43 protein-coding genes and 2 tRNA genes (2 of these 45 cut by a window edge) are annotated in these 57671 nt (G+C 45.4%); 27 read left to right on the forward strand and 18 right to left on the reverse strand.

What is annotated here, in order from left to right; all coding sequences use genetic code 11:
- The 8 genes from AK965_RS12080 to AK965_RS12115 form a co-directional block, all read left to right on the forward strand.
- Nucleotides 1-335: the final stretch of a patatin-like phospholipase family protein gene (locus tag AK965_RS12080; protein WP_099079857.1), read on the forward strand. It extends 1978 nt beyond the left edge of the window; the window shows 335 of its 2313 coding nt (coding positions 1979-2313); the start codon falls outside the window, past its left edge; the stop codon is at nt 333-335.
- Between the two features lie 270 nt (nt 336-605).
- Nucleotides 606-3194, forward strand: a complete 2589-nt coding sequence (acnB, locus tag AK965_RS12085) for a bifunctional aconitate hydratase 2/2-methylisocitrate dehydratase (RefSeq protein ID WP_099079858.1) — start codon at nt 606-608, stop codon at nt 3192-3194.
- A 97-nt stretch (nt 3195-3291) separates the two neighbouring features.
- Entirely contained in the window at nt 3292-3660 is a 369-nt protein-coding gene (locus AK965_RS12090; RefSeq protein WP_099079859.1) for a YacL family protein, read from the forward strand.
- A gap of 188 nt (nt 3661-3848) precedes the next feature.
- On the forward strand, nt 3849-4187 hold the full coding sequence (locus AK965_RS12095) for a P-II family nitrogen regulator (RefSeq protein WP_099079904.1): 339 nt from the start codon (nt 3849-3851) through the stop codon (nt 4185-4187).
- A gap of 25 nt (nt 4188-4212) precedes the next feature.
- Nucleotides 4213-5442, forward strand: coding sequence for an ammonium transporter (locus tag AK965_RS12100; protein WP_099079860.1), 1230 nt, complete (start codon nt 4213-4215; stop codon nt 5440-5442).
- A gap of 150 nt (nt 5443-5592) precedes the next feature.
- Complete coding sequence (locus tag AK965_RS12105) at nt 5593-6606, forward strand: Fe(3+) ABC transporter substrate-binding protein (RefSeq protein ID WP_099079861.1); 1014 nt, start codon at nt 5593-5595, stop codon at nt 6604-6606.
- 99 nt (nt 6607-6705) lie between these two features.
- Nucleotides 6706-8331: an iron ABC transporter permease gene (locus AK965_RS12110; protein WP_099079862.1), complete on the forward strand. Its 1626-nt coding sequence runs from the start codon at nt 6706-6708 to the stop codon at nt 8329-8331.
- Nucleotides 8331-9362 carry an ABC transporter ATP-binding protein gene (locus tag AK965_RS12115; protein WP_099079863.1) on the forward strand — a complete coding sequence of 344 codons (1032 nt, stop codon included), beginning with the start codon at nt 8331-8333 and terminating at the stop codon, nt 9360-9362. The genes AK965_RS12110 and AK965_RS12115 overlap by 1 nt, the downstream gene beginning before the upstream one ends.
- Nucleotides 9363-9464: 102 nt before the next feature.
- Here AK965_RS12115 and AK965_RS12120 read toward each other — a convergent pair whose 3' ends face one another.
- The 14 genes from AK965_RS12120 to hemL all read right to left on the reverse strand — a co-directional run bounded on the left by AK965_RS12120 (nt 9465) and on the right by hemL (nt 32275).
- Nucleotides 9465-10877 carry a phosphoglucomutase/phosphomannomutase family protein gene (locus AK965_RS12120; protein ID WP_099079864.1) on the reverse strand — a complete coding sequence of 471 codons (1413 nt, stop codon included), beginning with the start codon at nt 10875-10877 and terminating at the stop codon, nt 9465-9467.
- 125 nt (nt 10878-11002) lie between these two features.
- Nucleotides 11003-13411 (reverse strand): N,N'-diacetylchitobiose phosphorylase, encoded by a 2409-nt coding sequence (locus AK965_RS12125; protein ID WP_099079865.1) that lies wholly within the window; start codon nt 13409-13411, stop codon nt 11003-11005.
- A gap of 86 nt (nt 13412-13497) precedes the next feature.
- On the reverse strand, nt 13498-15417 hold the full coding sequence (locus AK965_RS12130) for a beta-N-acetylhexosaminidase (RefSeq protein WP_099079866.1): 1920 nt from the start codon (nt 15415-15417) through the stop codon (nt 13498-13500).
- An 8-nt stretch (nt 15418-15425) separates the two neighbouring features.
- The gene (locus AK965_RS12135) at nt 15426-16316 is read right to left on the reverse strand and encodes an N-acetylglucosamine kinase (protein WP_099079867.1); all 891 of its coding nucleotides are present in this window, start codon (nt 16314-16316) and stop codon (nt 15426-15428) included.
- A gap of 2 nt (nt 16317-16318) precedes the next feature.
- On the reverse strand, nt 16319-18058 hold the full coding sequence (locus AK965_RS12140; protein WP_099079868.1) for a glycoside hydrolase family 9 protein: 1740 nt from the start codon (nt 18056-18058) through the stop codon (nt 16319-16321).
- A 69-nt stretch (nt 18059-18127) separates the two neighbouring features.
- Nucleotides 18128-19123, reverse strand: coding sequence for an ABC transporter ATP-binding protein (locus AK965_RS12145; protein ID WP_099079869.1), 996 nt, complete (start codon nt 19121-19123; stop codon nt 18128-18130).
- Nucleotides 19124-19170: 47 nt separating this feature from the next.
- Nucleotides 19171-20154, reverse strand: coding sequence for an ABC transporter ATP-binding protein (locus tag AK965_RS12150; protein WP_099079870.1), 984 nt, complete (start codon nt 20152-20154; stop codon nt 19171-19173).
- A 2-nt stretch (nt 20155-20156) separates the two neighbouring features.
- On the reverse strand, nt 20157-21182 hold the full coding sequence (locus AK965_RS12155) for an ABC transporter permease (RefSeq protein ID WP_099079871.1): 1026 nt from the start codon (nt 21180-21182) through the stop codon (nt 20157-20159).
- A 2-nt stretch (nt 21183-21184) separates the two neighbouring features.
- Complete coding sequence (locus AK965_RS12160; protein WP_099079872.1) at nt 21185-22171, reverse strand: ABC transporter permease; 987 nt, start codon at nt 22169-22171, stop codon at nt 21185-21187.
- 167 nt (nt 22172-22338) lie between these two features.
- Nucleotides 22339-24021 (reverse strand): ABC transporter substrate-binding protein, encoded by a 1683-nt coding sequence (locus AK965_RS12165; RefSeq protein WP_099079873.1) that lies wholly within the window; start codon nt 24019-24021, stop codon nt 22339-22341.
- An 810-nt stretch (nt 24022-24831) separates the two neighbouring features.
- Nucleotides 24832-28218 (reverse strand): ATP-binding protein, encoded by a 3387-nt coding sequence (locus AK965_RS12170; RefSeq protein ID WP_099079874.1) that lies wholly within the window; start codon nt 28216-28218, stop codon nt 24832-24834.
- A 227-nt stretch (nt 28219-28445) separates the two neighbouring features.
- The gene (gene rsmC / locus AK965_RS12180; RefSeq protein WP_099079875.1) at nt 28446-29471 is read right to left on the reverse strand and encodes a 16S rRNA (guanine(1207)-N(2))-methyltransferase RsmC; all 1026 of its coding nucleotides are present in this window, start codon (nt 29469-29471) and stop codon (nt 28446-28448) included.
- Nucleotides 29472-29542: 71 nt separating this feature from the next.
- Nucleotides 29543-30628, reverse strand: a complete 1086-nt coding sequence (locus AK965_RS12185) for an AI-2E family transporter (RefSeq protein WP_099079876.1) — start codon at nt 30626-30628, stop codon at nt 29543-29545.
- 351 nt (nt 30629-30979) lie between these two features.
- Nucleotides 30980-32275, reverse strand: coding sequence for a glutamate-1-semialdehyde 2,1-aminomutase (gene hemL, locus AK965_RS12190; RefSeq protein WP_099079877.1), 1296 nt, complete (start codon nt 32273-32275; stop codon nt 30980-30982).
- Nucleotides 32276-32512: 237 nt separating this feature from the next.
- Between hemL and erpA the strand changes: the two genes are divergently transcribed.
- The 3 genes from erpA to AK965_RS12205 all read left to right on the forward strand — a co-directional run bounded on the left by erpA (nt 32513) and on the right by AK965_RS12205 (nt 37217).
- Nucleotides 32513-32854: an iron-sulfur cluster insertion protein ErpA gene (gene erpA / locus AK965_RS12195; protein WP_099079905.1), complete on the forward strand. Its 342-nt coding sequence runs from the start codon at nt 32513-32515 to the stop codon at nt 32852-32854.
- 101 nt (nt 32855-32955) lie between these two features.
- Nucleotides 32956-34074, forward strand: a complete 1119-nt coding sequence (locus AK965_RS12200; RefSeq protein WP_099079878.1) for an efflux RND transporter periplasmic adaptor subunit — start codon at nt 32956-32958, stop codon at nt 34072-34074.
- An 8-nt stretch (nt 34075-34082) separates the two neighbouring features.
- Nucleotides 34083-37217 (forward strand): efflux RND transporter permease subunit, encoded by a 3135-nt coding sequence (locus AK965_RS12205; RefSeq protein ID WP_099079879.1) that lies wholly within the window; start codon nt 34083-34085, stop codon nt 37215-37217.
- Nucleotides 37218-37247: 30 nt separating this feature from the next.
- On the opposite strand, the gene AK965_RS12210 is transcribed toward AK965_RS12205, so the two are convergent.
- Nucleotides 37248-38534 carry a peptidoglycan DD-metalloendopeptidase family protein gene (locus tag AK965_RS12210; RefSeq protein ID WP_099079880.1) on the reverse strand — a complete coding sequence of 429 codons (1287 nt, stop codon included), beginning with the start codon at nt 38532-38534 and terminating at the stop codon, nt 37248-37250.
- A gap of 129 nt (nt 38535-38663) precedes the next feature.
- On the opposite strand from AK965_RS12210, the gene tyrS reads away from it, so the two are divergent.
- Together tyrS and AK965_RS12220 are read left to right on the forward strand one after the other, a co-directional pair.
- Nucleotides 38664-39851, forward strand: a complete 1188-nt coding sequence (gene tyrS, locus AK965_RS12215; RefSeq protein ID WP_099079881.1) for a tyrosine--tRNA ligase — start codon at nt 38664-38666, stop codon at nt 39849-39851.
- 419 nt (nt 39852-40270) lie between these two features.
- Entirely contained in the window at nt 40271-41116 is an 846-nt protein-coding gene (locus AK965_RS12220) for a magnesium transporter (RefSeq protein WP_172438138.1), read from the forward strand.
- Here AK965_RS12220 and dacB read toward each other — a convergent pair.
- Both dacB and AK965_RS12230 read right to left on the reverse strand, forming a co-directional pair.
- Entirely contained in the window at nt 41095-42519 is a 1425-nt protein-coding gene (gene dacB, locus AK965_RS12225; RefSeq protein ID WP_099079883.1) for a serine-type D-Ala-D-Ala carboxypeptidase, read from the reverse strand. The two genes, AK965_RS12220 and dacB, sit on opposite strands and share 22 nt — an antisense overlap.
- A 122-nt stretch (nt 42520-42641) precedes the next feature.
- Nucleotides 42642-43622 (reverse strand): porin, encoded by a 981-nt coding sequence (locus tag AK965_RS12230; protein ID WP_099079884.1) that lies wholly within the window; start codon nt 43620-43622, stop codon nt 42642-42644.
- Nucleotides 43623-44156: 534 nt separating this feature from the next.
- Between AK965_RS12230 and greA the strand changes: the two genes are divergently transcribed.
- Entirely contained in the window at nt 44157-44630 is a 474-nt protein-coding gene (gene greA, locus AK965_RS12235; RefSeq protein ID WP_099079885.1) for a transcription elongation factor GreA, read from the forward strand.
- Between the two features lie 80 nt (nt 44631-44710).
- Here the strand turns inward: greA and yhbY are convergent, their stop codons facing one another.
- The gene (gene yhbY, locus AK965_RS12240) at nt 44711-45007 is read right to left on the reverse strand and encodes a ribosome assembly RNA-binding protein YhbY (RefSeq protein ID WP_099079886.1); all 297 of its coding nucleotides are present in this window, start codon (nt 45005-45007) and stop codon (nt 44711-44713) included.
- A 138-nt stretch (nt 45008-45145) separates the two neighbouring features.
- Here yhbY and rlmE point away from each other — a divergent pair, with 138 nt between their 5' ends.
- The 13 genes from rlmE to rpsO all read left to right on the forward strand — a co-directional run.
- Nucleotides 45146-45775 carry a 23S rRNA (uridine(2552)-2'-O)-methyltransferase RlmE gene (gene rlmE / locus AK965_RS12245; protein ID WP_099079887.1) on the forward strand — a complete coding sequence of 210 codons (630 nt, stop codon included), beginning with the start codon at nt 45146-45148 and terminating at the stop codon, nt 45773-45775.
- Between the two features lie 108 nt (nt 45776-45883).
- Nucleotides 45884-47863: an ATP-dependent zinc metalloprotease FtsH gene (ftsH, locus tag AK965_RS12250; protein WP_172438139.1), complete on the forward strand. Its 1980-nt coding sequence runs from the start codon at nt 45884-45886 to the stop codon at nt 47861-47863.
- Nucleotides 47864-47915: 52 nt separating this feature from the next.
- Nucleotides 47916-48746, forward strand: coding sequence for a dihydropteroate synthase (gene folP / locus AK965_RS12255; protein ID WP_099079889.1), 831 nt, complete (start codon nt 47916-47918; stop codon nt 48744-48746).
- Between the two features lie 19 nt (nt 48747-48765).
- Nucleotides 48766-50106, forward strand: coding sequence for a phosphoglucosamine mutase (gene glmM, locus AK965_RS12260; protein ID WP_099079890.1), 1341 nt, complete (start codon nt 48766-48768; stop codon nt 50104-50106).
- Between the two features lie 224 nt (nt 50107-50330).
- Nucleotides 50331-50669: a preprotein translocase subunit SecG gene (gene secG, locus AK965_RS12265; RefSeq protein ID WP_099079891.1), complete on the forward strand. Its 339-nt coding sequence runs from the start codon at nt 50331-50333 to the stop codon at nt 50667-50669.
- An 18-nt stretch (nt 50670-50687) separates the two neighbouring features.
- A tRNA-Leu gene (locus tag AK965_RS12270) sits at nt 50688-50771 on the forward strand.
- Between the two features lie 56 nt (nt 50772-50827).
- A tRNA-Met gene (locus tag AK965_RS12275) sits at nt 50828-50904 on the forward strand.
- Nucleotides 50905-51134: 230 nt separating this feature from the next.
- Entirely contained in the window at nt 51135-51590 is a 456-nt protein-coding gene (rimP, locus tag AK965_RS12280; protein ID WP_099079892.1) for a ribosome maturation factor RimP, read from the forward strand.
- A 36-nt stretch (nt 51591-51626) separates the two neighbouring features.
- The gene (gene nusA, locus AK965_RS12285; protein WP_099079893.1) at nt 51627-53111 is read left to right on the forward strand and encodes a transcription termination factor NusA; all 1485 of its coding nucleotides are present in this window, start codon (nt 51627-51629) and stop codon (nt 53109-53111) included.
- 24 nt (nt 53112-53135) lie between these two features.
- Complete coding sequence (infB, locus tag AK965_RS12290; RefSeq protein ID WP_099079894.1) at nt 53136-55826, forward strand: translation initiation factor IF-2; 2691 nt, start codon at nt 53136-53138, stop codon at nt 55824-55826.
- Nucleotides 55827-55935: 109 nt separating this feature from the next.
- Nucleotides 55936-56352 carry a 30S ribosome-binding factor RbfA gene (gene rbfA / locus AK965_RS12295; protein ID WP_099079895.1) on the forward strand — a complete coding sequence of 139 codons (417 nt, stop codon included), beginning with the start codon at nt 55936-55938 and terminating at the stop codon, nt 56350-56352.
- A complete protein-coding gene (truB, locus tag AK965_RS12300) occupies nt 56352-57296 on the forward strand; it encodes a tRNA pseudouridine(55) synthase TruB (RefSeq protein ID WP_099079896.1) in 945 nt (314 codons plus the stop codon). The genes rbfA and truB overlap by 1 nt, the downstream gene beginning before the upstream one ends.
- Nucleotides 57297-57446: 150 nt before the next feature.
- On the forward strand, nt 57447-57671 hold the 5' portion of the coding sequence (gene rpsO, locus AK965_RS12305) for a 30S ribosomal protein S15 (RefSeq protein WP_005380094.1). Its footprint extends 45 nt past the window's final position; the window shows 225 of its 270 coding nt (coding positions 1-225); it begins with the start codon at nt 57447-57449; the stop codon falls past the right edge of the window.

The following is a 57671-nucleotide window of genomic DNA, read 5'->3' on the forward strand; positions in this document are numbered from 1 at the left end:
ATCCGAGAGAGATCGGCGGCTTCCTGAATTTATCGGGTATTCCTAGAAATAGCTTGATCGGACAAAACCTATTTTTTACGAGCTTAGTGTACCGATATCGATGGATGGACAATGATTTCGGGTTGTTTGAAGCGCCTGTTTACTTAGGCGCGTCGCTTGAACACGGTGGTGTTTGGTCGGATAACGATCTGAAGCTCAATGAAGCGCCACTGTATAATGCTGCATCGGTTTTCTTTGGGGTAGACTCTCCAATTGGGCCAGTCATGTTGGCATACGGTCGTACAGAGCAAGAGTTAGATGCTGTGTACTTGATCGTTGGCACATCATTTAAATAAAAAGGTAATGAGCCGCAAAATCTTTGCATATTTAGCTAATATATACCGGACTTTAGTCGTAAGTTGCTATGTTGGTCAAAGTGGGGAGATTTTAATTTAAAGTTAAATTTGCTATTCTGTCGCCCACAGTTTGGCCTCTACGACGCTGTTTCTCAATCAAGAATTGAATGAAAACAAGGGCAATGGAGAGCCAAGTTTCCAAGGATGTTCACTCCTTTACTTTAACAATAGTAATTAATAAAGGAGGAACCGCAATGAGAGGAAAAAGTCGTGCTTGAAGCCTACCGTAAACACGTCGAAGAGCGTGCTGCCGAAGGAGTTGTTCCTAAACCGCTAGACGCTGAACAAGTTGCTGGACTTGTTGAACTTCTGAAAAATCCCCCACAAGGTGAAGAAGCATTTATTCTTGACCTACTAGAAAACCGTATCCCACCGGGCGTAGATGAAGCTGCTTATGTAAAAGCGGGCTTCCTAACGGCGGTAGCAAAAGGTGAAGTGGCATCACCATTAGTAAGCCGTGAAAAAGCGGCTGAGCTACTAGGTACGATGCAAGGCGGTTACAACATCGCTCCACTAGTTGAATTGCTAGATGATGACCTACTAGCGGCAATCTCAGTTAAAGCGTTGTCTCACACATTGCTGATGTTCGATGCTTTTTACGATGTAGAAGAGAAAGCCAAAGCAGGCAATACATTCGCACAACAAGTCCTACAATCTTGGGCAGATGCGGAATGGTTCACCTCAAAAAAGAAAGTCGCAGAAAAGATCACCGTTAAAGTCTTTAAAGTAACGGGTGAAACCAACACAGATGATTTATCTCCAGCACCAGATGCTTGGTCTCGTCCAGACATTCCAGTACACGCGAAAGCGATGCTGAAGATGGAGCGTGATGGTATCAACCCAGATCAGCCTGGCAGCGTTGGTCCTATCAATCAAATTGAAGAGCTACAAAAAGACGGTATCCCGCTAGCCTACGTGGGTGATGTTGTTGGTACGGGCTCTTCACGTAAATCAGCAACAAACTCCGTGCTTTGGTTTATGGGTGAAGATATCCCATTTGTACCAAACAAGCGCACGGGCGGTATCTGTCTAGGTGGTAAAATTGCGCCTATCTTCTACAACACAATGGAAGACTCGGGCGCACTGCCGATTGAATTAGATGTACAAAACATGAACATGGGTGATGTAATTGACATCTATCCATACGAAGGTGTTGTGCGCAAAAACAGTGAAGAGATTTCTCGCTTTAAACTGAGTACAGTATTGCTTGACGAAGTTCGTGCTGGTGGTCGTATTCCTCTGATCATCGGTCGTGGTTTAACAAGCCGTGCTCGTGCATCTCTTGGCCTAGAAGAAACGGAGTTATTCGCTAAGCCAGTGGATCCTTCAGCGTCAGACAAAGGCTACACATTAGCTCAGAAGATGGTTGGTAAAGCATGTGGCGTAGAGGGGGTGCGTGCAGGTCAATACTGTGAGCCTAAGATGACAACGGTCGGTTCTCAGGATACAACCGGTCCAATGACGCGTGATGAGCTAAAAGATCTTGCGTGTCTTGGCTTCTCGGCGGATCTAGTGATGCAGTCATTCTGTCACACTTCAGCATATCCAAAGCCTGTTGACGTAAACACGCACCACACGCTACCTGATTTCATCATGAACCGTGGCGGTGTATCGCTTCGTCCAGGTGACGGCGTTATTCACTCATGGCTAAACCGTATGCTTCTACCTGATACTGTAGGTACAGGTGGTGACTCGCATACTCGTTTCCCTCTCGGTATTTCATTCCCTGCTGGCTCTGGTCTGGTTGCGTTCGCTGCGGCGACAGGCGTTATGCCACTGGATATGCCAGAGTCAATCTTGGTGCGCTTTAAAGGCGAAATGCAGCCGGGTATCACGCTACGTGATCTCGTTCATGCGATTCCTTACTACGCAATTCAACAAGGTCTACTGACGGTTGAGAAAGCAGGTAAAATCAACGAATTCTCTGGTCGTGTACTAGAAATCGAGGGTGTTGAGCACCTAACGGTTGAACAGGCATTCGAATTGTCTGATGCTTCTGCAGAGCGCAGTGCGGCTGGTTGTACGGTTAAGCTGTCTCAATCGTCGATCGAAGAATACCTAAATTCGAACATCACCATGCTTAAGTGGATGATCTCGGAAGGTTACGGCGACCGTCGTACAATCGAGCGTCGTATCACAGCGATGGAAGAGTGGTTGGCAAACCCAGAGCTGATGGAAGCGGATGCAGATGCCGAATACGCACACATCATTGAAATTGATCTAGCGGATATTCACGAACCAATCCTATGTGCACCAAACGATCCGGATGACGCCCGTCTTCTGTCTGAAGTGCAAGGCACACAAATTGATGAAGTGTTCATCGGTTCTTGTATGACTAACATTGGTCACTTCCGAGCAGCAGGTAAACTGCTAGAGCAATTCGGTGGTCAACTTAACACTCGTCTATGGGTGGCGCCACCAACGAAGATGGACCGTGACCAACTGACGGAAGAAGGTTACTACGGTATTTACGGCCGCGCTGGAGTTCGTATTGAAACCCCTGGGTGTTCACTATGTATGGGTAACCAAGCACGAGTAGCAGATAAAGCAACAGTCATGTCGACTTCAACGCGTAACTTCCCGAACCGTCTAGGTACAGGTGCGAATGTATACCTTTCTTCAGCAGAGCTTGCTGCAGTAGGCGCGATTCTAGGTAAGATCCCAACCAAGGAAGAGTACTTAGAATACGCGAAGCAAATCGATGCGACAGCAGCAGATACTTACCGTTACTTGAACTTCCATAAAATGGATGAGTACACTAAGAAAGCGGCAGAAGTGATCTTCCAAGAGCCAGCATAAGCTGAGTACACAAACACAAAGCACCTCATTGAGGTGCTTTTTTTATGGGCGCAATTCGTTATACTCCGCACCAAATTGATACGAAAAGGCAATCTCGATGGAATTTGAATTCATCCGTAATACTTTGATGGGCGAATACTATGTCAAATGCAGTATGGGGCATGAGATTGTAGGTCGATGGTTACAAGAAGAAATTGGAAAAGATCCGGCCAAAATTTCTCAAGTTGAAGCGTTAGTTGATCAGGCTTTTTCTTCACCTTCTCAAGAACATAAATTAGTGGGTTCAGAGATCAGTTTGATGATTCAAGGCGACGAGGTGTTAGTACAAGAAAATGCACTTTCGCATGAATATGAAGTAGAGATGGAAAGTGAGTTTGATTTCTACGATGCAGAGAGTACAGCGAACTGTGGTATAGAGGATTTCTGTGCCCTGATTGATCAGTGGAAAGACTTTTTGGGCATGTGATGCACAGTTTTGGGTGATCTAAATCATATTGCCTTATATTTGTGAAAAGGGCGCACCATCTCGGTGCGCCTTTTTTTGTTTTAACGTTATTGTTTTTGTTATTTTATTTATAATCAATGGCTTATAAAGTTGGCATGCAGATTGGATTATTAAAAGTGTATAAAGATGAAAGCTGCGGAGAAGATTCAATGAAAATCATAAATGCCATTATAAAACCTTTTAAGTTGGATGATGTACGTGAAGCATTGGCTGATGCTGGTATTGAAGGGATGACAGTATCAGAGGTTAAAGGCTTCGGTCGCCAAAAGGGCCATACGGAGTTGTACCGTGGCGCTGAGTATCAAGTCGATTTTCTACCAAAAGTAAAACTAGAAATCGCGACACATGCAGACAATGTAGAGCGCGTGGTAGAAGCGATCACCAAAGCGGCTCAAACAGGGAAAATTGGTGACGGCAAGATTTTTGTCTACGACCTAAGCCAAGCGGTGCGTATTCGTACGGGTGAAATGGACGCAGAAGCACTTTAAGAATTCAATGGATTGGAGAACTATCATGGAATTAACAACCACGGTTACTGAATTACGTTACGCACTCGACACCTTTTTCTTTCTCATTTCCGGTGCGTTAGTCATGTGGATGGCAGCGGGTTTTGCCATGCTGGAAGCGGGCTTGGTTCGCTCTAAAAATACGACAGAAATTCTAACGAAAAACATCTGTCTGTACGCAATTGCTTGTACCATGTTCCTATTGGTCGGCTACAACATTATGTATGTTGATAACAGCGAAGGTGGTTGGCTACCATCATTTGGCGCACTTATTGGTACTCAAGGTGAAGGTGCTGACCACTCACTGGAGTCGGACTTCTTCTTCCAGGTTGTATTTGTCGCAACCGCAATGTCAGTCGTCTCTGGTGCGGTTGCTGAGCGTATGAAGCTTTGGTCGTTCCTTATCTTCTCCGTAGTACTAACGGCATTCATCTACCCAATGGAAGGTTATTGGACATGGGGCGGCGGTTTCTTATCAGCAGCTGGCTTTAGTGATTTTGCTGGCTCAGGTATCGTACACATGGCGGGCGCATCAGCAGCGTTAGCTGGTGTATTGCTGCTTGGTGCGCGTAAGGGTAAGTACGGAAAAAACGGCGAAATTTACCCTATTCCAGGTTCAAACATGCCACTTGCGACACTGGGTACCTTTATTCTTTGGTTCGGCTGGTTCGGTTTCAACGGTGGTTCTCAGTTAATGGTGTCTGACTTTGAGAATGCAACGGCCGTAGGTCAAATCTTTTTGAACACCAATGCAGCAGCGGCTGCAGGTGCCATTGCCGCACTGTGCGTATGTAAGACAACATGGGGTAAAGCAGACCTGACTATGATTCTTAACGGTGCATTGGCAGGTCTGGTTGCGATTACCGCAGACCCGCTATCACCATCCCCACTATACTCCGTCGCTATCGGTGCGGTATCGGGTGCTCTAGTCGTATTTAGCATCATTGCTCTAGATAAGCTTAAGATTGATGATCCAGTTGGTGCTATCTCAGTTCACGGTGTGTGTGGTTTCTTTGGGCTAATGGTTGTGCCACTAAGTAACGGTGATGCAACGTTTGGTGCTCAGCTTCTTGGTGCGGCAGTGATTTTTGCTTGGGTATTCGGTGCGAGCCTAGTGGTATGGGCCATCCTAAAAGCAACGATTGGTATCCGCGTGTCAGAGGAAGAAGAGCTAGAAGGCATGGATATGCATGATTGTGGTGTTGGTGCTTACCCTGAGTTTGTTACCGTAAAATAAGGCTGAATGGCTTAATATAAAATTTGCGTCGCTATTAAAAAACCTGCCTAAACGCAGGTTTTTTTAATTTGAGTCATTGTTTTCAAATTGGACATGCATATAATAACGCAACTGATAAACGTTATCATTAGCATATTGAAGGATTGAACAATGAAAAAACTGCTAGCCCTTTCCGCGATGACATGCGCAACGTTGGCTCCAGCGGCAATGGCTGCTGAGGAAGTGAACGTCTACTCTTACCGTCAACCTTTCCTAGTTGAGCCTATGTTTAATGAGTTCACTAAAGATACTGGCATCAAAGTAAACGTTAAGTTTGCGAAACAAGGTCTAGCAGAGAAGTTGGCTCAAGAAGGCGAATACAGCCCAGCTGACGTAATCCTTACCACAGACATCAGCCGTCTAGCGGAACTGACTAACAAAGGTTTAGTTCAAAAGGTAGACAGTAAAATCATTGAAGAAAATGTACCAGCACAGTACCAAGATAAAGAAAACGAATGGTTTGCTCTAACGCTACGTACTCGTAACGTTTACTCTTCACGTGACCGTGTTGGTAAGCTAGGTAGCGACTTCAACTACGCAGATCTAGCAAAGCCAGAATTCAAAGGCAAAATCTGTACTCGTAGCGGTAAGCACCCTTACAACGTATCTCTCGTTTCTTCTATGATCGCACACCACGGTGAAGCGAAGACAAAAGAATGGCTAGAAGGCGTAAAAGCGAACCTAGCTCGTAAGCCGCAAGGTAACGACCGTGGTCAAGTTAAAGCGATCAAAGAAGGCCTCTGTGATGTTTCGCTAGGTAACAGCTACTACCTAGGTAAGATGATGAACGATAAAGAGCAGAAAGCTTGGGCTGATGCGGTATACATCAATTTCCCTAACCAAGACACTACGGGTACACACGTAAATATCTCTGGCATGGCGATGGCGAAATACTCTCCAAACCAAGAGAATGCGGTAAAATTAATGGAATTCCTTACGGGCGATAAAGCACAGCAAATGTACGCAGAAGTGAACTATGAGTATCCAGTAAAAGAGGGCGTAAAGCGTTCTGAGTTAGTGGAGTCGTGGGGTGATTTCTCTGCGGATAAGATTTCTCTAGACGAGATTGCTGCAAATCATGAAGCGGCAATTAAGCTTCTAGATGAAGTGAAATTTGACCTTTAATTCCTTGTGGGGGTATAACTATACTCCCATTTGATTAAAGGATATGAGATGTACTTGCACCTGCATTTATATTTCATATAGCCTTGAAGTATTTAGGCAATGAAAGATAAACGTTCTCTATGGAAAACCAGTAGCGGAGTGATAGCTCTGTTACTGGTTTTGCCGATCTTAGCGATCTTCTATACCGCCATTGGCGAAACGGATGACTTGTTCGCCCACTTAATGGCAACGGTTATGCCGACTTACATCTACAACACCGTCACACTGACGGCGGGTGTGATGATGCTTTCCCTTATTCTTGGCATTCCTAGCGCATGGTTCATGGCCATGTGTAAGCTGCCAACCGAGAAGTGGTTGCAATGGGCATTGGTGCTACCGCTCGCTATGCCGGGTTATATCATTGGTTACATTTTTACCGACTGGTTTGATTTTGCCGGTCCAATCCAGATTTTTTTACGTGATATAACGGGTTGGGGGCCAGGGGAGTATTGGTTCCCTGATATTCGCACCTTGTCTGGTGCCACTTTTGTGCTTTCTCTTGTGCTATATCCGTATGTGTATTTGCTGTGTCGCGCTGCATTTATGGAGCAAAATGTTTCCTTATTACAAAGTGCCCGCTTATTAAAGTGCTCTCCTTGGGAGAGTTTTTGGCGTATATCGATGCCTTTGGTTCGCCCCTCGATTGCCGTTGGTTTGTCGCTTGTAGCAATGGAAACCATCGGCGATTTTGGCACGGTTAGCTATTTCGCAGTCAATACGTTAACCACGGCCGTTTATGATACTTGGCTTGGTTACTCGAACCTTAATGCTGCCGCTAAGATATCTGCGTTGATGTTGATGGTTGTCGTGTTGTTATTGAGTGCTGAACGTTACAGTCGTCGTAAGCAAAAGCTTTTCCAAAGTCAATTTAATAGCCATGAGGAATTTCGCTATAAGCTAAGAGGATGGAAGAAGTGGGGCGCATTAATCTGGTGTTGGGGCCTAGTTGCCATTGCCTTTATTTTTCCATTGCTTCAGCTTGTTGATTACGCGATCACCTATTTTGCTCAAAGCTGGACGCCTGAGTTCCGTGAATACGCGTGGAATAGTTTCGTGGTGTCGATCATTGCGGCAATTATCGGCGTTGTGATTGCTTTGGTTGTTAATTTTAGTCAGCGAGTCAATGGTGGACGTACTAGCTTAGTTTTTATGCGTTTATCTTCAATGGGTTATGCTGTGCCTGGTACCGTGTTGGCCATTGGTGTGATGGTGGCGGTACTGTTTATGGATCACCGCGTTAACGATTTTGCTAAAGCGATGGAGTGGAGCAGACCGGGGCTGATTTTCTCTGGTTCAATGTTTGCGTTGATCTTCGCTATGGTGGTGCGTTTCTCTGCAGTCGCAATTGGCAGCGTGGAAAGCAACTTGAATAAGATTTCTCCATCATTAGACATGGCCTCTCGAACCATGGGCTGTACGCCGAATACCATGCTATGGCGAGTGCATTTTCCATTGGTAAAACGCGGTGCATTGATCGCCGGACTCTTAGTGTTTATTGAGTCGATGAAAGAGCTCAACGCAGCGTTGTTACTGCGCCCATTTAACTTTGAAACGCTGGCGACGTATGTGTATAACTTCGCCTCGGATGAACATTTAGAATTGGCTGCCCTTCCGGCGGTATTACTGGTTCTTGTTGGGTTGATCCCGCTTGTTGTTGTTAACCGTTCATTGGAGCAAAATCACTAATGAGTTGCGCACTATCAATTAGAAACTTAACTTGTCAGTATGACGCTCAAACTGTCCTTGAGTCCCTTTCTCTTGAGGTAGAGCAAGGGCAAATCGTATGTCTACTTGGTGCGAGTGGCTGCGGTAAAACAACGTTATTGAAAGCCATTGCTGGTTTGTTGCCACTAAGTTCAGGTCAAATGAGCTTAAACTGCCTTACTATTGATGATGGTGAAAACTGGTTGCCTCCAGAGCAGCGTAATATCGGGATGATTTTCCAAGACTATGCCTTGTTCCCCCACCTGACTGTGGCAGAGAACATCGCGTTTGGCTTGAAGAATGAAACGGCACAACAAAAGCTCCTTAAAGTAGAGGAAATGTTGGGTTTAGTGCATCTAAAAGGCTACGGTGATCGCTATCCTCATCAGCTTTCCGGTGGTCAGCAACAGCGCGTGGCGATTGCTCGATCGCTCGCTTACAAGCCAGACCTGCTACTGCTTGATGAACCGTTCTCGAACATCGATACCCAAGTTCGCCATGAGTTAATTGGTGAGATCCGCAAGATCTTTAAAGAGCAGGGTGTTACGGCGATTTTTGTGACTCACAGTCGTGAAGAAGCCTTTGCTTTTGCAGATAAGATGGCGGTAATGAACCATGGTGTCATAGAGCAGTATGGCACAGCGTCTGAGTTGTACTACCAACCTTCGAGCAAGTTTGTCGCGGATTTCTTAGGTGGTGGCAGTTATCTTGCGGCAAAACGTATTTCTGATAGCGAGTTTGAAACCCATTTAGGTCTGGTCGAAGCGAATGCTCAGCAAGCGATTCCAGTTGATGCTGAATGTGCGTTATTACTGCGCCCGCAGCATGTACAGATTGAAGCCAATGAAGAGAGTGCAGTGAAAGTACTGGAGCTGCACTTTATGGGCGATCATTGCCGTTATGTGATTGACGTGAATGGTGACCGTTTGTTGGCGACTTCATCCCAGGCGTTAAATGTGGGTGATAGCGTGACGGTAAAAGTGGAAACTCAAGGCGTGCTGGCTTTTGCTTAACACAAACAACCTGAGTTTAGGTAAAAACAAAAAGGCCCGGCGGTGATGCCGGGCAAGTGTTCTTCACCTATAGGATTGTGCTCGGACAGTGCACAAGGTCAGTTATAGAGACAAAAAGTCTTTAAACTGTTGAAGAACACGTTCCGCAGTGTCCTTATTTTGCATTTCTGCAAAAATTCGCAGTAGTGGCTCTGTACCTGAGAAGCGGGCAATGATCCAACCACCGTTCTTGAAGTACACTTTTGCCCCATCTTCGTAGTTGACTTTTTCGATTTCAAACTCAAACTCAGGCAACAGTTTTTCCACATAGATCTTGTTGAACAGTACTTCTTTTTGCGCTGGTTTGAATTTGCAATCGCCTTCCGCCATGTAGGCATAGCCGTACTTGCCGTAGATTTCATCGAGAAGTTCAGACAATTTCTTACCTGTCACGGAAATCATTTCCACCAACAAGCTTGAGGCGAATACGCCATCTTTACCTTTGATGTGGCCGCGAATGGTCAAGCCGCCAGAGCTCTCTCCACCAATAAGTGAGTCGTCGGCTTCCATTTGTGAGCTGATGTGTTTAAAGCCTACAGGCACCTCAAAGCACTTTTCGCCATGATCTTCCGCGATTTTGTCGAGCAGGTGTGTGGTCGCGATATTACGTACCACCGAACCTTTCCAACCCTTGTACTCAAGCAAGTAGTAGTAGAGCAGGAGCAACACTTCATTTGGATGAATAAAGTGGCCTTTTTCGTCGATAATGCCAAGGCGGTCAGCGTCACCATCCGTACCGATACCAATGTCGTAGCCTTCCTGTTCGACAAGGTGCATCAAACGGTATAGTGTTGCTGCACTTGGTGAAGGCATCAAGCCACCGAAGTCTGGGTTCTTACCATCGTTGATTACGTCTACTTCACAGCGGCCATTAATCAATACCGTTTGTAGCGCGTTTTTCGCGACACCAAACATCGGGTCGACTAATACGCGTAGGTTGGCTTTTTTGATTGCTTCGATGTCAATGAAATTGATGATCGAATCAACGAACGCGTTCATCGGGTTGATGATTTCAATCAGTTTGTCTTCGATAGCTTGGTCAAAATCGACAAACTTAACTTGGTCCAAGGTTAAGTGCGCAATTTGCTCTTCAATTTTCTGTGTGATCATCTCATCTGCATCACGGCCGCCTTCGATGAAGATTTTTACGCCGTTGTAATCCGCCGGATTGTGAGAGGCAGTAATACATGCCGAATAAGCGCAGTTCATTTCTTTCGCTTGAAACATCACGATAGGGGTTGGGACAAACTTGTCGATGAAGCTAACAACAATGCCATTGGCTGCGAGTACTTCTGCGAACCAACGTCCAGCCTTGTCAGAAAGGAAACGACGGTCATAGCCAATCACAAAACCACGGTCGGCAACTGACTCGGCATTGGTGATGTTTGCGACTGCTTGGGCAACTAAACGTACATTATCTTTGGTGAACTCCTCACCGATAAATGCACGCCAACCGCCTGTACCAAATTTGATCATGATTCGATCCTCGATAAGAGCGGCATCCCACCGCCTCTTAAATCTTTGTTAGCGAACCGATGCACTTATCAAATTCAAGCGCATCGGATCAATCAAAAGGGGAGAAGTTCTCCCCTAAAAGATGATTAACCTAGAGTAACGATAACTTCGTTTACAGAGCCTTCAGCTTGAACTGGCACTGATGCACCATTTACTTCTTCACCGTTCACGGTAATTGACTTAACGCCTTTGCTCACTGAATCTGGGTTGACCACTTTGATGTTGTACGTTGCACCTAGCCACTGACGAGTCACTTCGAAACCAGGCCAGTTGGTTGGGATACAAGGATCGATAGTTAGACCGTCGAAGCCTGTACGCACACCAAGGATAAAGTTGGTAACAGCGAAGTAAGCCCAGCCAGATGTACCCGTTAGCCAAGGGTGGTTTGCACGGCCGTGGTCTTGGTGGTCACGACCCATGATGAACTGCACGTATGAGTAAGGTTCTGCAATACGTTTTTCGATGATGTCGTTTTGATTGTATGGGTTCAGTGCATCGTAGAACTTCATTGCACGGTCTCCACGGCCCAATTTTGCCTCTGCTACCCAAGCCCATGGGTTTGGGTGCGAGAAGATAGCGCCGTTCTCTTTTACGCCTTGGTAAACGCGAGTCACGAAGCCGATGTCATCGTTTGGTGTTGCGAATGATGGTGAGTTTAGGTGCAGGCCGTATTCAGAGAATAGGTTCTCGTCGACAGCGTCCATCGCTTTCTCACCGCGCTCTTGAGATACCGCACCAGAAAGTACCGCTAGCGTGTTTGACTCAAGGTGTACTCGGCCTTCTGCTTGCTGCGCTGTACCGATCTTGTCGCCATTCTTCGTCAGACCACGGATGTACCAACCGCCTTCGTCGTCCCAAAGGTGTGTTTCACACGCTTCACGAACGTTGGCTGCCATTTCAGTGTATTTCTTAACGTCGGCGTCTTTGCCTAGGTATTTCGCTAGGTCAATGAACTCTTGCAGTGCCCAGAAATGCAGGAACGACACCATTGAAGACTCACCACCACCTAGGTTTAGACAGTCGTTCCAGTCTGCACGCAGACCTTTACAGATACCGGTTTGACCCACGTATTCAGCCGAGAAGTCTAGCGCTGCTTTCATGTGATCATAAACCGTTGCATCACCGCCGTCAGCGTAAGGGATCACTTCGTCGAAGAAGCTGTGCTCACCTGTTTCCATCACATACTTACAGATGGTTGGGACTAGCCATAGGTGGTCATCAGAACATGTATCTTCAATACCGTGGATCTTGTCTTCATCAGACGGAGTAGGAACAACGGTTGGGGATTTCGATGGTTTAACATCTGCTTTTTCTGGATCGAACCAATCTGGATCGAATAGGTGCAGACCGTAACCCGCTTTCACCTGACCACGTAGCAGGTCGACGATACGTTTACGCGTCATTGCTGGGTTAGCGTGAGGGACTGAAATCGCATCTTGCGCCGTATCGCGGTAACCAAGACCAGTACGACCACCCACTTCGATGAATGAAGCAAAACGAGACCACACCACACAAGTTTCTGCTTGGTATAGTGTCCAAGTGTTGATCATGGTGTCTAGACCTTTGTTTGGCGATTTCACTTGGAACTTGCCACAACGCTCATCCCAGTGTGCTTTGATACCCGCAAATGCATTGTCGACTTCTGCAAGATCTTGGTACTTAGCACGTAGACGGTCACCGTTGCCTTTACCGATACCTAGAATGTAAGCAAAACGAACTTCTTCACCTGGTTGGATAGTGAATTGCTTGTGCAGAGAGCCACAGTGGTTGTAACACGTTTGTGCGGTGTTGAAACACTTACCTTGTTCTACCGCTAGCGGGTTTGCTTCGTCACGGTATAGGCCTAGGAAGCTGTCACGCTGACCATCGTATGAATCTGGGTCAAACGTAGACGCTAGGTAGTAGAAGCCTTCGAAATCGTTAGTGTTGTAGTACAGGTCGTACTCAATCACACCTTCGTTGTATGATGTTCCGGCAGAGTACAGAGACATCTGATGGTTTTGGTTATCAGATTGAATGTGGCTGAATGAGAACTCAACAAATGAGAACGCACTGATTGTACGTGGTTTATCTGAAGTGTTCTTGATAACGACATCCCAAACTTCTGCGTCTTCGCCTTTTGGTACGAATAGCGTTTTCGTTGCCGTAATACCGCTGTATTCACATTTGAACTTAGAGTAAGACAAGCCATGACGAACTTCGTAGTTTGCTTCGTCTAAGCTCTTAGCAACGGGTTGCCACGAGATTGACCAGTAATCACCTGTCTCATCATCACGTAGGTAAACGTAGTGTCCTGGGCGATCGAATGTCGCGTTTGGACGGAATTTAGTAACACGGTTGTATTCTGGAGAGTTATAGAACGAGTAGCCCCCCGCGTTGTGCGAGATAACCGTACAGAATTTCTCAGTACCTAGGTAGTTTGTCCATGGTGCTGGTACGTCAGGTCGAGTGATGACGTATTCGCGATTCTCGTTATCGAAATAGCCGTATTTCATTTGTATCTTTCCTTTTTACTAAGCTGCGTCTGCAGCCAAAAATTTAAAAACTCTTTAAGCGCGATGCGTTGGCGTCTGGCTTGGTATTACTTCCACGGTTTACGGTAATTCACGCCCTGCAAATCAAGCAGAGGAAGGTGACCTTTCAAACGTGATAAATAGTCGGTCCAATCGCGGTGTTGTTTTTCAGTCCAACATGCTTCTGCCATGGCAGTTAGGCGAGGGAAAATCATGTAGTCCATGCGCGATGGGTTGTTTATGATTTCGCACCATAGAGCGGTTTGAATGCCCCAAATGCGTTTTCTGATCGGGTCGTCAGCAGGTACTTCTTCTAGCGGTTCGTAGTTGTAGGCTTTCTCTAATGGCAGTGGATTGGCCCAGTCTACGCCCGGCTCTTCGGGGGCGTAATCTTGGGCCATGTCCAGATAAGTGGTTTGCGCTGGTTGCAGTACCACATCAAAGCCTTGGCGAGCGCAGTTCAATGCGGCTTCTTCGCTTAGCCATGAATAGATCACTGTGTCTTTGCTGACCTTGTTGCCGTGTTGGGCTTCTTCCCAACCTAGCATCCGTTTGCCAAGTTTGCGCAGTTTGTCTTCTGCATGACGTAAGAAGTGACCTTGCAATTCTTTGTAATCGGTGTAATCCAACTGCTCCATAAATGCTTGGCAAGCAGGGCTTTTCGACCACACGCCATTAGGCACTTCGTCTGCGCCAATGTGGACGTAAGGGGCAGGGAATAGCGCAGCCACCTCTTCAAGCACCTTGTCGATAAACTCGTAGGTACCCGGTAAAGCCGGGTTGATGACGTTATCGTTGTAATGCTGAATACTGCGGTACTCAGTGGTGTCTTCTGCTTCAACCAATAGATGTGGCAGAGACTTGATGGCTGCGCGGCAATGGCCAGGTACATCAATCTCAGGAATGATGGTGATGCCACGCTGTGCTGCAAATGCGATAACGTCTTTGATCTCTTCTTGGGTGTAGAAGCCACCATAACGCTCTGATAAATGGGTGTACTGTGGCTCGATGGTTTCATCGATGCCACGCCACGCGCCAATGTCAGTCAGTTGTGGTAACGATTTGATTTCGATGCGCCAGCCTTCATCATCCGTTAAATGCCAGTGGAAAGTATTAAATTTGTAATGCGCCAACAAGTTGATCAGGCGTTTAACTTGATCCACCGAGTGGAAATGGCGAGCACAGTCCAACATCATGCCGCGGTAACGAAAGCGTGGGCTGTCTTTGATCGAACAGCACACGACTTCCATGGTATTGGTCGCTTCATCTCGTTTTAGTAGCTGCAATAAAGTTGCACAAGCATGGGTAAAGCCAGACGAAGAGCCTGCTTCAATCTTGATTGACTCTTCTGATACTTTGAGCTTATATGCCCCTTCATCCTGTGTTGGGTTGCTTTTGAAAATGATCTTGCCGCTGTTAGAAGAAGAAAGTGCAAATTGGTGAATACGCTGGAGCTCTTCTAGTAACCACGCTTTTGCTGAGTTCGCTAAGTCGGTGTAAATTGCAACGCCAGCTTGTTCATCAAACGTGAACGAGTGGTCGCTGACTTCAATATGGTTCGGTTTTGGCAATAACGGTTGAGCGTGGGTTAAGCTTGCTGGAATGTCGCTGCGTTCACGATAAGGTGAAGCTAAAACGATAGGTGTGACATCGACCTGTGCGCGTTGAGGTTGACCATCAACAACAAAATCGATCATCGCTTCATTAAAACCGTCTGAGTAGTAACGGAATGGATTAGAGCCAATGCTGAATTCGCAGTAATAGTGGTGGTTGGCGGCCAGCACCACACCTTCTGGTTTGAGAGTGCAAAAGCTACCAATCTGAGTTAGTTGACCATTTGAAACGCTATCTGGAAGGATGTAACGATCAAAAGCGAAAGTCAGGCTCCAGCTATTTAGAGCCTGATCACTCAAGTTATGAAAAGTCAGTCCCAAACGGCAGTTTTGTTTTTGCTCAGAAAGCACAACGAGATCAATACGATATTCCATGTTTACTCCTACTCAACACTCACCGAGTAAAGGTTATGTTCTGGCTTACCAGCAAACATAATGGCTCCTTCAATCGCATCAAACTGAGGTTCGACCACCCACTGTTGAACTGGTGGAGACAACCAGTTCAGAATTCGCTCTGCGATACTGCCCATCAAGCAAATGCGCGTTGCACCGCGTTTATTAAGCGCGACCAAGAACATTTCAATATCGTTAGCAGTTTGTTTGAGCATTTCTATCGCCAACGTATCGCCTTGTTCAGCGTGTTGAAAAATAGCCGGGGAAAACTGACCATAATCTCGAGGCAATGCTTGCTTAGACCATGCCACTACGTTGTCGATATCGTTTTGAAAAAATTCCATGATGTGCGTTGCTAATGGTGTTTTTTCTCGGATGCCATCCTCTGCAAGTAAGACTTGTTGGATGAGACGTAACCCCATTACCGCGCCACCACCTTGATCGGATATTGGGAACTCACGACCACCAACAACATGTTGCTCAAGACCTTTAAGGTAAATACCGCAAGAACCAGTCCCTGCAATCATGATCGCACCATCTTTACCATTGTGCGCACCGATACAAGCACCGTAAGCATCGGTATTGAGTGTCATACTGGCAAATGGGTGCTCTAAAGCCATGAATGCTTGCCAAGAGGTTTTATGTTCCGCACCTGCTAGAGCCAGCCCTACGTGCATAGAAGCGAAATCTTGTTGAGTTAGACCACCTTGTGCTGCCGCTGAAGCAATAGATTCAAGAATTGACGCCATCGCGATTTCTGCGCCCAGCATGATGTTTGCACTGCCGCTTTTGGCTTCACCAATGAAGTTGCCTTGTGCGTCTTTGATTCGAGCGCGGCATGACGTGCCGCCCCCATCAATGCCTACAAAATACATCCCCATGTTTATTGCTCCTTGAAGGCTTGAGAGTTCGCTAAAGTCGAGATGTGCTGAGCCTGACTCATCACCGCAAGTAGGTACCAAGCACCATGTGGGATCCATTGTTCACCCCAGCGCCAGTTCTGAAGCATGTCGTCTTTCTGTGCTGGTGGATTAAATGCAATGTCTTCTTCATCTTCGAAACCACCGGTAATGCCGTTACACACGCCACCTTTTGCATTGAAGAAGCCGTATTGAGGAAGATAGTCCGGATTGTTACGACCATGACCATCCAACATACACATGTCGTATGGGTTCAGGCCCACAATCCAGTTAATAGAATCTTGTGCGAGTTTAGAGAGCTGCTGTTTTAGCGCTTTTGACTCAATGAAGGGGAGTGCCCCATAAGCCATGGTTGCCAGTGAACCTAGACGAGCATTCTCACCTTGCCACCAGTAACCTGATTCGTTGTTGTGTGCCACAAAGAACGCATCACGTTTCGCTTCGTTAACGCCTTTTACATACTGGCGAGGGTAGCCAAATGGGTTCTTCACTTTGTTGGTGATAGAGACTTCAAATTCACACGCTTGAGTGATGATTTGTTTTGCTACCGTTGTGCGCTCAGAGTCGTCTTCGATGGTTAAGTATTCACACAGTGCGATGACAGGAAGTCCTGCTTCTGCGGCATGGAAGTAAGGTCGACTGCCATCTTGATTAGCACTCCAAAAGTGTTGAATGTTCTCATCACTTGTTTGGCGAGCGGAAAGACGTTTTGCCCATACGCGGCTTTCTTCTAGGTAACGTGCCTCTTTGGTGGTCTTGAATAGCTCTACAGCGGCAAGAAGCGCGCAGTATTCATCGATGATGTTCTCTTCACCATCGTTTAAGTATTGGGTGTTGTGTTCTTTTAGGTGCCAGTAACCGTTTTCTGCCGCATTACGGTATTTTTGTTGGTCGAACTCACCATGAACATCTAGGCGTGCTGCTGAAGCTAATGCTGCAATGCTGATGCCTGCACCTTGTCGATAGCCTGCTTGATAGTCATCGAACTTATGACCAAGTTGAGTTTCGTACGCGCAGATCTCGCGTTGCGCTGTATCTTTACTCCACTTGTCGAACACTGTCATGTAGAAGAAACCTTTTTCATTCTGCATACGAACAAGGAAGTCTGCGCCAAATAACGCTTCTTCAACAAGACGAGTGGCAGTGAACTTAGCCAGTTTATCGTTGCCTTCGAGCAGAGATAACCCTTTCAACATGTTCCAAACTACCATCGGTGTCTGTTGTGGATTTAGATAATTCGCGTAAGACAAATGACTCAGGTACTTACTGACGTCGCCTGACGCGTCATACCAACCACCGTGGACATCAGCGGTTTCGCTAGAGTTAAGTAGCGGTGCTTGGCGATCTTGTTGATCGAAAATGCCACCACAGCGTTGAGATTTAAAATAATGGATCACATCAGACAGCGTACGATCGAGAAGAACATGTTCTCCAATCTCAAAGTGAGATGAGCGCAAATGATCGAAGCGAAGGTAGTAGTTACCGGGAGTGTTAAATGAAGAAAAGTCGACAAGGTAAAAATGACCTTGATGCCAGTTTGCCACTTTGCCTTGTTTTTCTACTGTCAGTGTCGCAACAGTTTGGTGGCTGTCGGCACAAACCAATAAAGCAGTATAAGAAGACAGACGTGGTTGACTCGTCTGGATGATCGCTTTCTTAGGACCCTGACGCTCGTAACCAATATGGTTAGTCAGTAGCAGCATTCAATTTCTCCGGGAAACAATAAAATACAAAGGGAAAGGGGGGCAGATTGATACCTGCCCTGGCGATGATTAATTTTCAAATAGGTAACAACGAACAAAGTGGTTGTCAGATAGCTGAGTCACTCCAGGGAGTTGCTCACGACACTTATCCGTTGCGTGCACACAGCGGCCAGCAAATGGACAACCAACGGATTCTGGTGTCCAAAGAGGGATGTCGCCTTTGTTACCCTTCAACTTCTCGTGAATTGACTTCGATGGGTCTGGAACCGCAGAAACCAATAGTTGGGTGTATGGGTGTTGCGGATCATGGATGATTTCCTCTGTATCGCCCCATTCAACCATGTGACCAACGTACATTACGGCTAGATCTTCTGCGATGTAACGAGCCGTTGCGATATCATGGGTGATATAAAGCAGAGACATTTGTTTCTCAAACTTCATCTCTTCCATCAGGTTAAGAACACCGGCACGAATCGATACGTCAAGCATTGATGTTGGTTCATCTGCAAGTACCACTTCAGCCCCTACTGCGATATTACGCGCTAAGTTCACACGTTGACGCTGACCACCAGAAAGCTGATGCGGAAACTTTTGCGCCGTCTCTTTTGGTGGAATCAGACCAACTTGTTCCAGTAGGTCATACACACGCTCTTCCAGTTCCTTCTTGTTGCCCGGTGAAACCTTCTTGTGGATCAGCAGTGGGCGAGCAATATGGTGGAAAATATTGTGTGTTGGGTTTAGCGAGCCAAACGGGTCTTGCCATACCATTTGTACACCTTCACGGTAGGCCATTAGGTCGTTTCTTGATGTGATGTCTTGAATATCACGTCCTTTGTACTCAATGATACCGTCGGTTGGTGCGTACATCTTCGCTATCATTTTTGCTGTGGTCGATTTACCAGAACCTGATTCGCCAACCACTGACAAGCCGCGACTTTTGTACATCTTAAATGATACGTCGTTAATTGCGCGCATCTTAGACTGCTTGATTGAGTTACTGTTTAAAGGGAAGTCTTTAACGACATTTTTGCCTTCAATCAGCAGTTCGCCGAGTTGTTTGCTCATAATTCTCTCCAGATTAAATTTGTTCTTAGCTAATGTTGTTATTTTGTTTAAACCTTAGCTTGAGCAATTGTTTCGCCGTACAAATGGCAGTTCGACAAACGACCAGGTTCAATTTCGCGTAGCTGAGTTGGTAGCTTTGTACAAGCTTCGTGGACACGGTCACAGCGAGCTTGGAAGCGACAACCTTGTGGAACTTCAAGCAAGTTCAATGGATTGCCTGGAATGCCAGTCAGCTTAGTTTTTGGACCTGTTAATGGAGGGAAAGAGCTACCCAGGCCTTTGGTGTAAGGATGGTAAGGGCTTTCCAAAATTTGCTTAGAAGGTGCAACTTCAATCAATTCACCGGAATACATGATGCCGATACGGTCAGAGAACTCGACCATTAACGATAAGTCATGAGTGATGAACAGAATAGAAAAACCAAACTCTTCTTTCAGTGCATAAATCTTTTGTAAGATTTCGCGCTGCACCACTACATCAAGTGCAGTGGTTGGCTCATCCATGATGATCATTTTTGGATTAAGAGCTAGAGCAATCGCGATAACAAGGCGTTGACGCATACCACCAGAGAATTGGTGCGGGTAATCGTTAAGACGGCTAGGGTGGATATCAACGATTTCCAATAGGCCTTCAGCACGTTTCTTTGCTTGCTCTCTTGTCATATTGGTATGACGCATGATGACGTCGCAGAACTGTTCTTCCATGTTCAGAACAGGGTTCAGCGCATTCATTGCACTTTGGAATACCATTGACATTTCGCTCCAGCGGAACGCTTGCATGCGATCATCGCTGTATTTAAGGATATCTTCACCATTGAAGATAACCTCACCACCCGTAATAAACGCTGGCGGCTTATGAAGTCGCATTAGAGAGAAGGCGACGGTTGATTTGCCACAGCCCGACTCACCTGCAAGACCAAAGACTTCTCCTGGTGCAATATCGAAGCTGACATTGTTACAAGCGCGGACATCGCCCGCGTCAGTAATGTAGTCTACGCATAGGTTACGGATAGAAATTAGTGGTGCAGTCATGATTATTTATCTCCGCTCCATAGTGCATTTTGTGGTGCCAATTCTGGCTCACGTTCTTTCTTGTCTTGCTTTGCCATTTTCTTCCAACGCTTCATGCCTTTATGAGAGCGAAGCTGTGGGTTAGCAATTTCATCAACTGCAAAGTTAAGTAAAGCAAGCCCTGTCACTAACAAGGTTAGGGCTAAACATGGAGCTAACACTTCCCACCATGCGCCTATAAGCATTGCGGAAGAGGTTTGAACGTTGTAGAGCATAATGCCCCAACTGATCGTATTTGCATCACCTAGACCTAAGAACGAGATAACCGCTTCAGTGTTGATGGCAAGCATGACTGAACCGATGAAGCTAGCGCCTACAATTGGAACTAAGTTAGGTAGAATCTCAACGAAGATGATGCGGAATGAAGATTCACCTAACACTTCTGCGGCTTTAACAAATTCTTTTTCACGTAGGGCCATGGTTTGTGAGCGGACAACACGCGCACCCCATGCCCAAGAAGTTCCGGCAATGATTAATGCAATCGTTAATGGTCCCGCCTCACCAATAAAGGCTGCGAGTACAAACAACAGTGGATATTGTGGGATAACCAGCATGATGTTCATTGCGGCACTAAGAACGTCATCGACACGTCCGCCGAAGTAACCTGCAGAAATACCGATGACGGTTGCTAGGAAACAAACAATGATACCGGCACCAAAACCAACACCTAAAGATACACGAGCGCCGTAAGCCAGTTGAGACCAAATGTCACGACCCATACGAGAAGTGCCTAGTACGTGATCGGCTTTCTTAGACATAACCAGTGTGCGACGGTCATCGGCTAGGTTTGTAGCAACCCAGCCGTCAGGGTTGTTTTGTGCTTGTTTTACCACGAAACTTGGGTATTCGTGGGGGTTACCAGTGCGCTTATCGGGTGCATGTTTGGTGATCATTGGTGCGGCAACCGCAACAAAAATAAACAGACTGATGATAGCTAAGCCAATACGGGCGAATGCATTACTTAGAATTAGTTTAAATAGTTCTTTCATGATTATTTGCCTCCCTTACGTAGGCGAGGGTCGAGAATCATATACAGCATGTCAGCCATTAGGTTGAAGCACAGCATGAACATGGTCATGATAATTAACTGACCTTGAAGTACCTGGTAGTCACGTGCATGAATTGCATTTAGAAGAACAGTGCCTAGACCAGGGTAGTTAAAGATCATCTCGATGATGAGTTGACCGCCAATGGCCATGCCGAGAGACATTGAAAGCGCGGTAACACTAGGAAGTAATGCGTTACGAGCAGCGTAGTTAAATACCACGCGGTTCTCACTCAGACCCTTACCTTTTGCCATTGTAATGTAGTCTTCAGCCAACAGGTTGATCATGTTGTTACGCATGTTTACCAAGAAGCCGCCAACTTGAACGATGGTTGCACAGAACAGAGGTAACACAGCATGGTAACCAACGTTCTTCAGGAATTCCCAGCTTGTCCAATCAGGTACTAAACCGGGTGTGTAAGCGTAACCAGATGGGAACCATTTAAGACCGATAGCAAAGATAAATAGCGCTAGCATCGCGATAACCATTTGCGGAATCGCTTGGATAATGAGCGTGCCAGGCGTAACGAATGCATCGTATTTGCTGCCTCGTTTCCATGCTGCAAAGATACCTAGAATGGAAGCAATCGAGAATGAAAGTACAACTGCAGTACCGGCAAGGAATAGTGACCAACCGAATGCGTTACCTAATAGCGTGTTCACTGAAAGTGGGTAAAATTGGATAGAAGTGCCAAGCTCCCAGCTTAGAATGTTTTTAATGTATGCAAAATATTGTGCGATCCAACCGCCTTCGACAAAGCCTAACAGCTCTTTCATTGCTGCGATTCGTTCCGGCGTTACCTGTACTGATGCATTAGCAAACATCATGGTAACTGGGTCACCAGGCATTGCTCGCGGAATAATAAAGTTTAACGTCGCTGCAACTAAGAGCGCGACAAGATAGAACGACAAACGTCTTAAAAAATAACCCATAACTCACACCTTACTCACCCAGATTTTTTTCCTGTTGCTGGTTTCAGGTCGCTCCTAGCGAAATTTAGAGCGAAAAAACCCCTGACGACGAGCGCCATAATTTACTTTCGTAACAAGGGGTTTATAGGCGGCACACGGAATGTGTGCCGCGAGACATGAACTTCTACTTACTTAACTGGTTTTAGGTCCAGTACGTGTAATAGACGCTCTGGGATACCAGCCCAAATGTTTGGACGGCCCTTAGGATTTTCTTCGTTCCACCAACCAGTAAAGCGAGTTGTGTTGTATTGGTACATGTAAGCACCAGATAGCACAGGGATCGTTACTTGGTCAGCCGCGATGATTTGCTGGATACCGTGAGCGATTTCTAGCTGCTCTTGCTTATCAGCAGTCTTGTAGAAGCTGTTAAGTAGACCATCTAGCTTATCGTTCTTGTAGTAGTGCATCGCGAAACGTGGCATGCCTTCACCTGACTGTAGTGCTGAGTTGTAAGCACTGTTCCAGTATGTGTATGGGTCTGCACCGTGGAAGTAGTTGGTGTACGCAACATCGTAAGTACCTTCAAGCATCGCTTGGTTGTACACAGAGAAGTCTGGAGTACGAGCACGTGCTTTGATGCCAACCTCACCCAACTGTTCAACCGCTAGCTGTACCGTGTTGTTGAAGTCAGTCCAACCGTTTGGCGATTGAATAAGAAGCTCGAAAGACTTACCAGATGGTGTATCAACGAAACCGTCTTTGTTTACATCTTTGAAGCCAGCTTTCGCTAACAGTTTCTTAGCGCCTTCAACGTTGTAGCTGTTGTAGTCTTTGTACTTGTTGTGTGTTTTTTCGTCAGACCAAGCTTCGAATGCGTAGCCAAGGCCAGATGCGAAGTCGTTCACAGTACCGCCGCCGTAGAATGCGATATCAATGATGGTTTGACGATCAAGCGCCATAGAGAATGCGCGGCGGAAGTCTACGTTAGTTAGCGCTTCGTTCTTAGCGGCATCTGGGTTTTTGAAGTTCACAACGAACGCTTGAGTACCTGCTGGCGGGTACCAGTAGTGATGTTTAGGGCTCGCTGCTGCGTAAGTACGGTCGATGTCTGGAACGAATGAAGAAGTCCAGTCCATTTCACCGTTTACAACTTTACCTAGGAATTGGTCGTTGTTTGCAATTTGAGGTACACGTAGACAGTCAACGTCAAGGTTAGCAGCATCCCAGTAGTTCGGGTTTTCACACTGAATGTATAGTTGAGGAGTGAACGTATCGATCACCGTGAAAGGACCAGTACCTACTGGGTTTTCGTTGGTGAACGTTGCTGGATCTTTCACTTTGCTCCATACGTGCTGTGGTACGACTGGTACACGAGCAATTTCGTAAGGAACGTTTGAGTTCGCTTCTTTTAGGCGGAACTTCACTTGGTAATCGTTAAGTTTTTCTACGCCAGAAACCCAAGTGTTGATACCAGATTGGTCTAGTTCTGGTTTCTCTTTAACTAGGTTGAAAGAGTAAATAACGTCATCAGCATCAAATTTCTCGCCGTCAGACCATTTCACGCCCTTACGAATATCGAAAGTTACGCTCATTAGGTCATCAGACATTTTGAAGTTTTCTGCTAAACGGAATACAGGCGTGTTACCGTGCATTTCGTTGAAAACAACGAGTGGCTCGTAAATAAAGTCCGTCGTTGTGTGCAGGTTAGTTGCACCTAAGTATGGGTTAAAGTTACGAACAAAAGTTGTAAACTCTTTAGGGTGGATAGTTAGTTCACTGCGTTCAGCTGCAGTTGCTACTGATGCAAAACCTGTCGTAGCGGTTGCAATAATTGCTGTTGCTAGTGCTGTTTTTTTAATATTGGCAAGCATAGCTGTTCCTTACTATTTGCTTTTTGTTTCACTAATGGAATTGAATGTTATCAATTGGTAAACACTCTTCAAGGCCTACCTCTTCACTACACCTTGCATATGAGTAGCTGCTAGAGTGGCCTGTAGGCCTTAGTCAGGACAAGAAAACACCGTATCTACAAAATAAGCAAACCCGTTTCCCGTTAAAAACGTTAAAAGAACCCCTAACTACGTCATAAACGTCATTTTGTTTATTTTTAATCCGCATTTGTTTCATGTTTTAACATTGATGTGCATCGCAACTTACATTTAAAGAAAATGTATTGTGTTAGTGCTTGCTAACGCGGTGGGTCTTTATTTTTGTGTGGTTTTTATTCGTTTTAATCCTTTGTCGATCTAGCTCACACGTTAAAATTCCGTTAATTATTCAGCTAAAATTTAATCTGCCGTTCTGTTGTGATTGAGTTCGCAATCTTTATCAATTGTTCATCAAAATCTACGTTGCCAGTAAAAAAAGGTACATTTTGCCAGCAAATTTTAGGCGCTTATTGTGCTTGTTTTACGTTGGAAATGAAGTGTTTTTTTGCGGTTTTTATTGAGCATATAGGCATTCCAGTTGATCCAGGTTTTTGCCTTTAGCTTTGCTATAAAAGCGATACTAAAAACCATTGTCGAGTGCTTACCTATCAATCTAGTTCTGCTGTTGGGGATAGAGGAATAGTCGTCGTGAGGATGTTGATTCTGCATTGGGTCATTTTTAGACCATGGCTTTTCAGTGTAATAAAAAGCCCCGCTAAATAGGCGGGGCGATGTGAGCTTTCATTTTTTACTTTAGCTAGTGAGAAGCCGCTGTAACTTATCGCGCTGTGCTTCAATATGGGAGCGATCTGGACTCTGCTCTTTACAGTGCTCGAGAATAAACTCAATTGAGCTGAGAACGGTTCTCCAGCGAGGTGTTTTAGGCAGTGTCTCAATACGCATGTATTTATCTAAGGTTCGAGTTTGAAGCGTACTGCGGTCAAGATAGACGCGCCATAAGCCACTTTGCTCGGCAAAGGCAAACTTGCTCTCTCCAGTGACGGACTCCCAGTACTCTAGCGCATGGGTCATCACATCGACTAACACTTCACGCATTAAATCTTGTTTATCCTTTTTATTGCCCAGAGCCTTATCTGCAAGGCGAGTAAACTCTCCACCAAGCTCTTTTAGTTTCTGCAGTTGGTCCTTATCACCATCAAATGCGTAGCTTGAGAGTACTTCTACCGCCGTTTCTAGGTTATGAATACGCGCCGCATTTGCACCACCACCAACGTTAAAAATGTACATTACATCCAAACCAGAACCTTCAGGTAGCTTGAGAATGTCCGCTTCAATGTTTTGACGGATGTCCTCGATATAGATATCAATTTTTCCGCAGTAGTGTGGTTGGTCCACGGTGAGAAATTTCGGGGCAATAAGTTCGTCGGCCGAAGAACGCTTGAGCTGCTCTAAGCTACGCTTAAATAGTTTACACGCCGCCTCGTTAGCAAACCGAATACGTTGATCTTCTCGTAAACAAATAATGGCTTCTGGCGCAGACTCAAGTTGTTCTAGTAACCGACCTTGCGTTTCTAAAAGACTCGCTTCTACTTGTGCTCGTTGGCGGAGCTCTGATTCAAGCAGTTTATTTTCTACATGACGCATCTCCGCTTTACTTGCGGTTAAATGCGCTTGAATGCGCGCGGCGAGCTCTTGTTTATTAAAAGGCTTCGACAGGTAGTCATTTGCTCCGGATTCAAACCCTCGAACGCGATCTTCCGTTTGGTTTAATGCGGTAAGCATAATGATGGGTAGCTCTGCGTGATCGTAAGTATTACGAAGTTCACTACACACTTGGTAACCACTCATTCCTGGCATCATGATATCGAGAAGAAGAAGCTCTGGTTTTTCTTTCTTAATTAACGCAAGGGTATCTGGACCGTCAGAGATGGTACGTACTCGGTAGCCCTCTAAACGTAGGAAGCTTTCTAATACACGTAAGTTTACCGGTTCATCATCGGCCACGTACAACAGCGGGCCATTAGGGTTCTCTGGTAGAGATAGGTCGTCGTTGCTTTCCATATTGAGATCTGGAATTTGGAAGTGACCTCTAGCGGCTAGGGTTTGGCTTGCTTGAATCTCTTCTTCGCTTGCTAATGGTAAGGTGAAACTAAACGTTGTCCCCACCATTGGCTGGCTGCTGACGTAGAGTGATCCTCCCATTAGCTCGATCAATTGTCGGCTGATAGAGAGTCCAAGCCCAGCGCCTTGACGGTAGCGGCTTGAATCTTGTCCAGCTTGAATCAGTGGCTCAAAGATGTGCTCTAGTTGCTCAGCAGGAATGCCTTGACCGGTATCTACTACCTGCACGCGTACTTGTTCGTCCACCACTGTAGCAGAAATAACGATCTTACCTTCTGAGGTGTACTTGATCGCATTGCCAATCAAGTTGTACAGAACTTGCTCTAAGCGCTGTGGGTCGGCGGAGACGGCTTTCAAATCAACGGGTACTTGATTAATGATACGAATGGTCTTATTGCCCAACAAGTGTCCGGAGAGTTCAAGTACAAGCCGCGTAGCACTGGCGAGACTCACCGCCGATTTATGAATATCCATGCTGCCGTAGCGCATCTTGTGATAGTCCAATAAATCGTCAACTAAGTTCGCCAATCGCTGACCACTCTTGATGATGATGTCCAGTTGGTATTTCTGACTTGCAGGGATGGCCCCGTTTGCACCAGAGACTAGTGTTTCCGCGATTCCAACCATGCCATGCAGTGGTGTGCGTAACTCATGGGAAGTGGTCGCCAAGAATTCATCTTTAAGCTTATCAGCAAGCTGCAGTTCTTCGTTTTGCTTTTGAATCAGCTTGATATTGCTTTCCAGCTCTTCATTTTGCTGCTTAATCGTTTGGATTTTCTCACGAATGGAGCGTTGCATACGTGCGAAGCTAATTGCTAAGCGGCCTATCTCATCTTTTCGTGTTGTGTTGAATGTGGTTTCGTCTAGGTCACCAGCAGAAACTTTTTCGGCCGCCCAGGTTAATTTTAGTAGTGGCGACGTGATGAAGTTCGATAGGTAATGCGAAGCAATCACAACGAGAATAATCGCAATGAGCATCGCAATAACAAATATCTTTTCGAGTTGATGGACGCGAGAAAAGGCTTCTTTTTCAGGCAATTGGACGACAAGTGCCCAAGTTGTGCCATGCGTCTCAATCGGAGCAAAAGCCGCGATGAACTCTTCACCAAGTCCGTTACTGTATGTACCAACTCTGGTTTCACCGGCAAGCGCCTTATCGACCACTTCTAAGCTATTTTCGATGTCACCTTGTTTCGTGTTCATCGTGCGAGGTTGGTGGTTACTGCCAACCAATAGTGTATCTATGGATGTATCTTGGTTAATCTCGGCAACTAACTTGGTGATACCATTGTTTGGCAAGCGGAACATGGCGTAGCTGTGCAAGTAGCCTTGTTGAACAATTGGTGCCCCTAGCCACGCAACCTGTTTTCCCCCTTCTGACTCGAAATCAGAAATAATAACCGGGGTATAGTCTTCGTTTATCTTACGACGAGCGGAGACATCTTCGGATAAATGTTTGAATGTTCTGCCTAATGCTGTTTCTTTGTAGCGACCTGTTAATAGGTTGGTGCCGTAGTTTTCGTCTTTATTGATCGAGTAGGTGACGTTACCGTCGATATCGACCAACAAGATATCGTTAAAGTCTGAGCGTTTTAACAGTTCGAGGTATGCCCAGTGGTAGCGTTTATGCAGCAAGCGGTAACGCTCACTGCCTACGTAGTCAGAAGACTCCGGCAAAATCGATGTCTTGATTTGATCGCCACTGCCTCTGATGTAGCGTTGCTGTGCATTTTCTCTTGCTGTCTCAAGATCTTGGCCTAGCCGGCTGAACGCATTAACTAAACCATAAAACCGCCCCCCACTTGCGTACGCTAATTCTGAACGAACAAAGCCCATCACTTCAGTTTCCTGAGCAGCAAAATAATCGATGATCTGTTGTTGCTTGGTGTCGCGAACTGACAGTAGGTGTGACGTACTTTGCTCTTCAAGATCTTTACTGTGAGATTGCAGGAAGAAAATCGCAATGATCGTAAGAGGGGTGATGCTGAGAACCAAAAATGCGGCCATCAGTGTGCTTTGCAGGCGCTTAAATTTCTGCTTTTTGTAGAATTTAAACATGAATAAGATTACAACTCATAAAAGGGCAGCGACCAATGATTGGGGCTTGCCGAGGTTCTCGTTAAAAACGGATAAGGCGTTAGACGCAATAGAATTAACAAAATTAACGAGTTTTTTTTCTTTGACAAGAAAGTTGAGTGTAAAGCGTGGTGAAAGACGCAGTTTTTCGCTGAATTTGATGTATTTTAGGCAAAGCTTGCGCAGGATTTCGCCTGCGCAGCAAGAGCTTACGATTTTTTAGCGTAGTAGATAGAGAACTTGGTGGTCTTATTTAGTGTCTCGCAATTATTGAATGCTTGTTCAATAATTGGTGGGTATTTTAAGAAGTTGTTCGCAACAATGAGCATTTCACCATCATGAGTCATATAACGAGGAGCTTGACCTAATAGCGTTTCCGCCGCGCTGTAATTTGTGTCGAGACCGCTATGGAATGGTGGATTACTGATGATAAAACGATAGTCATTTGAAGCATCTGAATAAATGTCTGACGCAAATACACGCCCCGTTAATCCGTTAGCTTCTAGTGTGGCTTGGCTTGATGTGATCGCATAGGCGTTGATGTCACACATTTCAATCGCAATGTCTGGATTTGCTTTCGCCATAAATGCCCCTAGTACGCCCGCGCCGCAACCAAAGTCGAGAACTTTGCCAGACAACTTAGGCAGGGTTTCAAGCAGCAAATGACTGCCTAAATCAAATTCACCATGACTGAATACGCCAGGAAGGCTCTTAACTGTCAGTGATTGCTCACCGAGTGTGACGGTATAAGACTTAAACCAATCGGCTTGATTGAAAGGTTTTGGTTCGTTAAGGCAAGTGCCCCAGTAGAACGAACAGCGGCGTGCTGAATCATATTTGTTTACAGGGCCATACTCTTTGAACATCTTCTCGATGCTTTTTACACCAGAGCGGTTTTCACCAACTACGACGATCTCAGTGTTTACTCCCAACTTGGCCATCAGCATTGCCAATAGATATTCTGCTTCTGCTTTTGCTTTAGGCCAATACAGCAAAATCATATTTGCCTGAGTTTGTACGTCAAACTCTGAACCAAAATGGCTTTTGATTTTGTCAGAATTGCGAATTTGACGGTAATAGCTGTAGTTAGAAGTAAACACTTCTACAGACTCACAGTGATCCACTAATTCTAGTGGAAACAAGTCTTCAACTTCACCCGCGACGAGCACGTGTTTTCCGTTGAAATACTCTAACTGGCGCTGTGCTATTTGGCTTGGAGCGATATAAGCAGACATAAATTTGATTCATCAGAAATAATTTGGACCAGATTTTCGCATAATCTGGTCCAAGCTTGAAGTAGTTAACGTTACGTGTTGTCTTGCTGGTTGAGGAAGTCTTTAAACTCCTCTTCATAGATATTAAACAACACCATGGTGACGGCAAAGATTAATGGACCGTATATCAGACCAATCAAGCCAAATAGATGTATACCACCTAACAGTGAAAAGAAAATCATTAACGTATTCATACCTGCGCTGCCTTGCATTAGCAGTGGACGCAGTAGGTTGTCAATTGACCCGACAACCACCACACTCCACGCTGTCAAGAATACGGCCCAAGTCGTATCACCAGTAAGGAATAGATAGGCCGCTGCTGGAATCCAAATTAATGCAGTGCCGACAACCGGAATGAAGGATGCAAAGCCCATCATAGTGCCCCAGAATAAGCCAGGGAAACCCGCTAGCCACATACCAACACCACCTGCAATACCTTGTGCGATAGCGGTTAAGAAGGAGCCCATTACGGCGGACTTAGAGACTTGTTCGATCTCGGTCAAAATTCTATCTTCTTGACTACGAGACAGTGGCAGAATGTGACGAATCGCTGAAATGATTTTGTCGTGATCACGCAATAAGAAGAACAGTACGAACAACATCAAGAAGAAATCCATCAAGAAGTTGGTCGCATCACCTAAGATTTTGGCACTGATGGTCACAAGGTTGGAGCCTAAAGATGTGGCAAATTGGCCTATTTTTTCTGCGATTGATTGAGGCTCAATTTTGTCGAAAGGTAAGTACTCGTTGACGACGGCTAACCCTTTGACTACCCATGGGTGCTGGAAAACTTCTTGAATGCCACCATTGGAAACCCATTTGTAGGTGTTTTGTGAGAAGACTGAGCCTTGCTGAATGATGGCCGCAAACACAAACAATAATGGAATGACGATGATAAAGGTAAGAACCACACAAGAGAGTAATGAGGTCATGTTTCTATATTTTGGTAGTTTACTCTCGAACCATTCATGCAGCGGGAACATGAGCAGTGAAATGATAAACGCCATTACGATTGAGTTGATATATGGCTCAACCAGTAGGTAGCAAGCAAAAGCTGCGGCAAGTAAAGCGACAACGAGAACGCGATGACTCGAGGTGATTTTTACGTTATTTGGCATGAGATTAATCCAATTTTCGGATGAGTTATACTATTTCCAGTCTTAGACAACTCCATCATATGTATATTTCTGTATATCCTTAATTCTTTCAATGTTATGACATGCCAGAATTGGAGTACACATTGGGCCTAGTTATAATGGCCATTAATCAGGTGGTTATCAATCAAGAGATGGAAAAATGGGGTGCTGTAACAACGATAAGAAATGCCAAAGCGAGAAGAAATCGAGGCGTGTGCCTTGGTTTGCTATTGTTGTCGGAGTGTTAGCCATCTTAGTCGTTCTAAATTGGCGGTAAGTCGATAGGGAACAAAAAAGGACCGAGACGGCCCTTTTTAAGTCGAGAAGAATCGATTATTTTGCTTCGCTAGCAAGGATCGCGAAACAGCGGTCAGCCGCTTCAAGTGTTGCGTCGATTTCTTTAGAGCCATGAGCAAGAGAAGTAAAGCTTGCTTCAAATGCTGATGGTGCAAGGTATACACCGTGCTCTAGCATTAGGTGAAAGAAACGCTTGAAACGTTCAACATCACACTTAGTCACGTCTTCATAACAAGTTACGCTTTCTTGTTCGGTAAAGAAGAAACCAAACATACCGCCTACCTGGTTTACGACAAGAGGAACGCCGTGCTTGTCTGCAAGTGTTTTGAAGCCATTTGCAAGTTGCTTTGTTTTCGCCGCTAGGCGTTTTTCATTGCCTTCTTCTTTTAGCAAGTTCAAACATGCAAAACCTGCTGCCATTGCCACTGGGTTACCAGACAATGTCCCGGCTTGGTAAACAGGGCCTGTTGGGGCAATGTATTGCATTACGTCTTTACGGCCGCCGAAAGCGCCCACAGGCATACCACCACCGATAACTTTACCTAGCGTCGTTAGATCTGGTTTGATGTTGTAGTACGCTTGAGCACCGCCCAGTGCCACGCGGAAACCGGTCATGACTTCATCAAAAATCAGTAGTGCGCCTTCTTGATCACAGATTTCACGTAGACCTTCATGGAAGCCTTCTACAGGTGGAATACAGTTCATGTTGCCTGCTACTGGCTCAACGATGATACATGCTATCTCACCTTTGTTTGCCGCGAACAGCTCACGTACGGAGTTTAAGTCGTTGAATGTTGCGGTTAGGGTGTGTTTAGCAAAGTCTGCTGGTACACCTGGAGAGCTTGGTTGACCAAGCGTCAGTGCACCAGAACCTGCTTTAACTAGCAAGCTGTCTGCATGACCATGGTAGCAGCCTTCAAATTTCATGATTTTGTCACGGCCTGTGAAGCCGCGAGCAAGGCGAATTGCACTCATGGTTGCTTCAGTACCGGAGCTAACCATACGAAGTTGCTCCATTGATGGTACGAGTTCAGAAACCAGTTCTGCCATTGCGATTTCCATCTCGGTTGGTGCACCGAAGCTGAGACCGCGCTGCGCAGCATTGATCACAGATTCACGGATAACCGCGTGGTTGTGACCAAGAATCATTGGACCCCAAGAGCCGACGTAATCAATGTACGCTTTACCATCGGCATCAAAAATCAGGGCACCGTCCGCTCGTTCGATAAATAGTGGAGAACCGCCAACACCGTTGAATGCACGAACTGGTGAATTCACACCGCCAGGAATGGTTTGCTGAGCTTTTTGATACAGCTCTGATGATTTGGTCATGGGATTATCCTCTTTTGATTGCTCGGACCAAGAGGTGCGAATTGTACCTAGCTAATCTCAAGTTAGAAACATTTTGCGCAATTTATGTGGGCATAGGCAGTGTAAACTTGCTCTGATACAAAGAATCGTCGGTGAATACTTGAACGAGTTGGTCAGGTATTGGATAATCACTCTAATTAATACGAATTTGACGTCTCGCTTAAGGCTTGACGCATGACACGAGTGAGAGAGGTCTTCGTGAGCGAAGTAAACGTACCATTATCTTTTTCTGATGCAGCAGCATCTCGCGTTAAGGCGCTGATTGCAGAAGAAGAAAACCCAGCATTGAAATTGCGCGTATACATTACTGGTGGTGGCTGTAGTGGGTTTCAATACGGCTTTACTTTTGATGAAAACGTAAATGAAGGTGACACAACAATTGAGAACAGTGGTGTAACACTGGTTGTCGACCCTATGAGCCTGCAATACCTAATCGGTGGCGTGGTTGATTACACTGAAGGTTTGGAAGGAGCACGCTTCTTCGTCAATAACCCGAATGCAACAACAACTTGTGGTTGTGGGGCATCATTCAGCGTGTGATTAACACGACATCAGGCAGCCAGTTGGCTGCCTGTTTTTTTGCGTAGCAGGAAGACACGTAAACACTACTTTGCAGTGAAGAATAATTAAAAGGATTTTGAATGTCTGGAGTTTCCTTTAGACGACATATCGTCGGACGCCCGTGGCTGGTCTCTCTTACTCTTATCATTGTGCTTGCTGCGTGGCTCGCAATGGGGCAACTCAACGCGCAGGGTGATGAGGCCCACCCTTCTGATCATACTCTTGCTAAAAAAACGCCTGTAGCTAAGGTGATGTTCGATACCTTTATTGCACAACCAACCAGTAAAACAATTGAGTTATATGGCCGTACTGCACCAAATCGGCAAGCTCGTTTAGGTGCAGAGGTCGCGGGAAAAATCATACGACTTAACGTAGAAAAAGGACAAGCCGTTCAGCAAGGGCAAGTGATTGCTAATATAGATAAGCGTGATCTTGATATTCAACGTCAACGTGCCAAAGCAATGTTGAGTGTCAAAGAGAAAGAATTTAAAGCGGCGCAGTCGTTGAAAAATCGCGGCTTACAAGGTGAGGTCGCCTTTGCCACAGCCCAGGCGGCTTTAGTTGATGCACGGGCTAATCTTAGTAATGTTGAGACCGCGCTCAAAAATACGGAAGTTAAAGCGCCTTTTGATGGCATCTTGGATCACCGCTTTGTTGAACTAGGGGATTTTGTCGGTGTTGGTGACCCAATCGCAACGGTTATCGACTTAAAAAAATTGCTTATTGAAGCAGATGTCAGTGAGCGTCATATTCAATACCTCAAAGAAGGCCAGCAAGCGGACATTCGTACGATTGATAACCGCCATCATCAGGGCTTCATTCGCTATATTGGTCGTGTCTCTTCCACTTCCACCAATACATTTCCAATTGAAATAGAAATTGATAACACTGAAAACGCCATGCCTGCGGGGATCAGTGCAGAAGTCACCCTAGCGCTAAGTGAAGTGTCAGCGATTAAGGTGACTGCTGCCATGTTAGCGTTAGATGAGCAAGGAAATTTGGGGATAAAAACATTACGTGACCAGCATGTGCGTTTTATCCCGATCCAATTAGTCAAAGCGGAAAGCGATGGTGTTTGGCTATCGGGTTTAGGTGAACAAGTCGACATTATTGTTCTAGGCCAAGGCTTTGCCCGTGATGGTGATTTGGTCACAGCAACCAAAGTGGGTGACGTGAGTGATTCCACAACTAGGCAGTAGGGGGCAACATGTTCGCTTTAATTGATGCAGCCTTATCTCGCGCACGTACCATGTTGACGTTGTTAATGATGATCCTTATTGCTGGTGTCATTACCTATATTACGATCCCTAAAGAGTCGAGCCCGGATATCACGATTCCCATTATTTATGTGTCGGTGGGTCATCAAGGCATTTCACCGACGGATGCCGAACGATTACTTGTCCGTCCAATTGAGCAGGAACTGCGTTCGATTGAAGGGGTAAAAGAGATGACTTCGGTAGCATCAGAAGGGCATGCCTCGGTCACGTTAGAGTTCAGTGTTGGGGTGAATTTAGCCGAAGCGATGGCTGATGTTCGTGATGCGGTGGATTTGGCTAAGCCAAGATTACCAGCCGACAGCGATGAGCCAACGGTGAATGAAGTGACGTTTGCTTCCGAAGAGCCAGTGCTTACTGTGGTTCTATATGGGAGTGTCCCTGAACGAACGACCGTACAAATCGCGCGAGCACTACGTGACAAACTAGAAAGCTACCGCCAAGTACTTGAAGTCGATATTGCGGGGGATCGAGAAGACATTGTTGAGATCGTAGTCGATCCTTTATTGATGGAAAGTTACGGATTAGATCAAGCGGATATTTACAACTTAATTGCATTGAATAACCGCGTGGTTGCTGCGGGGTTTGTCGATACTGGTTATGGGCGATTTTCGGTCAAGGTTCCTTCGGTATTTGACTCTCTTAAAGATGTGTTAGAGCTGCCGATCAAGGTTAATGGCAAAGAAGTGATCACTTTTGGTGATGTGGCAAGCGTACGTCGAGCATTTCGTGACCCTGAAAGTTTTGCTCGTTTAGATGGTGAACCGGCAATTGTATTGGATGTAAAAAAGCGCGCGGGAGAGAACATCATTGATACGGTTGATTTGGTTAAGTTGGTCATCGCTGAGGCGCAAAAGCGGTCAGAGTGGCCTAATAATCTACAAGTCAAATACACTTGGGATCAGTCCGATGATGTGAAGTTGATGTTGAGTGATCTGCAAAATAACATTCTTTCGGCCATCATTCTCGTGGTTATCGTTATCATTGCTATTTTAGGGGTTCGAACCGCACTATTGGTTGGTATCTCGATACCGGGTTCTTTCTTAACCGGTCTTTTTGTTCTGTCTGTTTTTGGGTTGACGATCAATATTGTCGTGCTGTTCGCATTGATCATGGCGGTGGGCATGCTGGTGGATGGTGCCATTGTCGTGACGGAGTTTGCAGACAGGAGAATGCAAGAGGGCGTGCAAAGAAAGCAAGCGTATCGTGATGCGGCAAAGCGCATGGCTTGGCCGATTACTGCGTCGACAGCAACGACGCTGGCAGCATTTGCTCCATTATTGTTTTGGCCCGATATTACCGGTGAGTTCATGAAATACTTACCGCTGACGTTGATAGCAACATTAAGTGCTTCGTTGATGATGGCACTTCTGTTTGTTCCTGTTATTGGGGGGCTTATAGGAAAACCACAAGTTGTCAATGAGCAGCGAAAACAAGAGATGCTGGACTTACATAATGGTGAGTTTGACAAGGCAACAGGTATCACAAAACTTTATTATTTGACGCTTTCTATCGCCTTACGACACCCACTCAAAGTGTTGTTAAGCGCTATATTGCTTGCATCAGGGGTGAGCTATACCTACAGCAAGGCGGGGCTAGGGGTGGAATTTTTTCCTGAAGTCGATCCTGCATTCTTTACGGTTAAAGTACGATCCTATGGCGACCTTTCTATTAATGAGAAAGATGCGGTCATGCGTGAAATAGAACACGTGATGCTCGGACATGATGAGTTTGAAAGTGTTTATACTCGCACGGGATCTGAATCGAGCAGTGGTGATGAAATTGGGCAAATTCAAATAACCCCTGTCGATTGGCAATACCGTCGTCAAGTGAAAGTTATTATCGAAGACTTAAAGCAGGTGACCAATCGCTTTTCTGGTGTGGAGCTAGAATACAAGTTTCCAGATGCTGGTCCGCCTGTGGAGCATGATCTTGTTATTGAAATGTCGGCTCAAAATGCAAGTCTTGGAATGTTAGATAGCGCCGCTAAATTGGTGCGGCATTGGGCTGATACGAACCCAGCACTTACTAATTTAAGTGACACCACCAATAAAGAGGGTATTGATTGGCAGATTGATATCCGTCGAGACGATGCTTCTCGATTTGGCGCCGATGCCACGCTTGTCGGTAACACAGTACAGTTTGTGACTAACGGGCTTAAGATCGGGGATTACTTGCCTGATGATGCCGATGAAGAGGTCGATATTTTAGTTCGCTACCCTCAAGATAAGCGCGATATTGGTCGCTTTGATCAGCTCCGAGTCAAAACGGCAGCGGGCCTTGTGCCTATCACTAATTTTGCACAGATTCTTCCTGATCATAAACAAGACTCAATCCGACGAGTGGACGGTCGCAGGGTCATCAATATTAAAGCGGATATGGTCGAGGGTTATAACTTAGCGCTAGAGCTACCTAGAATTAGTGAGGAAATACAAAAACTTGATTTACCTGATGGTATCGAGTTTAAGATTCGTGGTCAAAATGAAGAGCAGGAGAACTCTTCCGCATTTCTACAAACGGCGTTCTTGATTGCACTAGGTGTTATGGCGCTCATCTTGATTACGCAATTTAATAGTTATTACCAAGCCTTTTTGATTCTGAGTGCCGTGTTATTTTCTACGGTTGGTGTGTTTGCTGGATTACTTGTGTTACAAAAACCCTTTGGCATCATTATGTCGGGGATAGGGGTCATCGCATTAGCTGGTATTGTGGTTAATAACAATATCGTATTGATCGATACGTATAATCAAATGCGCAGGCGTGGTTTAGATAAGAAAGACGCGATTTTGCGTACTGGAGTACAACGTTTACGCCCTGTATTACTGACCACGGTAACCACGATTTTGGGATTGTTACCTATGGTACTAGAAATGAACATCGACTTAATTAATCAAAAAGTTGAGTTTGGTGCACCAAGTACGCAGTGGTGGTCTCAATTGGCGAGTGCCGTTGCTGGTGGCTTGGCGTTTGCCACGGTACTAACGTTGGTTTTGACACCTTGTTTATTGATGCTAGGCCGTGAGCACAATATTGATGAACCTCAAGTAGAAACAAAAGAGGCAGCTTAGGCTGCCTCTTAGTTTTTGTTTGTGGGACGGTTATTTCATTGCGAGCAATTTGCTGTAACGATCCAGTTTTATCATGCTGATTTTGGCGTTTGCCATGAACGTTTGTTTCGCTTTGCCTGTCAGCGATTTTGACTGCGGTAATTTAACTGTTCTAGCATTTTTATGTACACCATTTACCAGGAACTCGTAATGTAAGTGAGGCCCTGTTACGCGTCCTGTACCGCCTAATGTACCTATAGTTTGACCTTGTTTTACTCGCTGCCCCGTTTTCACTGTACGTTTGGTTAAATGCAGGTACTTAGTGATGTAGGTATTACTGTGTTTTATAAACACGTAGTTACCGTTGAACTTGTTGTACGCCGATTTTTGTACAATACCATCACCCGCTGCCCAAATGGGCGTACCGACTGGTGCCGCATAATCTGTACCACGGTGAGCGCGAACTTTACCTGTTACAGGGTGGCGTCTGGTTGGGTTGAAGTTAGACGTGACACGACGGAAGTCTAATGGTGCGCGCAAGAAGGCCTTCTTCATTGCTCGGCCATTCTCATCGTAGTACTTACCACTTTTCTCATCTAAGATTGCCGTGAATGTGTCACCTTGGTTTTTAAACACAGCAGCAATGATCTTTCCACGACCAATGACTTCACCTTCAACGACTTCTTCTTGATACAACACCCGAAAGGTGTCATTTTTGCGAATGTCTAAAGCGAAGTCGATATCCCAACCAAAAATGCCAGCCAGTTCCATGATTTGGTTCGCATTTAAACCTGAACTTATCCCGGCATTCCAAAAGTTAGACTCAATGGTTGCTTCTGCGTAGTTGTATTGGTAGTTGACTTCTTTCTTATCGACTTCTGAAACGTATTCACCGTCTTTAAGTTTTATACGAAAAGTTTCAAAAGCACTTAATGTACGTTTGAGCTGAACGAAGTCATTATTTTCATCAAAACCAAAATGCAGCGTGTCCCCGGGTTGAAGGCGCGTTAGCTGCTGTTCAATCTCTTTATCTTGAGTAATCAATTCATGCAGAAGGCGAGGAGAGATCCCCACCCGATCGAAGAGAACCGCCGCACTTTCCCCATTACTAACTCGGTAGGTTTCCCAGCGTAAAACCGCAGGTAGGTTAGAAGAACTTTGCTCGGGAGATTCTAAAGAAAGTGGAACCGAGTAATATTGGCCGACCTGGAGTCGGCTTTGTTGCGGCTCGAGCTCTCGTGGATCGGGCAAAAAGAAAAGTGCAAAGATGATAAGAGCACTAAAAAGGCCGATCAGAACTTTGTGTAAGAGTGGAAGTCGGGCAAAAATCGAATGCATGAGTTACTTGACTGATAAATTAAACGTAAAAATTGACAACTACCTAGTCTAACGTGTTTCAAAATGCATCGCTATTCAAGTAAGATGTGCAGCTATTATATTTTGCCAAATCTGTGGGAGTGAACAAGAATGGCGAGCATTGAAGCTGCACTAGCCGAGATTAAGCGCGGTGTTGAAGAGCTGATTCCAGAAGAAGAACTGATCGCAAAACTAAAAGAAGGCCGTCCGCTACGTATTAAGTTAGGTGCCGATCCAACAGCACCTGACATTCACCTAGGCCATACGGTTATTTTCAATAAGCTTCGCTTGTTCCAAGAACTAGGTCATGAAGTGACGTTCCTAATCGGTGACTTCACTGCAATGGTTGGTGACCCAACAGGTAAGAACACAACCCGTCCACCGCTAAGTCGCGAAGATGTTCTGCGTAATGCTGAAACGTACAAAGAGCAAGTGTTTAAAATCCTAGATCCAGCTAAGACTAAAATTCAGTTCAACTCTGAATGGCTATCTGAGCTTGGCGCTGAAGGCATGATTCGCCTGGCTGCAAACCAAACGGTTGCTCGTATGCTAGAACGTGATGACTTTAAAAAGCGTTACACTGGCGGTCAGCCAATTGCTATTCACGAGTTCATGTACCCACTACTGCAAGGTTGGGACTCTGTAGCAATGGAAACGGATGTTGAGCTTGGTGGTACTGACCAGAAGTTTAACCTGCTAATGGGTCGTGAACTGCAAAAATCCCATGGTCAAAAACCACAAGTAGTACTAATGATGCCTCTTCTTGTTGGCCTAGACGGTGAGAAGAAGATGTCTAAATCTTCTGGTAACTACATTGGTATCAGCGAAGCACCAAGCGAAATGTTTGGTAAGATCATGTCTATCTCTGACGATCTAATGTGGAGCTACTACGAGCTGCTGTCTTTCCGTCCTCTGGAAGAAATTGCACAGTTTAAAGCGGATGTAGAAGCAGGCAAGAACCCACGCGATATCAAAGTACTGCTAGCGAAAGAGATCATCGCTCGCTTCCACAGTGAGGCAGATGCAGATGCAGCAGAGCAAGAGTTCGTTAACCGCTTCGCGAAGAACCAGATCCCTGACGAAATGCCAGAGTTTGACTTCGAAGTAGGTACACCAGTAGCCAATCTACTAAAAGAAGCGGGTCTATGTGCATCCACTTCAGAAGCAATGCGCATGGTTAAGCAAGGCGCAGCGAAGATGGAAGGCGAGAAAGTGGCAGATGCGAAGTTTGCTCCTGAAGCAGGTACTTACGTATTCCAAGTAGGTAAACGTAAGTTCGCACGTATTACTATTAAGTAATCAATAACTGTTCAAAATGAAAGCGCCCATTGGGCGCTTTTTTTGTATGAAAATTTGCTTAAAACAGATCAGATTAACTGTATAAGTTGATTAACTTTGCTACTATACGCGCGTTGCTAGACGGGCAACATTATTGGAGATTTACATGAACAATACCGACCATCCTCCCAGTTATTGGGTGAGTAAGATTAAGGGAGCGAAATAACCCGCTTCGGTATTGGCGATCTCCGCCTTACCTAAGTGGTGAGGCATCTTTTCTAATTTTTCTTCTGGTTATTTCCTTCATAAATTCTGAATAGACAATGCGATTGCGTTGATGTTTTCTCACGCCTAAGTTTCTAAAGGTAGAGGCGAGTGTGTTGATGGCTTTTTACGTGCGTTGTCGATGGTCGTTACCAATGCCAATCGGGAGATTCGCCATGACGGTAATGAACAACACTTTTATTGAAACTACACCCAACTTTTCTCAAGTAGAAATTGGTGCCGCACGTAATGCATTTTTAAAGTACGAGCAAGAACAACAACTGCATTTGCTGACCATTATGCCGATTGATGAGGCGGTGGGTATTTTGCAGCACTGCTCTGTAGGTTACGTGAACGGCCTTATTGCTCAACTGGAGCAAGCGGGACATGACAAACGCGCTCGACATTACGCACACCAATTAGGTTTGCACATGTCGGAAGTGGATACACCGGAAGGTTACCTTTCTACCAGTGTGATAGGGCATGTGAGGCAGCGTATTGGTTGGATCATTGCATTGGCACTGTTAGGTATTGTGTCGGGATTGATCATTGCGCAATACGAAGACACGCTCAGTCAGCTGGTTTTATTGGCCGTTTATATGCCAGTGATTGCGGCTGCGGGTGGTAATACGGGAACACAGGCAGCGACCTTGGTGATTCGTGCTCTCGCTACGGGAGAGTTAAAGAAGCGTCAGTGGTTAGAGGTGCTTTGGAAAGAAAGCCGCGTAGCCCTATTTATTGCGTTTGCTATCAGCATTGTGATGGTAGGGCGAATCATGCTGTTTAGTAGCGGCCAATCAACAGGCGGTTTTGCGCTTGAAGATATCGCGTTGGCTATTGCGGTTGCGCTGTTTATTCAGGTGACCATTTCTACGACGCTGGGTGGGTTACTTCCTATTATAGCGCGCGCTTGCAAGCTGGACCCAGCCGTATTGGTGAGTCCAGTTTTGGCGTCAATCGTAGATATCTCAGGAATGTGGATCTACTTTACGGTGGTGAATTACTTCTTAGGCATTGCCTGACTAAAACTCACAATATCTTGGTAAAACAGTTTTTCAAAACGCGTAATAGGGGCGACGACAGGTTTGTTATCGTCCCTTTTGTCTGGGAAATAGTCCGACACGAATTGGACAAATAAAGTGTTCGGCTTACCATTTTTATCTAGACCGTACCCAGCCATATTATAGGTTCCGTACAGTGAGCCACTTTTCGCAATCAATTGACCTTTAATTGGGGCTTTACGCATGCTTTGACGGTATTGAAGAGTTCCAGACTCGCCAGATCTTGGCATGATAGCAATTAAGTTAAGTTGATGATCCTGCTTCCAAATATAACGAAGAATATCGGCCATACTTGTCGCTGAAAGTCGATTATTTCTTGATAGTCCAGAGCCATCCTCTAAGCGCGCATTACGGATATCCACGCCAGTTTTGGAAAAAATGATTTGCTTGATCGCTTCTGTACCATTAGTAAAGCTACCAGGCTGAACAAAGAAGGTTGCGCCGAGTGTTTTGGTTAACGTATCGGCGATTAAGTTATCGGAACGCTTGAGCATCTCTTCTAGTAGCTTAGGTAACGGTTCTGATTTGTGTTGAGCAAAGAATTTGCGTGATATCTTAGGTGCTGTCCCGATGTGAATTGACCCTTTTAAATCAATACCCACTTGCGTTAGGAGCGTCTTTAGGTTTTGAACGGTGTATTGTTCCGGGTTTTGTACGGCAAATTTGAGAGGAAGCGGTTTGTCCCCTCGGTCGACTAAGCAGCCTGTTAGCTCGTATTGGTTGTCTGAATGTGCCATGAGTCCCAAATCACAATGACGGCTCTTTTGGACGCTTTTAGACACTGTCTTTACGCTGGTTTTAACCTTTATTGGTTGATGTTCAGGAACATAGACGCGAGTGGATCCATTTTTCTGAGTGTAAATGGATGCTTGAACGCAGTTTTCATTGAGTGTGATCGCAGAGGCGGGCGCACTGTAGCAAACGCCTAAAATATCCCACGGCCATCCAACCGCGCGGTCGTAGCCAGTAAAAGCACTGTTATCTAGCCATAGATCCCCATTTATACGTGTTAGACCATTTTGTTTTGCCTGCAATAACAGTGTTTTTAGATCTTGTGTGCTAAGGGTAGGATCTCCGGAGAATGTGATTACAGCATCGGAGTTTGATGCTTTGAGTGTGGTACGAAAGGTAAATTGGTCTCCAAGCTCTAGCTTAGCAGCTAACGCTGTGACAACTTTCAGTGTACTCGCTGGCGGAAAAAGTTCGCTATTAGTTTGAATGCCGTTGATTCTACTTTGACCATTAAGCTTTTCAGCAATCAAACTCACACGAGAGCCTGCCGGCAAGATCTCTTGATGAGGGTAGGCCTGTAGGGTAAGTGGCACGAAATAAAATAGGGCAGTGAGAAGCCAACGTAAATGCATAGTGAATACTGAATACTGATAAGGTTGGTTGTGCAATGAGTATATACTGAAAAGCATAAGAATTCTGGATATAAAAATGCCCGCAAGATGCGGGCATTTTATCTTCAAATCACAAGGTTGGATTAGAAGTCGTAACGTAGACCTAGTGCTAGCTCGTCTTCAGCATCAACCTTAGATGCAGTTGTGTTACCACCAACTTTACCTAGTTTATCGCCAGAGTCGATTAGGTTGAAATTGTACGATACGTAACCACGGAAGTTAGGCTTGAAGAAGTAAGATGCGTCAATTGCTAAGTTGTTTGCAGACGTTTCGTTGTTGGTTTCTGCATTGTTGTATGTAGATGTGAATACCGTTTGACCTAGAGCGTAAGCACCCGCCAGTTCGTAACCTGTGTAGTCGCCATTTTTCTTAGCTTTTTTACCGTCAGTGAATACACCTGCGAAGTATAGGTCGCCCATAGTGTAAGATGCAGCAAGCATGTATTCGTTAGCGTCAGCTTGATCTGCGTAACCAGCACCTAGGTCAAGACCAGTGTCGCCTAGCGTGTAGATCGCAGATAGAGAGTAACCGTCTTTACCGTTGTCTGTGTATTCAGTGCCCGCTGGGTTTACTTCACGGTCAGCAAAACGGTAGCTTGCTTTAACTGCTAGGTTCTCGAATTGACCTTTGTAAGACAGCATGTTGTCGGTACGGTCAGCCACTGCTAGTTTGTCAGCCGCAGTGTTGCCTGCGTAAGCCATGATATCAGTGAAGTCAGTGATAACGCCTAGTGCACCATCGTTTTTACCGTAAGTTATTTCACCGAATGCGCCACCAAGACCAGCGTATGCGTAACGAGTGTCCACGTTTTGATCGTTTTGGGTGGTAAATTCACCTTCCCAGAAACCAACGCCGTATAGGTTGTCATTGATTGCTTGAGTACCAAGAAGGTTTAGACGGATACGAGATTTGTCTGCTGCATCGCCATCTTTCATCGATAGACGAGCTTCAGCACGACCACCCATCTCTAGAGAAGTGCCGTCTTGGTTGTAAAGTTCCACTGCGTTAACACCCGTTGCCATAGCTGCTGCAGATACAGAAAGCGCAATTAAAGTCTTTTTCATTTTATTTGTCCTAGTTAGCTGTCCATAATTATTGTTTTATGGGGAGAGTTAGTCTCTCTCAAGTTATTGTTATATGCATAGTTTTATTTGGTGAAATCGACTCACTCGCTCAAAGCTATGCCGTAACAAGTTGCAGGACATGTTTTACTGCTAAAGTTTCCCTATGAGGTAGTAAAATGATATCAATCAAAATAATGAACAGTGTGCAATTAATGGTTTAATAGTGCTAAGTTATTGTTATTATATTCTTTTTATTTATATAACATTGGTCTGATATTGATTTGTTTTTATGTTTTTTGATTTTTCTAATGTAATAAGCCGCGTTGGTTTTCAATAAATTGCGATAATGGTCAGCTCTGAAAATCATCCAGAAGGTAATGTAATGAGAGATGCGAAGTTGCTTAATCAAATTAAAGTGATTTCACACCGGAGTTTGTTTAAACTAAGTGAATCAACTCTTTGAACGTACTACCCAGCCTAATGGTCGGGTAGGCTTTTTTTGTCCAAAGGCACCTTTGGCATTGAGGTTATATAATGGAAAAAGTTCCAATGACAATGCGTGGCGAGCAGCTGCTACGTACAGAACTCGAACGTCTACTAAAGCTTCGCCCACAAATTTCTGAAGCAATCGCTGAGGCTCGCGAGCTAGGCGACTTGAAAGAGAACGCTGAATATCACGCAGCACGTGAAGAGCAAGGGATCTGTGAAGCGCAAATTCGTGATATAGAATACAAGCTATCCGTAGCACAAGTGATCGATGTGACTAAGATGGACAACACCGGCAAAGTAATTTTTGGTTCAACCGTTACTTTGATTGACTGTGACACTGATGAAGAAAAAACCTACCAAATTGTGGGTGACGATGAAGCCGAAATTAAAGCTGGCCGTATTTCTATCAGTTCACCGATTGCGCGTGGTCTGATCGGTAAAATGGAAGGCGATGAGGTGGTGATTCAAACACCTGGTGGCGCAAAAGATTTCGAAATCGACCGTGTTGAATACATCTAATCAAGAATTTCGCATGGAATCGCAGATACAAAAAAGGTCGCCATTGGCGACCTTTTCTTCTTCCACTCAGTAAGTAGCAACTACTTGCGAGGGATTTCGATTTTACGCTCTTCAGACTGGCGGTATAGTACAAGTACCTTACCAATTGTCTGAACTTTTTCAGCGCCACTTTCACGTACGATAGCGTCGATGATTAGCTGTTTTGTCTCACGATCTTCTGATGCAACTTTCACTTTGATCAGTTCATGATGGTTTAGAGCGATTTCAATTTCTGCTAGCACGGCTTCTGTAAGTCCATTTGCGCCCATTAGCACAACAGGTTTTAAACTGTGAGCCAGGCCTTTAAGGTGCTGCTTTTGTTTGGTGCTTAGGTTCATTACGCCGCCAATTTTCTTTAAAATAAGGGTTGAAAAAAGCTATTTTAACGCCATCTATTGCTGAAGACTATAATTTATTGAGTAATAGGTTGGACCTATTAAAACAATAGCTCCTATTTGCGCCTTGTTGGGATTAAAATGAGTAGACAAAAACATTCAGCGAGCTCTGGTCGTTGGTTGAAAGAACACTTTGATGATAAATACGCAAATGAAGCCCGTAAAAAAGGCTATCGTTCACGTGCTTACTTCAAGATTGATGAGATCCAAGCGAAAGATAAATTGCTGAAACCTGGGATGACTGTGGTCGACTTAGGCGCCGCTCCCGGGGGATGGTCACAATATGCTGCTAAGATAATAGGTGATGAAGGTCAAATTATTGCTTGTGACTTACTGCCTATGGATCCAATTGCGGGCGTGAGCTTCTTACAAGGTGACTTTCGTGACGATGCAGTATTAGAAGCGTTGTTGGAAAGAATCCAACCATCTATGGTGGATGTAGTCATGTCTGACATGGCACCTAATATTGCAGGTAATAATTCAGTCGATCAGCCACGAGCTATGTATTTAGTTGAATTGGCTTTAGATATGTGTCGACAAGTTCTAGCACCTAATGGTAGCTTTGTCGTCAAGGTTTTCCAGGGTGAAGGCTTCGACGAGTACGTTAAAGAAGTCCGAAACATGTTTAAAGCCGTAAAAATCAGAAAACCCGACTCATCGAGAGCTCGCTCACGAGAAGTCTTTGTTGTAGCCACTGGTTACAAAGGTTAACTATTTCGCTTGTTTAGAACATGGTTAACACTATAGCTACAGCTAATAAACTGTAGTACCCTACCTTTAATTACAATTAGTTATCGAGAGGCTGACACCTTGAGTGACATGGCAAAAAATTTAATTCTGTGGCTTGTTATCGCTGTCGTGTTGATGTCGGTATTCCAGAGCTTTGGCCCTGGAGAGAGCAATGGCAGAACCGTGGATTACACCACGTTTGTACAGGAAGTTGGCCAAGGCCAGATTCAAGAAGCAACTTTTAAAGACGGTGAAATCAGTTTCGTTCGTCGCGGCGGTGGTGCCAAAATGGTCACTTACATGCCTGTGTATGATCAGAAGCTTCTAGATGACCTAATTAACCAAAATGTAAAAGTACAAGGTACGCCTCCTGAAGAGCAGAGCCTACTAGGTACTATCTTCATTTCTTGGTTCCCTATGATCTTACTGATTGGTGTGTGGATTTTCTTCATGCGTCAAATGCAAGGCGGCGGCGGTAAAGGCGCGATGTCTTTCGGTAAGAGCAAAGCTCGTATGATGAGCGAAGAGCAAATCAAGACGACTTTTGCGGATGTTGCAGGCTGTGACGAAGCAAAAGAAGACGTAAAAGAACTGGTAGATTACCTGCGTGATCCAAGCCGCTTCCAGAAACTGGGCGGTAAGATCCCTACGGGTGTTCTAATGGTCGGTCCTCCTGGTACGGGTAAAACGCTTCTTGCGAAAGCCATTGCGGGTGAGGCAAAAGTACCGTTCTTTACCATCTCAGGTTCTGACTTCGTAGAAATGTTCGTTGGTGTAGGTGCATCTCGTGTTCGTGATATGTTCGAACAAGCGAAGAAAGCGGCGCCTTGTATCATCTTCATCGATGAGATTGATGCGGTAGGTCGCCAACGTGGTGCTGGTGTGGGTGGTGGTCACGATGAGCGTGAACAAACACTAAACCAAATGCTGGTTGAGATGGATGGCTTTGAAGGCAATGAAGGTATTATCGTGATTGCTGCGACTAACCGTCCAGACGTACTTGACCCAGCGTTATTGCGCCCTGGTCGTTTTGACCGTCAAGTGGTCGTTGGATTACCAGACGTACGTGGTCGTGAGCAGATTCTTAAGGTTCACATGCGCAAAGTACCTCTAGCTAGCGATGTCGAGCCATCTCTTATCGCGCGTGGTACACCAGGCTTCTCAGGTGCCGATCTTGCTAACCTAGTAAACGAAGCGGCATTGTTTGCGGCTCGTGGTAATAAACATAACGTTTCTATGGTTGAGTTTGAGCTGGCGAAAGACAAGATTATGATGGGTGCGGAGCGCCGTTCAATGGTGATGTCGGAAGAAGTAAAAGAGTCAACGGCATACCACGAAGCCGGTCACGCAATTGTAGGCAGACTCGTGCCGGAACACGATCCAGTGTACAAGGTATCTATCATTCCTCGTGGACGTGCGTTAGGTGTGACGATGTACCTGCCTGAGCAAGATCGAGTGAGCATGTCTCGCCAACACCTAGAGTCGATGATTTCAAGTCTTTACGGTGGCCGTCTTGCTGAAGAATTGATTTACGGTGCTGAGAAAGTATCAACGGGTGCTTCTAACGACATTGAACGTGCAACAGAGATCGCACGTAAGATGGTGACGCAATGGGGCTTCTCAGAAAAACTTGGTCCACTGCTATACGCAGAAGATGAAGGCGAAGTATTCCTAGGTCGTAGTGTGACTCAGACTAAACACATGTCTGATGACACTGCGAAGCTTATTGATGATGAAGTTCGTAATATCATCGATCGCAACTACGACCGTGCGAAGCAGATCTTAGAAGAGAATATGGACATCATGCATGCGATGAAAGATGCGCTAATGAAGTATGAGACCATTGATGCCGGTCAGATTAATGACCTAATGGAGCGTAAAGAGGATATTCGCGAACCTGCTGGATGGGGCGACAAGCCGACAACACCACCAGAAGGTGATGACAAACCTCAAGCAAAACCTGAAGTAAAAGCGAAAGAGAATAGCGTCGATGCAACTAAGCCTGCAGAGCCGTCAACGACTCAAGAAGCAACTTCAAGCGAAGCTCCAGAAAAGAAAGACTCTGAATAACGCCTAGTGCTAATAATAAACCCCGAGTTCGCTCGGGGTTTTTGTGTTTATTATGATTATTAAAGCAAACAACAAATCCCTCGACCTTTCTCGTCCTCACGTGATGGCGATTCTTAATGTCACTCCTGACTCTTTTTCTGATGGCGGTAAATTCAACTCTGTTGATCTTGCACTCGCGCAAGTAGAGAAAATGATCGTTGCCGGGGTTAGTATTATTGACGTAGGCGGTGAATCCACTCGACCAGGTGCGCCAGACATTACCTTGGAAGAAGAGTTGCAGCGCGTAATTCCCGTGATTCAAGCCATTCGTAAAAAGTATGATGTATGGATCTCTGTTGATACCAGTAAAGCAGAGGTGATGCGACAAGCAGTAGATGCAGGAGCAGACTTAATTAACGATGTTCGTGCCCTGCAAGAACCTGGTGCATTGGAAGTGGCGGCAGAAGCAAAGTTGCCTATCTGTTTGATGCACATGAAAGGTCAGCCGAGAACGATGCAAACAGATCCTCAATATGATGATCTGATGGAAGATGTTACTGTATTTCTCCAAGAGCGTGTCAAGGCTTGTGAAGCGGTTGGGATCGATAAGTCGCAACTTATCCTCGACCCGGGGTTTGGTTTTGGCAAAACCTTAGAACACAATTATCATATGCTTGCTCATCTCGATAAGTTTCATGACTTTGGCTTGCCAATCTTGGCTGGTATGTCTCGTAAGTCAATGATTTTCAAATTACTGGATAAGCCTGCAGCGGAATGCGTCAATGCAAGCGTCGTTTGTGCAACTATCGCTGCAATGAAAGGTGCGCAAATCATTCGAGTTCATGACTTTGAAGAAACGATCGAAGCAATGAAAGTTGTTGAGATGATGAACAACAATATCTAAAAGAATTAAGGAAAGTTTTATGTCTGATAAAAGACGTTACTTTGGTACTGACGGTGTGCGCGGTAAAGTTGGACAATACCCAATCACGCCAGATTTTGTACTTAAGCTTGGCTGGGCGGCTGGTCGTGTACTCGCAAAACAAGGCACGAAGAAAGTTATTATCGGTAAAGACACACGTATCTCTGGCTACATGCTTGAGTCTGCGTTAGAAGCAGGTCTAGCGGCTGCAGGCCTAAAAGCGACGTTTACTGGCCCAATGCCGACACCAGCAGTAGCATACCTTACCCAAACCTTCCGTGCGGAAGCGGGCATCGTGATCTCCGCTTCTCACAATCCTTATTACGACAACGGTATCAAGTTCTTCTCTTCAGAGGGCACTAAATTGCCTGATGATATTGAGCTGGCTATTGAAGCTGAGCTTGATAAAGATATCGAATGTGTGGAGTCTGCAGATCTTGGTAAAGCAACGCGTCTAAATGATGCTGCAGGTCGTTACATTGAATTCTGTAAAAGTACTTTCCCATCCGAACTTAGCTTGGCGAATCTGAAGATTGTGGTGGATTGTGCGCATGGTGCAACGTACCACATCGCACCAAACGTGTTCACTGAACTCGGTGCAGATGTTATTGCCATGGGCGTTGAGCCAAACGGTACCAACATCAATGCTGAAGTGGGCGCGACAGATGTACGTGCGCTGCAAAAACGCGTGGTAGAAGAACAAGCTAACCTGGGGTTGGCTTTCGATGGTGATGGTGACCGCATCATAATGGTCGACCACTTAGGTAACAAGGTTGATGGCGACCAGATTGCGTACATTATTGCTCGAGATGCTCTGCGCCGTGGTGAGCTTAAAGGTGGGGTTGTTGGTACGCAAATGACTAACCTAGGCATGGAAAACGGTCTGAAGCAACTCGGGATCCCATTCGTACGTGCTGCAGTGGGTGATCGCTATGTGATGGAGCGTTTACTAGAAAAAGGCTGGAAAATTGGCGCTGAAAACTCAGGTCACGTTATTTTGCTAGATAAGGTGACAACAGGTGATGCGATTGTTGCCGCCCTGCAAGTTCTTGCGTCTGTGGTTGGTAGCGATATGTCTCTATACGATTTGACGCAAGGCATGATGCTTTACCCGCAAGTGCTTGAAAATGTGCGTTTTACTGGTGATAGCAATCCACTGGAAGCACAGTCGGTGCTAGATTCTGTTGCTGAAGTTGAAGCGGCACTAGGCGATAAAGGTCGTGTGTTGCTGCGTAAATCCGGGACTGAGCCACTTCTTCGTGTCATGGTGGAAGGGGAAGATGCTGACCTTGTTCAAGCATCCGCACTTAAGATTGCTGACGCTGTAAAAGCAAGTTGCTAATCATTGCTTTAGGATGATTAGCGAGAGAAAAGGGCTGTTTTTGCCCTTTTTTTGAGCGCTTAGTGCGTTAGTACTGATTTTTTTCTAATTTCCCCTTGTCAGCGTAACGGGGTTTCGCTAGTATTGCTCCGCCTCCCGTTAGGAGGTCGCTAGCCTTGTTCTTAGATAAATGAAATTGTTTTTGAACGGCGCTGGCTCAACAATTTGGAACATAGGTGGAAAAAATGTTTTCAGTTCTACTTGTGATTTACCTGTTGGCAGCGCTTGGTGTGATTGGCCTTGTGTTGATTCAACAAGGTAAAGGCGCAGATATGGGAGCCTCGTTCGGTGCAGGTGCTTCAAACACAGTGTTTGGCGCTAGCGGCTCAGGTAATTTCTTAACCCGAACAACTGCTATTTTAGCAACCGTATTTTTTATCATTAGCTTGTTACTTGGCCGTATGTCAACGCAAACGACTGAGTCACAATGGATAGACCCAACGTTAGGCCTACCAGTTGTAGAACAAGTTAACGATGCAGCGAGTGAAGTTCCAGAACCAGCTGGTGATGAAATTCCTCAATAAGCTGTAATGGTTTATGACGCCGAGATGGTGAAATTGGTAGACACGCTAGCATGAGGTGCTAGTGCCTTTGGTGTGAGGGTTCGAGTCCCTCTCTCGGCACCATGTATTTACAAACTTGTAAATCACTTGTTTGTGCGTATAATGCACAGCAAGTCGGACGCGGGGTGGAGCAGCTTGGTAGCTCGTCGGGCTCATAACCCGAAGGTCGTCGGTTCAAATCCGGCCCCCGCAACCAATCTTCGATATTCGTATAGTGAATATTATCTGATTGGCAAGTTTGTGCAGTGCTAACCATACTGCAAGTTAAGTGATTCGTATTCGATACGCTTAACGTATCAGGGTCCAGCAACAAAACCCCGACTTATTCGGGGTTTTTTGTTATCTGAGTTTTTAAACTTTACTCAGATCGTTGCTTGGTTTTTAGAATGGGCTCTGAGCCCTTTTTTTGTTTCTGGAGTGGTTCAAATGACTGGTTTAGAAAGACAACTTACTGAAATGCTTGAAGCGCCAGTAGAGGCATCGGGCTATGAGTTGGTTGGATTAGAATTCATTCGTGCAGGTGCACACTCAACATTGCGCATTTTTATTGATTCTGAAAATGGTATTAATGTCGATGACTGTGCAGAAGTTAGCCGTCAAGTGAGTGCTGTACTGGACGTTGAAGATCCAATCTCAGTTGCTTACAGCCTAGAGGTTTCTTCTCCAGGTTTAGAAAGACCACTTTTCAAAGCAGCACATTACGAGCAATTTATTGGTCACGAGGTCAACATCGTTCTGAAGATGGCTGTTGGTAACCGTCGAAAGTGGAAAGGTATCATCCATTCAGTTGATGGTGAAACCATTGCTGTTACTGTCGATGGGCAAGACGAAATGTTTGCACTAAGCAATATTTCTAAAGCAAACCTTATCCCTAAATTTTAGTTTCCTAAAAAATTTGAAGCTTAGAGGCTAAATACAATGAGTAAAGAAATTTTAGCGGTAGCAGAAGCGGTATCAAATGAGAAAGCCGTACCTCGTGAGCGTATCTTTGAAGCTCTAGAGATTGCTCTTGCAACTTCTACTAAGAAAAAATACGAAATCGAAATCGATGTGCGTGTTGCTATCGACCGTAAAACGGGTGAATTTGAAACATTCCGTCGTTGGTTGGTTGTCGACCACGTTGAGAATCCAACAAAAGAGATTTCACTAGAAGCAGCACAGTACGAAGATCCTGAAGTTCAATTGGGTGATTTTGTAGAAGATGATATTCCATCAGTGACGTTTGACCGTATTACGACTCAAACAGCGAAGCAAGTTATCGTGCAAAAAGTACGTGAAGCTGAGCGCGCACAAATCGTTGAGCAATTCATCGACAACGAAGGTGACCTAATCACCGGTGTTGTTAAAAAAGTAAACCGTGAAACAATCGTATTGGATCTAGGTAACAACGCAGAAGCCGTTATCCTACGTGATGACCAGCTACCTCGTGAAAACTTCCGTCCAGGTGACCGTGTACGTGGTCTTCTGTACAAAGTCGCTCCTGAAGCGCGCGGATTCCAATTGTTCATCACGCGTTCAAAACCAGAAATGCTAGCTGAGCTATTCCGAGTTGAAGTGCCTGAAATCGCTGAAGAAATCATCGAGCTGAAAGGTGCTGCTCGTGATCCAGGTTCTCGCGCTAAGATCGCGGTTAAGACTAACGACAAACGTATTGACCCAGTAGGTGCGTGTGTTGGCATGCGCGGTGCGCGTGTTCAAGCTGTTTCTGGCGAGCTTGGTGGTGAGCGAATCGATATCGTACTTTGGGACGATAACCCAGCTCAGTTTGTTATCAACGCAATGGCGCCAGCAGACGTAGCTTCAATCATTGTTGATGAAGATACGCACTCAATGGACATCGCTGTTGAAGCGGACAACCTAGCACAAGCGATTGGCCGTAATGGTCAAAACGTTCGTTTAGCGTCTCAACTAACAGGTTGGGAACTGAACGTAATGACAGTCGCTGATCTGCAGAAGAAACATGCTGAAGAGTCCCAAGCGTCAATCGAAAACTTCATGAAGTATCTAGACATTGAAGAAGATTTCGCTCAACTATTGGTTGAAGAAGGCTTCTCAACGCTTGAAGAAGTAGCATACGTTCCAGTAAACGAATTGCTTGAAGTTGACGGCCTGAACGAAGATCTCGTTGAAGAGCTACGTAGCCGTGCGAAAGATGCACTTACAACGATTGCTCTTGCACAAGAAGAATCTTTCGATGGTCTGGAGCCTGCTGAAGATCTATTAGGCCTTGAAGGGCTAGAGCGTGAAATGGCGTTTAAATTGGCAGCGAAAGGTGTAACAACACTGGAAGATCTCGCTGACCAAGGTATTGATGACTTGGATGGTATCGAAGGCCTGACTGAAGAACGTGCTGGTGAGCTAATCATGGCGGCACGTAACATCTGTTGGTTCGGCGAAGAATAATAATTTCAGCAAGGAGGAAGCGGCATGACACAATTAACAGTTAAAGCACTGAGTGAAGAGATTGGTACGCCAGTTGACCGCTTAATGGAGCAACTTGCTGATGCTGGCATGAAAAAGGCGAGCTCTGACAATGTGTCAGACGAGGAGAAGCAAAAGCTTCTTGCTCATCTTAAAAAAGAACACGGTGATAAATCAGGTGATTCAGAGCCGACTCGCCTAACGCTCCAGCGTAAGACTCGCAGCACATTGAGTGTTGCAGCAGGTGGTGGCAAGAGTAAAGATGTTCAAGTAGAAGTGCGTAAGAAGCGCACATATGTGAAGCGCAGCACTATCGAAGACGATGCAAAACGTGAGGCTGAGGAAGCAGCAAAGCGTGAAGCTGAAGAGCTTGCGAAGCGTGAGGCTGAAGAACAAGCCAAACGCGAGGCTGCAGAAAAAGCACAGCGCGAAGCCGATGAAAAAGCAAAACGTGAAGCGGATGCAAAACGTGACGCTGAAGAAAAGGCAAAACGCGCACAAGCTGATAAGGCTAAGAAAGACATGAATGCAAAAAATGCGGATGTTAATACGCAAGCAAAGAAAGAAGCTGACGAGTTAAAGCGTCGTCAGGAAGAAGAAGCCCAACGTAAAGCTGAGCAAGAAGCAGCAAAACTTGTAGAAGAAGCGCGTAAACTTGCAGAAGAAAACGAAGCTCGTTGGAATGAAGAAGAAAAGAAAAAGAAAGAGCTAGAAAACTCTGACTACCACGTGACGACATCAACGTATGCACGTGAAGCAGAAGACGCTGCAGATCGCAGCTCAGAAGCTGGTCGTCGTAAGAAGAAGAAAAAACCTTCTAACCGCAACGATGACAACGAGCGCGGTGGTCGTAACCAACGTGGTGGTAAAGGTGGTCGTAAAGGTAAACTAGCGAAACCAACATCAATGCAACACGGCTTCGATAAGTCGGCGATGGTTGCTAAACAAGATGTTGTGATTGGCGAAACCATCGTTCTATCAGAACTTGCTAACAAAATGTCGGTTAAAGCGACAGAAGTGATTAAAGTGATGATGAAGATGGGCGCGATGGCGACTATCAACCAAGTGATCGACCAAGAAACAGCAGCACTTGTTGCTGAAGAAATGGGTCACAAAGTGGTACTACGTAAAGAGAACGAGCTTGAAGAAGCGGTTCTATCTGATCGTGACAGTTCAGCAGAAGCCGTGCCACGCGCACCTGTTGTTACTATTATGGGTCACGTTGACCACGGTAAAACATCAACACTGGATTACATCCGTCGTACTCACGTTGCTTCAGGCGAAGCTGGTGGTATTACACAGCACATCGGTGCTTACCACGTTGAAACTGAAAACGGCATGATCACGTTCCTTGATACTCCTGGACACGCGGCATTTACTGCTATGCGTGCTCGTGGTGCTCAAGCGACAGATATCGTTGTTCTTGTAGTAGCAGCAGATGATGGCGTAATGCCACAAACCGTTGAAGCGATTCAGCACGCGAAAGCGGCAGGCGTTCCTCTGATTGTTGCTGTGAACAAGATCGATAAAGAAGACGCAAACCCAGACAACGTTAAGAATGAGCTAGCTCAATACGACGTAATCCCTGAGGAATGGGGCGGTGAGAACATGTTCGTTCACATCTCTGCTAAACAGGGTACAAACATCGATGGTCTTCTAGAAGCAATCCTTCTTCAGTCAGAAGTTCTTGAACTCACAGCTGTAGCCGAAGGCATGGCATCTGGCGTGGTTGTTGAATCTCGCCTAGATAAAGGTCGTGGTCCAGTAGCAACCGTATTGGTTCAATCAGGTACACTAAACAAAGGCGACATCGTTCTTTGTGGTCAAGAATACGGCCGTGTACGTGCAATGCGCGATGAGCTAGGTAAAGAAATTTCTCAAGCAGGTCCGTCTATCCCTGTTGAGATCCTAGGTCTTTCTGGTGTACCGTCTTCAGGTGACGAAGCAACAGTAGTACGTGATGAGCGCAAAGCGCGTGAAGTTGCAAACTACCGTGCAGGCAAATTCCGTGAAGTGAAACTTGCTCGTCAGCAGAAATCTAAACTAGAGAACATGTTCTCTAACATGACGGCTGGTGAAGTTGCAGAACTAAACGTAGTACTGAAAGCGGACGTACAAGGTTCTGTAGAAGCTATCGCAGACTCACTACTGAAACTGTCTACTGACGAAGTGAAAGTAAACATCGTTGGTTCTGGTGTAGGTGGTATTACGGAAACTGATGCTGTACTAGCAGAAGCTTCAAACGCTATCATCCTTGGTTTTAACGTACGTGCGGATGCATCTGCTCGTCGTGCGATTGAAGCCGCAAGTGTTGATCTACGTTACTACTCAATCATTTACCAATTGATTGATGAAGTTAAACAAGCAATGGGCGGTATGCTTGCTCCAGAATTCAAGCAAGAGATCATTGGTCTTGCTGAAGTACGTGACGTATTTAAGTCACCAAAACTGGGCGCAATCGCTGGTTGTATGGTGACTGAAGGTCTGATAAAGCGTAACAACCCAATTCGCGTTCTACGTGATAACGTTGTTATCTATGAAGGTGAACTAGAGTCACTACGCCGCTTTAAAGATGACGTTCAAGAAGTTAAGAATGGTTACGAGTGTGGTATCGGCGTTAAGAACTACAACGACGTTCGCGTAGGCGACCAGATCGAAGTATTTGAAATCGTTGAAATTAAACGTACTCTAGACTAATTGACTAAAATTACTAAACGTCTAAAAGACAAATAGTAATTGGTTGTTGAATACACCATGGGGGGCTGGCTTGACCATCCCCCCATTCTTTCTATTTAAGAGAATGAATATGTCAAAAGAATTTAGCCGCACGCAGCGCGTATCACAGCAGCTGCAAAAAGAACTAGCAATGATCCTTCAACGCGAAGTTCGCGATTCTCGCTTAGGGATGGTAACCATCTCTGACGTAGAAGTGTCTCGTGACCTCGCTTATGCAAAAGTATTCGTGACCTTCCTATGTGTGGGTGAGCAAACACCTGAGTCTTGCCTAGAAGCACTGCGTGAACATGAGATTCACATTCGCATGATGCTAGGTAAGCGTATTCGTCTTCGTTTGACGCCGGAAGTTCGTTTTCATTACGACAACACACTAGTAGAAGGTATGCGTATGTCTAACCTAGTGTCTGAAGTCGTAAGTGAAGATAAGCGCAAACAAAAAGATTCTGGTCGCGAAGATGAACAATCTCAGACTGGAGAAGATAGCTAATGGCTCGTCGTCGTAAAGGTCGTCCAATTAATGGCGTGGTGCTTTTAGATAAGCCGACAGGTATTTCGTCGAATGACGCACTACAGAAAGTAAAACGTATCTACTTCGCTGAGAAAGCAGGTCATACGGGTGCTTTAGACCCTCTAGCGACGGGTATGCTGCCAATCTGCCTAGGTGAAGCGACCAAATTCTCTCAGTTCCTATTAGATTCAGATAAACGTTACCGAGTGATTGCCAAGTTGGGTGAACGCACGGACACCTCTGATTCTGATGGTGAGGTGGTTGAGACACGTCCTGTTGATGTGTCTCTAGAGAAGTTGGAAGCTTGCATCGAGAAGTTTCGTGGTGAATCTGATCAGATCCCATCGATGTTCTCGGCTTTGAAATACCAAGGGAAGCCATTGTATGAGTACGCTCGACAAGGGATAGAAGTTCCTCGAGAGTCTCGTAAGATCACCGTCTACGAAATCATCCTGCATCGTTTTGAAGAAAATGAAGTAGAAATGGAAGTACATTGTTCAAAAGGCACGTACATCCGTACTATCGTTGATGATCTTGGTGAGATGCTAGGTTGTGGTGCTCACGTGACGATGCTGCGTCGCACAGGCGTTGCTAAGTACCCATACGAAAAGATGGTAACACTTGAGCAGCTTAATGAGTTGTTAGAGCAAGCGCATCGTGATGAGATCGCACCGAAAGAACTGCTTGATTCACTATTGCTACCAATGGATACCGCCGTTGAAGATTTACCAGAGGTAAACCTAAACGCAGAGCTAACCAATCTCGTACAGCATGGTATGCCAGTACAGGTATTTGGAGCCCCAGAAGGCACACCAATTCGCATGACTTCCGGTGAAGATAAGCTCTTTATTGGTGTCGCTGAAGTGAACGATGATGGAAAAGTTGCACCAAAACGCTTGGTGGTTTTCCGCGACGAAGAGTGACTTCGTAAAGCTTAAGAAATACCGGCAATTAGTGCCGGTATTTTTATATTGCGTGATTGAGGAAACTTCCTTATAATTTGCGCTCCTCGTGCCGGCTGAATCAGAGATTGGCTGGCACAAATATTAACCTACTCTTATTAGGAGAGAATTATGTCTCTGAATGCAGAAACTAAAGCAGCAATCGTTGCAGAATACGCACAAGGCGAAGGCGACACTGGTTCACCAGAAGTTCAAGTAGCTCTACTTACAGCTTCTATCAACCACCTACAAGGTCACTTCAAAGCACACAAAGGCGATCACCACAGCCGTCGTGGTCTTCTACGTATGGTTTCTCGCCGTCGTAAGCTTCTTGACTACTTGAAAGGTAAAAACCTT

Origin of the sequence: Vibrio sp. PID17_43, from assembly GCF_002608565.1 — a bacterium.
Classification (GTDB): domain Bacteria; phylum Pseudomonadota; class Gammaproteobacteria; order Enterobacterales; family Vibrionaceae; genus Vibrio.

Bases quoted from the DNA above. Each gene is read 5' to 3' on its own strand.
- AK965_RS12230 (WP_099079884.1), bottom strand. From the start codon at position 43,622: ATGAAAAAGACTTTAATTGCGCTTTCTGTATCTGCAGCAGCTATGGCA.
- AK965_RS12125 (WP_099079865.1), bottom strand. From the start codon at position 13,411: ATGAAATACGGCTATTTCGATAACGAGAATCGCGAATACGTCATCACT.
- AK965_RS12120 (WP_099079864.1), bottom strand. From the start codon at position 10,877: ATGATCAAATTTGGTACAGGCGGTTGGCGTGCATTTATCGGTGAGGAG.
- AK965_RS12115 (WP_099079863.1), top strand. From the start codon at position 8,331: ATGAGTTGCGCACTATCAATTAGAAACTTAACTTGTCAGTATGACGCT.
- AK965_RS12150 (WP_099079870.1), bottom strand. From the start codon at position 20,154: ATGACTGCACCACTAATTTCTATCCGTAACCTATGCGTAGACTACATT.
- AK965_RS12210 (WP_099079880.1), bottom strand. From the start codon at position 38,534: ATGCATTCGATTTTTGCCCGACTTCCACTCTTACACAAAGTTCTGATC.
- AK965_RS12105 (WP_099079861.1), top strand. From the start codon at position 5,593: ATGAAAAAACTGCTAGCCCTTTCCGCGATGACATGCGCAACGTTGGCT.
- AK965_RS12160 (WP_099079872.1), bottom strand. From the start codon at position 22,171: ATGGGTTATTTTTTAAGACGTTTGTCGTTCTATCTTGTCGCGCTCTTA.
- rbfA (WP_099079895.1), top strand. From the start codon at position 55,936: ATGTCAAAAGAATTTAGCCGCACGCAGCGCGTATCACAGCAGCTGCAA.
- tyrS (WP_099079881.1), top strand. From the start codon at position 38,664: ATGGCGAGCATTGAAGCTGCACTAGCCGAGATTAAGCGCGGTGTTGAA.
- AK965_RS12140 (WP_099079868.1), bottom strand. From the start codon at position 18,058: ATGCTGCTACTGACTAACCATATTGGTTACGAGCGTCAGGGTCCTAAG.
- AK965_RS12170 (WP_099079874.1), bottom strand. From the start codon at position 28,218: ATGTTTAAATTCTACAAAAAGCAGAAATTTAAGCGCCTGCAAAGCACA.
- rlmE (WP_099079887.1), top strand. From the start codon at position 45,146: ATGAGTAGACAAAAACATTCAGCGAGCTCTGGTCGTTGGTTGAAAGAA.
- AK965_RS12165 (WP_099079873.1), bottom strand. From the start codon at position 24,021: ATGCTTGCCAATATTAAAAAAACAGCACTAGCAACAGCAATTATTGCA.
- AK965_RS12205 (WP_099079879.1), top strand. From the start codon at position 34,083: ATGTTCGCTTTAATTGATGCAGCCTTATCTCGCGCACGTACCATGTTG.
- greA (WP_099079885.1), top strand. From the start codon at position 44,157: ATGGAAAAAGTTCCAATGACAATGCGTGGCGAGCAGCTGCTACGTACA.
- AK965_RS12100 (WP_099079860.1), top strand. From the start codon at position 4,213: ATGGAATTAACAACCACGGTTACTGAATTACGTTACGCACTCGACACC.
- rsmC (WP_099079875.1), bottom strand. From the start codon at position 29,471: ATGTCTGCTTATATCGCTCCAAGCCAAATAGCACAGCGCCAGTTAGAG.
- AK965_RS12130 (WP_099079866.1), bottom strand. From the start codon at position 15,417: ATGGAATATCGTATTGATCTCGTTGTGCTTTCTGAGCAAAAACAAAAC.
- AK965_RS12185 (WP_099079876.1), bottom strand. From the start codon at position 30,628: ATGCCAAATAACGTAAAAATCACCTCGAGTCATCGCGTTCTCGTTGTC.
- AK965_RS12220 (WP_172438138.1), top strand. From the start codon at position 40,271: ATGACGGTAATGAACAACACTTTTATTGAAACTACACCCAACTTTTCT.
- nusA (WP_099079893.1), top strand. From the start codon at position 51,627: ATGAGTAAAGAAATTTTAGCGGTAGCAGAAGCGGTATCAAATGAGAAA.
- dacB (WP_099079883.1), bottom strand. From the start codon at position 42,519: ATGCATTTACGTTGGCTTCTCACTGCCCTATTTTATTTCGTGCCACTT.
- AK965_RS12110 (WP_099079862.1), top strand. From the start codon at position 6,706: ATGAAAGATAAACGTTCTCTATGGAAAACCAGTAGCGGAGTGATAGCT.
- AK965_RS12145 (WP_099079869.1), bottom strand. From the start codon at position 19,123: ATGAGCAAACAACTCGGCGAACTGCTGATTGAAGGCAAAAATGTCGTT.
- AK965_RS12090 (WP_099079859.1), top strand. From the start codon at position 3,292: ATGGAATTTGAATTCATCCGTAATACTTTGATGGGCGAATACTATGTC.
- hemL (WP_099079877.1), bottom strand. From the start codon at position 32,275: ATGACCAAATCATCAGAGCTGTATCAAAAAGCTCAGCAAACCATTCCT.
- folP (WP_099079889.1), top strand. From the start codon at position 47,916: ATGATTATTAAAGCAAACAACAAATCCCTCGACCTTTCTCGTCCTCAC.
- secG (WP_099079891.1), top strand. From the start codon at position 50,331: ATGTTTTCAGTTCTACTTGTGATTTACCTGTTGGCAGCGCTTGGTGTG.
- AK965_RS12095 (WP_099079904.1), top strand. From the start codon at position 3,849: ATGAAAATCATAAATGCCATTATAAAACCTTTTAAGTTGGATGATGTA.
- truB (WP_099079896.1), top strand. From the start codon at position 56,352: ATGGCTCGTCGTCGTAAAGGTCGTCCAATTAATGGCGTGGTGCTTTTA.
- rimP (WP_099079892.1), top strand. From the start codon at position 51,135: ATGACTGGTTTAGAAAGACAACTTACTGAAATGCTTGAAGCGCCAGTA.
- AK965_RS12155 (WP_099079871.1), bottom strand. From the start codon at position 21,182: ATGAAAGAACTATTTAAACTAATTCTAAGTAATGCATTCGCCCGTATT.
- AK965_RS12200 (WP_099079878.1), top strand. From the start codon at position 32,956: ATGTCTGGAGTTTCCTTTAGACGACATATCGTCGGACGCCCGTGGCTG.
- AK965_RS12135 (WP_099079867.1), bottom strand. From the start codon at position 16,316: ATGGGGATGTATTTTGTAGGCATTGATGGGGGCGGCACGTCATGCCGC.
- ftsH (WP_172438139.1), top strand. From the start codon at position 45,884: ATGGCAAAAAATTTAATTCTGTGGCTTGTTATCGCTGTCGTGTTGATG.
- yhbY (WP_099079886.1), bottom strand. From the start codon at position 45,007: ATGAACCTAAGCACCAAACAAAAGCAGCACCTTAAAGGCCTGGCTCAC.
- glmM (WP_099079890.1), top strand. From the start codon at position 48,766: ATGTCTGATAAAAGACGTTACTTTGGTACTGACGGTGTGCGCGGTAAA.
- infB (WP_099079894.1), top strand. From the start codon at position 53,136: ATGACACAATTAACAGTTAAAGCACTGAGTGAAGAGATTGGTACGCCA.